The following is a 56,835-nucleotide window of genomic DNA, read 5'->3' as shown; positions in this document are numbered from 1 at the left end:
GCAATGATTCGTTCAAGCACTCGAACCACTCGTTGCGCTGGGAGGCTTAAATCCACTTCGATAGCGAGTGCTTCACGATTGAAGTCATCCACTACGTTGAAGGTTCTAAATCGACGTCCGCACTGTAAGCTGTCACTCATAAAGTCAATCGACCAACACTGGTTAGCTACCATAGGCACATTAAGCGGCTCAGGCGAACGAGTTGGTAAGCGTTTTTTCGCTTTACGACGCCTATTGAGTTTGAGTTCGCAGTAAATCCGATATATCCGTTTATGATTCCAGCCATGTCCCCAGCGACGAAGTATTTTGAGCAATTTGCTAAAACCGTAGGCTGGATAACGCTCAACCGCCTTTTGCAGTTCAACAATCACTTCATGATCGTTATTCGCTTTAGGCTGGTATCGATAAACCGAATCACTAATGCCAACTGCGCGACAAGCAAGACGTAAACTGGCATTGTGCCGTTGTCTGGCATACTCAACCAGTTCGCGTCTTATCGCTGGCTTTACAGCTTTTTTTCTACGATGTCCTTGAGAATTCGATGCTCTAAGCTCAACTCAGCAAACATGGCTTTCAAGCGACGATTCTCCTCTTCTAAGTCTTTAAGGCGTTTGACTTCAGAGGCTTCCATCCCACCGTATTTTGCTTTCCAGTTGTAGTAGGTGGCATCTGAAATGCCGTATTCACGGCACACTTCATTGACCTTACGACCCACTTCCACTTCTTTTAAGATTTTGACGATTTGTGTTTCTGAGTAACGTGATTTTTTCATCGCGGGTTCTCCTTCTATGCTCAGTCTAAGCCGAAGAACTCTAAAATGGTATGCCACTAGTTTAGGGGAGGTTTACAGTTGGTTGTATGTCTATGACGAGACGGATAAGACTTTTGATGAGTATCAGGTGAAAGGGTATGAGTTGACCAAAATTGACTGGTCAAACGATGAAGCGGATAAACCTGCGAATCAGCGTGGCAGCAAAGGCGAAACGAAAACCTGCTTGGTCTACCCAGCGAAAAATACACTCTATATGACGTTTGCCCATCAACGCTGGACATGGCGACTGTGTGAGCATATGCGTTCTAACCTATCCCATCGTTCGACATGGATGCGTAAGGTAAATTTGCAACAGTTCCATTCAACACAGAGTCACCCCCATGCGGGCCTTTCGTCTCAGCTTGGCAAGTATGTCGCTGATGTTGGCACCGATGGAGCACCGACAGGTGTGTTTGATACGACCTGTACACCATTAACACCCATTGAAGGCGGAGTTGATGACTTCAAACATGTGGCAGACAAGGCTGGGTGTTGGGACTTAGATTATCGAGCTGACTTGCCCGCCCAAGATTGCGGGATGTTTATTGCCCTCGATGACCCTCTAGCGGATGTGAGCGACTTGTTCTTACCTCTTTCCAAACAGGTTGCGGCGCACAGCACAGCCCACCAAGATGAAGACAATCTTCACAAGCTACAAATGGCCGAACTGACTCGAACACTAGGGCGGATAAGAGTAGAACATGATGAGTTACCGGTGCAGGTTAAAGATGACCCAATCAAGGTGATGGAGTTTGAACGTCAACTTACTGAATATGTCGCCACTCAATCTCTGGCAGATAAAGAGCGTACCGCCCTTGAAGCTAACCCGAATGTCGGCAACGCCCCGTTTACTCCACTTCAAGAACAAGCGATTGAGAAGCTTGCTGAGCTAAAACAGACGTATCGCTTCACTCCGACTGCCGCGCAACGAGAAAGTTGGCAGCGCAATACGGTGTTTAGTGACGAAGTCAACTGGAGTGAACTCGATGCTTTCCTTACTCAGTATTACACTCAGATTAAAGGTCTAGATGAGCGTATCGATGTGCTTTATCAAGATTTTATGACCGTATTTGAGCAATTGGGGACTGACCCACTGGTTTTTGGTCTCGATAATCAAGACGAGACTCACCTTACTTATCTACTTAGCTTAACCAGCCAGTACTTAGCGGTGGTAAAACAAGCGGTAAATACCGAGCAAGCGAATGAGCAGTTGAAACAGGCGCTTTCACTGGATTCGCCCAAAACGCTTTTCGCTCTAGCTTCTCTCGGTTTTAAGTTAGAAAACTGGCAAGCACTGAACGCTTACGTCGATGAACTTGGTAACAGTCTGCTCTCAATGGAGAACTCCAGTGACATGGTCACTGTATCGGGTGCGATTGCTAACTGGGGTGGGTTCACCAGTGACGTGCGTATGCATGATAAAGCGTGGTTTAAAGCACTAGCTGAGCCGGTACAGCTTAGCTTTATTGCACTTCAAAAAGCCGTCTCAGGGGTGGCCCAAGAGAGTTGGCGTGCTACTTCGAACTTGCTGTTCCCTAGCCAGATGAATACCACCGCTACACCGGAAGGTTTAGTCAGCAACTTGCGGCTAGTTATGTTAGAGGCCATCGTGAACCCAGAAGCTATCGTGGTTCATAATCCTGACTATCCCGCACAGTTTAAAACATGGCAGCGAAAGTTAAACACCGAAATGGCAACAATTCGTCGTATCAACCAGCTTCCCTCAGGAGAGGTGACGCCAAAGAACCACCAGATACAAACCATGCGCAGTGCTCAGCAGAAAATGCAGAAGTTGTTGAGTAGTGAGTTGCCAATGATGGTGATGCTTAAGCATGACGCGGTCAATAACACCGCCAAGCAAATGCTTAACGATGCAGTAGAACGGAGTTGGCAACAAGGTAAGCAGCTTACTCAAGCATCATGGGACAAATTGGGTAAAATGGGGGGTGTCGTCGCCCTCCTAAACCTTTGGAACGTGTCGGTTGTTCTGCAAGACATCCGCCATAAAGTCGCGCAACACCCGAATACTAGCTTGTGGACTAACCCTGCAATTAGAGAAGCGACCTATGCGACAGGTTATGCGGTCTCTGCTGTTGCCGCTGTGTGGCGAGATGCTGCTTGGGACATTATTGTTAAAGATTCAGAATTGCTTAAAAAAAACCTTAACAAAGCAATGGTGACATCTAGTGTTTCAGAGGTGGCTACACTCAAAACTTTTGCGAAAACCACGGCGGCGGTCTCTTTGTTTGGCTTGATTGCCACGGGGTTCGAAACATGGGAAAGCTACGATAAATTCAAAGATTCAAGTCATGCGCCAATGGAGCGGTTGGGTTATGGGTTAAAAGGACTATCCACAGGATCACAGACATTAGTTTTTGTTGCTCAATTTACATTAAATTTCTTTAGTCGGTTAGGTGTTGGTAGTATCAGTGCCATTGTCGCCTCTTGGATGCTTACTACACTTATGGTTGTTGGTATTGTATATCTGATTGGTGTCATCATCATTAATGTCTTTAAACGTTCAGAACTTGAGAAATGGCTGCTTCACTCCATATGGGGCAAACAATCGAAGCAATGGAAGCCTATCGAGGAGTTAACTCACTTAGAACACATTATTCATAAACCTCAGGTTCAGCTTAACTCAGTCCCTAACCGAAAACCTTCCCAATGGATGGACACTGGCACCAACCAATGGCAATTGGAGTTGACCTTGCCTGCATTTACCATAGGCCAACGGATTGGCTTACAAATAACGCGTAAGCCCAAACAAGTTTATAGCTATGGCACCAGTGAGGAGATACCCGCTCAGCTTCTTAATGAGCAACAGGGTACTTGGCATTTAGATAACGAAGAGGGAGATCCCATCTATCGACTGACTACCGGCGGCACCACGGATGATACCATTACAGTGTTAGTTAGCATGCCGTTTAACTGGCAAGCCTCAAAACATCAACAACTGGGCTATATAGCGTCAGGTAAAAAACAAGGTGATTTAACCGTAGAACCTGCGCCAAAAGAATTTGCGACTCGTACTATTGAAGTGAGAATAGAATAGATGACCTCTAATGACAGAATCGAAACATTAAAAGAAAAGTTGTACCAGGATAAGGTAGTTTATTGTTGGGAGCATATTGGTCCCGATGGAAATTATTCTCCAATTATTCGATGGCTCCTAGCTCTATTTATTGGCCTATTTTTACCAATATTTTTAGTGATGGTGAGCAGTACCGCTATGTGGAGTGCAGGTTTTTGGTTTTGTTTTGTTTTGGCTACAATAGGAGTTTTGATAACAAGATATTTGTTTATTCCGGATAAGCATCGCTGTTATCACCTAACTACACTGGGTATCCATTACACAGAGCAAGATATGATCCCAGAGGTGGCGTATAAAATCGTGCGCGGCTTTGCTTGGGTGGGAATTGTGGTGTGTGTTATTGCGGTTTTGTTACTTGGCCCCTTGGCGCTTGTCGGTGCAGGGGCATTTGCACTGATGTCATTTGGGATGACCAATTTTAAACCAATCGTTGATAAGTGCTGTCTGTTAATTGATGATAGCAGTGTCGCCTTTAATCTAACGAACGATGGTGTGATGTCATTTGCTGTTCCTGAGAAAGGTGTGCATGCCTTCTCAGGTGATATCTATATCTCTCTTGAGCAAAAAGAAGAGTTACTTGCTTACTTAAAAAAGACTTTTCCCAACATAGAGATCGTCAAAATCAAAAGACTTAATGACCAATATAAACACCCTGTTTATCAGCGAGATGAAGAGAGTGCAACGGAGTAACGTTCTCGCTTTCTCACAGAGTGATTAAATTTGGGCGGCAGCACTGGTCGATACCATCACGATACTGGTTAGCATGCCGTTTAGCTGGCAAGCCTCAAAACATCAACAACTGGGCTATATAGCGTCAGGTAAAAAACAAGGTGATTTAACCGTAGAACCTGCGCCAAAAGAATTTAGCACTCGTCTTATTGAAGTGAGAATCGACTAATGAATAATGATCAAAGTATAGAGTCTCTAAAGGAACAACTTTATAACGTTGAGATAGCCTACTCTTGGGAGCACAAAGGATATGGCGGTAAATACGATCGTCTAGGGATATGGGGAATGGCAATATTTGTTGGCTGTTCAATATTTGGCTTTTTTTGGCTTGTTCTTGATGATTTTACCGTAGATACCCCGATGTTTTGGGTAGCTTTTGCTTTAATGACCATGATGGTATTGATAACAAGGTATCTGTATTTTCCTGATAAACATCGCTGTTATCACTTAACCTCACGGGGTATTCATTACACGGAGCAAGATATGATCCCAGAGGTGGCTTATAAAATCGTGCGTGGTTTGGCGTGGGTGGGAATTTTGGTGTGTTTTATTGCGGTTTTTTTACTTGGCCCGTTAGCCTTAGTGGGTGCGGGGGCATTTGCACTGATGTCATTTGGGATGACCAATTTTAAACCAACCGTTGATAAGTCTTATGTGCTTATAGATGATCGCAGTGTCGTGTTTAATCTAAATCATGACTCAGTGCTGTCATTTGGAAGCCCTAATCGAGAAACATTTGATTATATAGGGACTGTTTTTATTTCGACGCTTGATCAAAAAACAGCGTTACTTTCTCATCTAAAGTCGGCTTTCCCTGAAATTGAAATAGTCGAAATAAAAAAGCTGAATGATAAGTATAAGCACCCGATTTATCAGCAAGATGAAGAGAGTGCTACAGAGTAACGTTCTCGCTTTCTCACAAACTCATCAGATTTGCGTGGCAGTACTGGTTGACACCATCACGGTACTGGTTAGCATGCCGTTTAACTGGCAAGCCTCAAAACATCAACAACTGGGCTATATAGCGTCAGGTAAAAAACAAGGTGATTTAACCGTAGAGCCTGAGCCAAAAGAATTTGGCACTCGTCTTATTGAAGTGAGAATTGACGAATGAAGAGTAAACAAGACATCGAGTCCCTTAAGGAACAACTTTATAACGCTGAGGTAGCGTATTCTTGGGAACACAAAGGGTCATCGATAATTGGCAAACACGGCCATTTAATAAATTGGGGAACGTCGATATTAATCTGTTATTCATTGTTCGGCTTTTTTTGGTTTGTTCTCGATGGGCTAACAGTGGACTCACTCGCTTTTTGGGGGCTTTTTGCCCTCACAACAATGATGATGCTGGCCTCAAGATATTTGTATTTACCCGATAAGCTCCGCTGTTATCACTTAACCTCAATCGGTATTCACTATACAGAGCAGGATATGATCCCAGAGGTGGCGTATAAAATCGTGCGCGGCTTTGCTTGGGTGGGAATTGTGGTGTGTATTATTGCGGTTTTGCTACTTGGCCCGTTAGCCTTAGTGGGTGCAGGGGCATTTGCACTGATGTCATTTGGGATGACCAATTTTCAGCCAGAGGTAATTAAATCTTATCTTCTCATGGACGAACGTAGCGTCGCTTTTAATCTAATAAACGATGGTGTCGTTTCATTTACAACCCCAGATATAGGAACTCTTGCTTACTCCGGTGATATTTTTATATTCCCTGAGCAAAAAGAAGAGTTACTTGCTTACTTAAAAAAGACTTTTCCCAACATAGAGATCGTCAAAATCAAAAGACTTAATGACCAATATAAACACCCTGTTTATCAGCAAGATGAAGAGAGTGCAACAGAGTAACGCTCTCGCTTTCTCACAGAGTGATTAAATTTGGGTGGCAGCACGGACGATACCATTACATTGTTAGTTAGCATGCCGTTTAACTGGCAAGCCTCAAAACATCAACAACTGGGCTATATAGCGTCAGGTAAAAAACAAGGTGATTTAACCGTAGAGCCTGCGCCAAAAGAATTTGGCACTCGTATTATTGAAGTGAGAATAGACCAATGAAGAATAACCAAAGCATAGAGTCTCTAAAGGAACAACTTTATAACGTTGAGATAGCGTACTCTTGGGAATATATAGGTGGAGAGGGGAAGTATAGTCACTTAATAGAGTGGTGCACAGCGATATTGGCTGGCTCACTATTCCCGTTGTTCTTATTAGTCGTAGAAGATGATGCTATTTATCAATCTGGTTTTTGGCTGTTTTCATCAGCTGGTTTAATAATGGTGTTTGTATCAAGGTACTTGTTCGGGCCTGATAAACATCGCTGTTATCACTTAACCGCACTGGGTATTCATTACACGGAGCAAGATATGATCCCAGAGGTGGCGTATAAAATCGTGCGCGGCTTTGCGTGGGTGGGAATTGTGGTGTGTGTTATTGCGGTTTTGTTACTTGGCCCGTTAGCCTTAGTGGGTGCGGGGGCATTTGCACTGATGTCATTTGGGATGACCAATTTTAAGCCAACCGTTGATAAGTGCTGTCTGTTAATTGATGATCGCAGTGTCGTTTTTAATTTAATCAACGATAACGTACTTTCTTTTACGATTCCTGAAAAAGGTCAAATGGGATACAAGGGATTGATATTCACATCGACTCTCGAAGAAAAGCAAGCGTTGTTAAATAATTTGTACTCACTTTTCCATGAGCTTGAGGTCGTCAAAATCAAAAGACTTAATGATCAATTCAAACATTCAATTTATCAGCAAGATGAAGAGAGTGCTACAGAGTAACGTTCTCGCTTTCTCACAAACTCATCAGATTTGCGTGGCAGTACTGGTTGACACCATCACGGTACTGATTAGCATGCCGTTTAACTGGCAAGCATCAACGCATCAACAACTAAATCATTTATCTAAGGGGTGAGTGAGCCAATGTGATGGTATCGCTTATCTGTACCCAGAAGTAGAAAACCCAAGGTGGTGAGCCTTGGGTTTGGTGTTTTAAAACGCTTCCATTAGACGTTTGTATTGAACATCGTCCTCGTACATTTTGTGGAAAATTTTGTACTTAGCATCATAAAAGTGTTTTATTTTCTCTGTCTGAGGCATCACGCTTTTGCTTATCCGACTCATCGCATTCATTGCATCTGGAATATCACTGTAGAACCCTGCGGCAACGGAGCCCAACATTGCAGAGCCAAGAAGTACGGCTTCACTCTCTTCTGGTAGTAGAGAAGTAAGATGGGCGCACCGGCTATCTACAGCATTCAGCGTCTTTTGGTATTACGGCGGGGAAAGCATCCCGAGGAAAAGGCTTTGTTCTATTTGCCGACGTTAGTTTTGACTGGAGAAGTAAGCGGCAATGTCTTTTAGATCTTGATCATTAAGGCGCGAAAGCTGACCTTTCATCATTTCTGCCAGTGGTCCAGTCCGATTACCTTGCTGATAATCTTTCATAGATTGGTATAGATACTGAGCGTTTTGACCATTGATGTTAGGGTAAGACGGCTTAACCGCTTGCCCTGTTTGACCATGACAAAAGACGCAGCTTGGCGCTTTGATTTTGCCCAGTTCTGGGTCGCCGAATAACTCAGCTTGAGAGAAGGGTGACAATAACAGTAGAAGTAAGAAGACTCTTGCCATCAGTTGAACTCGGTAAACAATGATGGAGCTAGAATAAAGCTTCCCCTAAGGGGAAGCTCAAGAGTTTGAAGTCATTATTGGCTGTACTGTGCCAGTTTTGCTAGCAAAGTATCAATATCTTCGCCTGTGACATCTTTATGAGTGACGAAGCGGATTGGATTTCCTGGTGAGACTGTGATGCCATCGTCTGCCAGTTTTGCCGCGATCTGTTTGATATCAATGTTCTCATCGAGTTTGGCAAACACAATATTCGTTTCTACCAACTCTGGTTTAACATGATAACCATCGATCTTGCTTAGGCCTTCAGCAAGACGTTTTGCGTTGGCATGATCTAACTTGAGTTGTTCAACTTGCTCAGTTAATGCGAGTTTGCCGGCCGCTGCCAAAATACCGGCCTGACGCATACCGCCACCGACCATTTTACGTAAGCGACGAGCTCGGGCGATAAATTCGCTGCTGCCTAGCAGCAAAGAGCCAATCGGTGCTGCGAGTCCCTTTGACAAGCAGATAGTCATGGAATCAAAGTATTGGGCAATCTCTTTAACATCGATATCCAGTGCGACTGCTGCGTTGTAAACACGCGCACCGTCAAGATGAAGCATTAAACCGTGGTGATTAACAAACTCTCGCGCTTGTGCCAAATAGCTAAGCGGTAGCACTTTGCCATTAATGGTGTTTTCGAGGCTGAGTAATTTAGTTCGGGCAAAGTGTGAGTCATCCGGTTTGATCGCTGCTGCGAGCTTTGCAAAATCGAGCGTCCCGTCTGGGTTGTTTTCAATCGGCTGAGGTTGAATTGAGCCAAGTACTGCGGCACCTCCAGCTTCGTACTTATAGTTGTGCGCTTGCTGACCACATAAATACTCATCGCCGCGCTGACAGTGAGCCATTAAGCCAAGTAGATTCGCCTGAGTACCCGATGTGGTAAATAGTGCGGCTTCGAAACCGTGTCGCTGCGCAGCCCATTGCTCCAACTCATTAACGGTTGGGTCATCACCATAAACATCATCACCGACAAGCGCTTCACTCATCGCTTTGCGCATTGCTTCGGTTGGTTTGGTTACGGTATCAGAACGAAAATCCATAAATTAATCTCCTAAATATATCCACATAGCTTGGCTTTGCTTAAACACGCGATCGTTTTAGCATCGGTGATTTCGCCTTGAATGATTTTTTGTTCGAGTTGTTCTATCGATAGCGAGATAACGTCGATGACCTCATCTTCGTCGCACTGGTAACGTTGCGTATGGCTCAGATCTTTCGCGACGAATAGGTATTGAATTTCATCACAGAAACCCGCGAGAGGTGTTACCTGTCCTAGAGATATCATGCTTTTTGCGCTGTAACCAGTCTCTTCTTCAAGCTCTCTGTGGGCACAAACCTCGACGGGTTCGCCACTCTCTAGCGTTCCAGCGGGTAACTCCAGAAGCCATTTTTTCAATGAAGGTCGGTACTGATTGATAACAATGATCTGTCCATCGTTATCGATCGGAAGAATCACAGTCGCTCCAGGATGAGAAATGGTGGTGTGGGTGATGTTTTTGCCATTGGGAAGCGTCAGATTTTCTTCTATCAAAGAAATGCTTTTCCACGAATGGATAGTTTTGGTTTGATTTTCCATTGAATCGCTTTATTCGTCCATAGCTCTAGACTGGCCTACATTACAGCTTCGGCTTGCAGAGATAAAGATCAATTCCATTCCTAGTTGCTGAGTAGGTTATGCAGAACAGTGATTAAACTATCAAAAGTGCAAACATTGATTTCTAGGCGTTACGTAAAAACCGCTTCTGCTATAAAGATCCGTCCAATCAAAAAAAATGCACTTGTAACAAAATGATAACAAATGTATAAAATTATACATACAAGGTTTCAAGGTGTCCCTAGGAGAGCACGAAAATGATTAGCCCAAATCGAGTGTCTCACTCACAAAAAGCATTGCTCTCTGAACGGATCAGTAAATTGGCTCAAGCGCTTTCTGATGGTGTGTATGAAAGAGAAGAAACCATCAAGCTCTGTTTGCTAGCAGCGCTAGCGGGTGAAAGTGTTTTCTTACTTGGCCCTCCGGGTATTGCCAAGAGTCTGATTGCGAAACGTCTTATTCAAGCCTTTGACAACTCTTCTTATTTTGAATACTTAATGACCAGATTTTCGACGCCTGAAGAGGTGTTTGGCCCACTTAGTATTCAGGAACTCAAAGACAACGGTCGTTATCTACGTCTAACTGAGGGCTATTTGCCGACAGCGCAAGTGGTGTTTCTTGACGAAATCTGGAAAGCAGGCCCAGCAATTCTTAACACGCTACTTACGGTGGTTAACGAAAAAACGTTTAAAAATGGCAGCGATATCCATCGAGTACCAATGCGTTTGTTGGTGTCAGCCTCCAATGAACTACCGGATGAAGATAGTGGGCTAGAAGCGCTATATGACCGAATGCTAGTACGAGTGTTCGTCAATCGCATTCAGAACAAGAATAACTTTAAGTCGATGTTAACGGTTGGTACACCACAAGAAGCCGCTATTCCGGAAGGTCTTGCGATTACCGATGAAGAGTATCATCAGTGGCAGTCCGAATTGGATAAACTTGAATTGTCAGATGAGGTGTTCGAAAAACTTTTCGAACTGAAAACGATGCTAGAGAATGCGGCGACCTCAACAACGGGAGGCGATGTTGCCGATACCGACATGTATGTCTCAGACCGTCGCTGGAAGAAGGCGGTAAAACTCCTTAAAGCGAGTGCTTATTTCAACGGTCGTGATTCAATTAATCCTCTTGATTTACTCCTGCTGCAAGATTGTTTGTGGAACAGTCCTGAATCACGTGATGTTGTGCGTAATGTCATCAAGCAGTTTGCTCTTAATCACGCGTTTGACCAACAGGAAGTCGAGCAACAAATCACCCTGTGTCGCGAAGAGCTTGGCGATATTCAAGAAGCGCTGGAGTCACAATTTGGCATAACACTGGGTACAGAAACAACAACGGGTCTGATTAAGAAGCAGATTCACAGCTACGATATTTCAAATGCCAAGAGCTACAAAGTTGGCAGCGCATTTGATTTGGTCAAGTTGGTTTTACTCCAAAGCAATATGTCGGTTTCCGAATCGGAGAAGGGCGACAGCCGTTGGGTATACGTGCCTAAGAATGAGTTAGAGCGAGTGATTAAAGATGGTCAGGGTGATGTCTATGGCTATGTTAATCAGAACACCAATATGTGTCGTCTGCGCTTCGACCTCGATGCGGCGAATAATCTTGTTATCAAAGATATTGCTAATCGCGCTGTGTTGGTCTCTGTCGTAACCAACAAGGGGCTAGATGAGTCACTTTATCAAGAGTGGTTAACTAAGTCAGAGCAGGCGATGTCACAGCTAGAAAATGCCGAACATCACTTACGCAAAGTTCGCTCTAACTTCCATGGTGCGTTACCACACGGCTTTATTGATCAAGAACTACCACGAGTAATGGAGGCGAGCTTGCAGAACCTTCAACAAGTATTGGAGTCGACCAAGTCTGAATGTGAACGTACGGTTTTCCGTTTTAAAAACTTAAACCAGTTTTTCTCATAAGGAGCCGATATGTTAGGTGCCGACGGATTAAACTTAGCTCTGGCCATCGCCGACTCGGGAATTATCGATTCTGCGGTGAACGATCTCATTGCTCGTTCACAAGTGATGGTGATGGCAGAGAATCGCGGTGTGAAAAGCTCGGTTAAAAATCACCTGCTTAAATGGCGTGGCAGCGTGAAGAAACGCATCACTAAAGTGTGTGAAACAGAACGTTTTCAGCAAGAACTGGCGTTGTATCAGGAAGTGATTCATTGGGATGAAACACAGTTCTTTGAAGAGATTCCTCAAGTGATCACAAAGCTAGAATGGCATTCCGCGTTCTATCTAAAAGCCCGCCGTTTAATGGAAAAAAATAAGGGTTTCAACAACCCTATGTTTCCCCATTACTTTTGTGATCAATGGTACCAAAGCCTTTCCGATGCTTTGCGCCAGGCTCAGTTAAATGAGCTTGAAGTCAGTAAAGAGAAAGTCCTCAAAGACCTCTATCAGCGCATGGAAACCATGAAAAACATGGATAAAGTGACGGAAGAGGGGGACGAAGGCAGTGTGGGTCGATTGTGGGATATGGCGTCCGCGAAGCTAAGTAAATCTGACTTGACAGTGATGAAGCGTCATGCGGAATTTCTGAAAAAGAACAAAGGCTTGCAAGAAATTGCTGAGCAGCTTGGTCGAATGGCTGGGCAAGTTGATGATCCAGAGCTACAGCGCGCACCAGCAGAAGAGTTGCAAATGGTCGAAGAGAAATCCGACGAAGCAACAGATGATATTGTCGGCATTCACCAGAGTGACGATCTCAACAAGCTACTGCCTAATGAAACCATGTTTCTTGCCTATCCAGAGTTGGAAGTGGTGTTCTACAAACATTTAGTCGATAAGCGATTGATGAACTACCGCATGCAGGGCAAATCAAGAGCCCTGCGCAAGATCCGAGCACAACAACCAGACCACAAGCAAGTTGATGTTGAAAAAGGGCCATTCATCGTTTGTGTTGATGCGTCTGGTTCAATGAGTGGCTTTCCAGAGCAGTGTGCAAAGGCGATGGCCTATGCCTTGATGCAAATTGCCTTGGCTGAAGACCGCGAATGTTACGTGATTCTGTTTTCTACTGAGCAGATAACCTATGAGTTGACGAAGCAAGATGGTCTGCGCGAAGCGAGTGATTTTCTTACTTACAGCTTTCACGGTGGTACGGACTTGGAACCTGTGCTGATGAAGTCGATCGATTTGATGTGCGGCGACAAATATCGCAATGCTGACATGGTGGTTATTTCTGACTTTATCGCACCTAAGCAGTCAGATGAGATGGTGCAACAAGTCGAGAAGCTTAAAGCGCGTAAAAATCGATTCCACGCGATCAGCTTATCAAAGTATGGCAACCCTCAGTTGATGTCGATGTTTGACCACACGTGGGCCTATCATCCGAATCTCGTCGGTCGCTTGATGAAAAAATGGTAGAAAAAAAGGAGCGCGATGCGCTCCTTATTACTTTAGATCGCCAGTGGCATTTCGTTAGAGGGATCGTGCTTACGGTAAACACGAATCAGACCGAGCAAAGCGACAATTGACATGACCAACATCAGTGCGCCGAGCGGCATCTGGTCCGGTGCAGGAATCATAGATGCACCAAGGGTTGCCAATCCCGCGCCCAAGTTTTGCATTCCACCGAGTACCGCACCACCTGTTCCAGCATGATAAGGCAAAGGTGATAGCGCACCTGTCGTTGCTGCTGGGAATAATATGCCAGCGCCTAAAAAGTAGATGGTCGCACCGCCAATGAGCGTTAAGGCACTTGTTTGACCTAGTAATCCAGGTAACAGAACCACGAGTGAGCCAGCCATAATAGCGACCAGTCCGACACTCAAAGCGTGTTTTTCATTTTTTCTCGTCGCGATAAAGCTTGATAACGCAGCACCAACCAAGTAACCCGGAATCGGTAGGACAAACAGTAGGCTGACAGTCGTTGCTGGCAATTTCAATACGCCACCCAGCAAGACACCCGCGGCAGCTTCAAAGATAGCAATACCTGAAAATGTTGCGACTAAGCAGAGCAGATAACCTTGAAAACGGCGATCTGACAATACATAACGATAGCTACTGGTGACTTTCTCATAACGACGTTTTTCACGAGGCAGGGTCTCGATAAAGCTTGTCAGCATTGTAATCACAACAGCAATACCAAATAGCGCTAAGAACATGTAGCTTGAACGCCACCCGAATGATTCGGTGAGATAGCCACCCAAAACCGGAGCAATAAGAGGTGAAAAGATCACGCACATGCTAATCAAGCTATTCACCTTGTGCAGCTCGCTGCCATCAAACAGATCGCGAGTTAGCGTGCGAGACATAGCACCACCACAACCGATGCCTAGGCCTTGGATAAAGCTACCGGCTAGGAACCAATCGTAGTCGTGGGCAAAGAGCGCCACAAGTGTGCCTGCGATATAGATCAGCAGTCCTGCAACGATGATTGGTTTGCGCCCCAGACGGTCTGATAGCGGTCCATATACGAACTGCGAGAAACCGTAAGGGATCAGATAGCAGGCCATTACTGCTTGAAGTGCAGATGGACTAACTAAAAACTCATTTGCCATATGGCCAATAGATGGCACGTACATGGTTTGAGTCATTTGACCCACAGCAGTCAGAATAGCAATTAGAAAGGTTAACTTAATTACTTGAGCAGAGGCGGACATTTCTACAACACCTAAAATCAACGCGAAAAACATTAGCCTTGCAGTAGCAAAGCTAATAAATAAAACAAACAAAGGGGACTATCAGGCGCGAGATATTAAGGGGGCTTTCAGTTTCTATCAATTAAAAAGTGTGAACTGACGCAAGATAAAAATTTAAGATTTGGATTAGAAAATCTAATTCAAAATTATTATATGCTGGTGGATGAGTAATTATGCGATGGGCAGACTAGATAGGCATTTGCGACATAGGCAGAGGTCATTATTATCCAGTTTAGAGGTATCGCGTTTTTCGATAGCAAAGCACCAGCAAGTCGCTTTACCCTGACTGATATCGCATTGGGCTGCTTGGTTGCATGAAGGACAAGTATGGCTGGCGTTTTCACCACTGAGATTCGCCATGGTCTCATCCCTGTCTTGATCACTCAAATGTCGCCAGTTCACTACTTCATCTATCGTACGGTAGCAGCCGCTACATATACCTTCGTTATTCTTACACGCAGCGATACACGGAGTTTTCACGTTATTTCCATCTTGTTGGTGACAAATCTAAGTTGGGACTATACCGAGTTCTGCCGCTAACATCAAAGCTGTGCTACATCGTGTATCTCGTTACGCCTTACTTTTAAAAGAGGGAGGCTGATACTGCATTGACGTATCTTTCTTCATCAGAATGTTGCTCGCAATCAGGCTGCCAACACAAATCAGAGACAAGGCTATCCAACCCAACGGAGTAGGTTGCTCCGCAAAAATAGGTATGGCGAGCAAGGTCGCAACAGCGGGGGTCGCAGCGCCAAATGCTGCGGTTCTCTCTGCTCCAAGGACAGAGATCGCGTGGAGATAAGTAAACGCGGCGATGATGCCCGCACCGACACCTTGAAGCATAAAGTGGCCGCTGAGTTGTTCCCACGGCCACTCGCTAAAGGCGTGGCTGTAGAGGTAGCTATCGATAGCACCACTCGCCATTAGGAGAAACAACGAGAGGTTAGACATCAGTGCAATGAGCCCTGAAGCCGCCAACTGATTGAGATTGGAGACGCGCGCACAAATGGTGAACATCGCCCACATGACACTACCAATCAAAAACAGCATATGCCCCTGAAGCAAATTAGGATCTGCTTGGCTAAGACTCTGGGTTAGAAAAGTTCCAATACCAATTACCACCAAGGTCAAACCAACAATTCGATGACGACTTAATGGCTGCTTAAACAGGATGACGGCAATAGCGGATACAAACAATGGTAAGGTACCGGGAACTAGGGCGCTGCCATCCGATACTGGAGCCAATGTCATTCCGGTACCCGCTACAAGTAAATAGGGGAGACCACTGCCAATAAACATGCCGATCAGATAGCGTTTGGGCACTGCCATTATCTGTTGTCTCGCTTTGTAAACAATAGGAAGTAGGATCACACAAGGGATCAGAAAACGGGTCAGTGCAATATCCGCTGTCAGTAGTCCAGAATGAGCCCCACTGCGTAATGATAGAAAAAATCCTGACCAGAGTAAAAGTGTGGCAACCATTGCCAGATATCCAGAAACCATATCCATATGTGACCTTGAAAGTAGTTGTTAACATTATGGAATGTATATCGAGGTGAAATCTGGCAATATTGACTGATGATTTAAAGAATTTTGACTGATTCAGTTAAAATTGTGCCAATATTTGATGGAAATATGCGTGAATGACGATGGACAGAATTGATAAACACATTTTGCGACTTTTACAGCAAGACGCTCGTCAGGCGACAGCGGAAATTGCAAATAAGGTGGGGCTGTCTGCTTCACCATGTGCTCGCCGAATCAAAAGATTGGAGGAGCAGGGTATCATTGCCAATTATCGCGCCACACTCAACAAGGATTTGATTGGCGTCGGTATGACCGTATTTGTTGAAGTGAGCCTTAACAACCACCAAGCCGCGAGCATCGACGACTTTGAACATGCAATTCAAGAAATGGATGAGGTCATCAGTTGCCATGTCGTATCGGGAGCGTATGACTATCTGTTAGAAGTTGTCAGTCATGATTTAGCGGGCTATGAGTCCTTTACTCGTAAACTTCAACGCTTGGAGAACGTTAAAGATATTCATACCCACTTAGCCATCAGGCAGGTCAAAGGCGGGAGCGAACTGCCTATTTTTAAGTGACAGCGTTAATTCGCTTGACCTTGTTGACGTTTTCCGTCGACACACTATTTTTGATACCTAGTGGTGCAAAAGTTACGAGCGTGATGACGGCGATAATCTTCAGCACTTGCTTTTGCTTAGTGAGATCGAGAATCGCCTCGTCGTTCAAATTTGGTAATGTCTTGCCCATAACCATTACACCTTTATGACCGCTTTAGATGTTTATTGTTTAACTTTAAACGTAATCATAAAGATAAATGAAAGCAAATATCTTAGTTGGTTAATCTGGTTTGGTGATGCTACCGAGTTCTAGAACGGGAGCTACATCAATATCCTCTGCGTTCATCATCGATGAAATTCGCTGTACAGAGGAAAGCAACAGTGATTGCTCCCACTCTTCTAGTTTCTGAAATTTAGTGATGAAACTTTGCTGCAGCGGAGTCGGTGCATTGTCCAGCACGTTCTTGCCTTGGTCAGTCAGATGGGCATGGACTTTCCGTTTATCTTTACTATTACGCACACGCTGCACCAGTCCATTGCGCTCCAGCCGGTCAAGAATGGTGGTGGCCGTTGCTTGGCTCATGTTGGTATGGTCAGACAACTGACGAATAGTGACATCGCCTAACTCTTGAATCGAACGCATAAGTATTAATTGCGGTCCGGTTAAACCTGACTCTTTGCTCAGTTTTTTAGAGTGTAAATCTATCGCTCGAATGATCTGGCGAATGGAAATTAGGACTTCTTCGTGCTTCTCCAATGCGCTTCCTCACTGGTTCGATAAAAGAAGGGAAAATACATCAAATGTCACTCTAGATAAAGCCTCCAGTCTCACAAATCAGCATGACCACTATTCCACTATCAGTAAACTATTTCATTTAAATTGTTTAGTGTACAAAGTGTTTTTCTTGCAGTATTTCATCTTTGCGAGCAAATAATGACCACTCAAATGTCATTTTGATAAAATATTGCTCATTTATTAGCATATTACTGGATTGAAACGACGAAAAATGTACAATAATGAGAATTGTATCCAGTTGCAGAATGATGAAATTGTTTTTAACTCTAACTATTTTGTTGATTGGGCAACGGTTACTCATTAAAGAATAGATGCAGAGAGGAAGAATGACTAAAGGCATAGATAAGTACAGTATTGACAGTACCGACTATACAATCGGTCAGGATAACGTGCAGAAATGGGGATTTGACGTTCACAATCCAGTCTTTGGATGGAGTGCGAGTCTAATTGCCCTGTTTTTGATTGCCGTGTTGGTCATGGATGCGGAATCAGCCAAGGCGACACTGGATGGCATCAAGTGGCAGATCATTGGCAACTTTGATTGGTTGTTTATCTGGTCCGGGAACATCTTCGTGATTTTTTGTTTAGCTTTGATCGTATCGCCGCTAGGTAAAATTCGCTTAGGTGGCAACGAGGCTACAGCAGACTACTCATACCTGTCTTGGCTATCGATGTTATTTGCCGCCGGTATGGGTATCGGTCTCATGTTTTGGAGCGTTGCGGAACCAGTCGCTTATTTTACAGGTTGGTATGAAACGCCATTGGGTGTTGAAGCGAATTCGCCTGAAGCCGCTAAGCTTGCCTTGGGCGCAACTATGTTCCACTGGGGGCTTCACCCATGGGCAATCTACGGTGTTGTTGCATTATCGCTGGCTTTTTTTACTTATAACAAAGGGCTACCACTTTCCATTCGTTCGATTTTCTATCCGTTACTTGGCGATAGAGCGTGGGGTTGGGCAGGTCATGTTGTCGATATCTTAGCGGTACTCGCAACCTTGTTTGGTCTAGCGACATCTTTGGGGCTGGGAGCACAGCAAGCAGCAAGTGGTATTCACCACGTGTTTGGCATTGAGTCAGGTTTAGGCTTGCAGGTAGTTGTGATCACGGTTGTGACCTTGTTGGCTGTCGTCTCTGTTGTACGTGGTATCGACGGTGGAGTGAAGGTCATCAGTAATATCAACATGCTTGTTGCCTTCCTATTACTCATTTTAGTGGCCCTTATCGGCTATGCGATTGTTGCAGGGAATATTGGCACGACATTTATGTCGTACGTGGAGAATATCATTCCATTAAGTAATCCACATGGACGAGAAGACGAAGCTTGGTTTCAGGGGTGGACAGTATTCTACTGGGCTTGGTGGATCTCATGGTCGCCATTTGTAGGTATGTTTATTGCGCGTGTTTCTAAAGGACGTACAGTTCGTGAGTTCATCACAGCAGTCTTGCTTGTCCCGACAGCGGTGACGCTACTGTGGATGTCGACCTTTGGCGGCATGGCAATAGATCAGGTCATCAACAATGTGGGTGAGCTTGGTAGCGAGGGTCTGACGGACGTGTCTCTGGCCATGTTCCAAATGTTTGATGTGTTGCCGTACGGTTCAATTCTATCTGTGATTGCCATCATTCTGGTTTTGGTGTTCTTTATTACCTCTTCAGATTCTGGCTCGTTAGTGATTGATAGCATCACGGCTGGTGGTAAGGTTGATGCGCCTGTCATTCAGCGCGTCTTTTGGGCCTTTATGGAAGGAGCGATTGCTGTCGCACTATTATGGATTGGTGGCTCTGAAGCGGTTCAGGCATTACAAGCAGGGGCGATTTCTACGGCGCTACCGTTTACGATAGTTCTTCTGTTGATGTGTGTAAGCTTACTCATGGGTATGCGTACTGAGCGTCAATAAGTGATAAAACGGCATAAAAACAGAAAAGGGACGCTTGCGTCCCTTTTCTGTTTTATACGCAATTTAGGCAATCTCATCTTTGCCACTGTTCTCTTGGTTAAGCTCAGATTTACACTGTTAATTATTCTCAGGTTTACGCGTCACACATACTGGTATTTGAGCGATAAACTCGTTACTGTGGCTGATAATTGTACAATCAAAGGCAAAGTGCCTTGTTTGTAAACGTCGTGAAGTCAGGGAGGAATAAGGAATGAGTTATCTAGTGGAAGGTACGTGTCAGTGCGGTCAGGTGAGTTACCAATTGCACCACCCACCTAAGATGGTATTAGCATGCCATTGTCGAGAATGCCAAAAACTTGCGACGGCTCCTTTTAGTGTGACTGCCATTGTTGCGACCCAAGATATTGAATTTAAAGGCGAGCTAAAGGAGTGGCAGCGAATGGCAGAGAGCGGCAACAAAAATTATGCGAAGTTTTGTGCTCAATGTGGGAACCGGGTCTATCACTTCAACCCAGATGATCCATCAACAATAAAGCTTAAATTGAAATCAAGCAGCGATTCGGATCATCATGTGTTTGAGCCGACAGTGCATGTCTGGGTCAGTGAAAAACAGGATTGGTATGAGATTCCGCAAGGCGTTAAGTGTTTCGACAAACAGCCATAGCGCGGTGTGATTGGTTGAATGCCGGTTTAGCAAAAATGAAAACGCCCAAGCAGAATGCTTGGGCTTAATTATATCTGATTCACTTAACCACGCATCATTGCGCAAGCGTATGCCGTCATGAATGCCGGTTCTTGGTATTGTTTAAGACCCGTATCCTTAAACTGGATACCGAGTGGGTTTCGCTTCAGGCTCTCTTTGATGTCAGTTGGAGAAACAACTTTCACTTCCACATCATCAATAAGCTGGATTGCTGCTTCTAATTTGAAACCAACGGCACCACCAGCAAATTTGCCTTTTGTTTGACGTTGGCGAATGACAACTTTTTCAATTTTGTAGTCTTGAATTAGCTTAGCAAATGAGAACTGGAATTTCTTCACTTCTTGCGTGTCGTTAGCATTGCCTATGCTTAGCTTTGCTACGCGGCAGTCTGGCAAGTGGACTACGCTGTCGGCATGTGAAAGAAGGCAGATTACTGCGTCGTTACCTTGAAGTTCTACACCACAAATTTTCATGTTATTACCTGATCGTTTCTGAGCTGGCTATTATATCCGGCATCGGTAACATATCGACTATTTTATTTAGCAATAATTGAGATAGGGTTGCCCACTCAGTGATAAATTGTCGCAGACACAAAGGAAGATTGTGTCTATGGTAATAATAATGGTTCTAGCAGTGCGTTGCGTAGGAAGAAGCAATGAAAAAACTCGCATTACTATTGGTAATTTGTTTGTCCCTAATTGGTTGTAGCTCTAAGTTTGTCTACAACAACATGGATTGGTTGTTGCTGGAGTATTTAGATGACTATGTTGAGTTAAACGATGAACAGGAAGAGCTAGTGAGTCAGAAGGTGGCAGTTCTTAGTGAATGGCACCGACGTGAAGAAATCCCCAATTATATCGAGCATCTTGATGAGCTCATCGAGATAGAACCGAGCACATTTACACTGCAACAACTCGAACAGCAAGAGATAAAGTTTCACAACCATTCTCAGCGTCTTGTGACGAGAGTTGCACCCGAACTGTATTCTGTTGCGCGTGAGTTGTCTGACAGTCAAGTCGGACAGCTTATGGACAGTATTCGTGTTCGTCATACCAAATACAAAAAAAGATACCAGCCACTGAGTGAACCAGAAGTAAAACAACGTTACCGAGAGCGAATAGAAGAGAATCTCGAAACATGGATAGGTGACCTTACCGACCAACAGCAAAGCTTGCTCGATGAGTGGGTGGCAGCGCTTTACGTCACATCACATGACTGGATTGATCATCAGACCAAGATGCGCATAGAGATGAACGCATTACTGACCAATCGACTTGATATCAACAAGTTTCAACCAGAGTTTAACAAGCTAATGTTCAATCCTGATAGCTTCTATGCGCCAGAGTTGGAACAGAAAATCGACCACAATAAACAGATCGCGAATCAGTACTTGGTCAAAGTCATCAACACCATGACCACAAAGCAGACTCAATACTACCGAGATGAGTTACGGGACTGGAAAGCAATCGCGTTAGATATTCAGTAGCTTGAGCACAAAATTTACTCATCTCTATTTGTTCAATGGAAAGAGCAGGTTAGAGTAGTTAACCCCTAATAAAAACTCGTAACCAAAATGGAATGGATTCTACTATTTGGCGCTGGTGTTCTGGGCGGTATACTTAACAGTATTGCGGGCGGTGGAAGCTTTATCACGTTTCCTGCACTCATGTTTGTTGGTGTACCTCCTGTGATTGCTAATGCGACCAATACCTTCGCGGCATGCGCAGGTTATATCAGCGGTACCTACGGATTTCGTCAGGACATCGCTCAGTCGGCTAGTGCATTGAAATCAATGATCTTCTTCAGTCTCCTTGGCGGCGCCATTGGAGCTTACTTGCTTCTGAGTGTGTCTGAGCAGCAGTTTTTGGTCGCCATACCATGGCTGCTATTGTTTGCTACCTTGCTATTTGTTTTTGGCAATAAAATCAGTCATTGGGTCAGTCAAGCGGCGAGAACGGCGTCGCTGAGTCCGATATGGGCGGTGATCTCCATTACGTTGTTATTGATTCTGGTTTCCGCATATGGGGGATTCTTCAATGCTGGGCTGGGCGTTATCGTCCTCAGCTACTTAGTCTTGGCCGGACATAACGATATCAACCAGATGAACGGCCTGAAGTTGCTTATCTCTTCATGTGTTTCAATTATTGCCATTGTCGTGTTCGTTCTAGATGGCGCGATTGATTGGCCTAGAGGCTTTGCTGTGATGTTAGGAACGCTTTCGGGGGGCTATGTTGCCGCTCGTGTATCGCGAAAAGTGGAGCAGGTTTACGTGAAAGGGTTTGTCGCCTTGTCGAGCATAGTGATGACCGTCTATTTCTTTGTTGATGTCTATTGGTAACGCGTCGACTAGCTCATTGCGGAGTGCCACATACCGAGTTATTTTGAGTTTGATTTAGGTTTATTTAGCTTACATTACGGCATAATGAATTGGTCAAAACATGGCCGATTAATGTTATAGCCATGTCCCTTTGTTGATACTTAGGAGGCGTTATGAACAGAAAACTAGGCAGAGTAATGTCAAGCAGTCGCATGATTACCTTCATCGCATTTCTTGCCGCGACGTTTGCATGGATCCTGAGCATGCCAGCTCTTTTTACCGTGTCGGTGATCGCACTGATTGCCAGTTTTGCTCTCTATGTCACCGATAAGTTCAAAGGAAACGATAAACAGAAGAGCGCCTAATGGCGCTCTTGCCGTTTCCATTTTGGAAAGGATGTCTTTCCCAAGTTCATGAACCATTTGTAATACAATACTTGTAGGAGATAAATAAAAGGAGGTTATTCACTTTGCCTTACACAAAGCCAGCACTGTACTGGCCTAGAGGATAAAACATATATGCTCACACACTACTCACCCATCGCCTTTGAAAAAACACCGCTAATTGATGAAAGAGATCTGTTTATTGCGTCTAATGTTCAGTCGTTGGAAGATTTCTTAAAAACGGAGTTATCCGGAGGTCGGCATATCTATTGCTCTTTCTCTCAATCACACCTCGATTGGAGTGTAATAAGGAACATCAAACATCGCGAGATAAAAAGCATCGGCTTTGTCGATGGTCAAACTTTGGTTCGTCGATAAACGGTTTGATACGACTTATATCTACAGTACCTCTCAACGCTGGGAGGTATGGCTCTTTTTACCTTATCCGATTTTCCACGTAATTTCCTCTTCTCAATCCTTAGCTATTGCGCCAATCTTTGCAATTTACCGTGTACAGTTATCAAATTAGAGATGTTGGTTAAATTAACATAAAAATAATTTCAAAGATTTAGATAAAAGCATTCTAATTAGTCCTATTGGGTTATTAAGGTTAATTATTGCTGTGTTAATGTAAATCAACTAAAGTTAATCATGAATTTTATGGTAGCCTTAAGTCCGAATAAAATTTTTTATGTCATTTCTTTGAATTGTATTTCTTTATTTTGAATTATATTTTTTTATAAAGATATGGTGTAAATTATCTCAATTAATCTCACTTTTCTGGTGACTGTATGAACGGAATGAAGTTTAGTGAAATAAAATCAGAGTTGGAAGGACTCAATGACCAGCAGCTCCGAAACATCAAGCACGAAGTTGACAAAATCCTGAGTGAAATGGATAAGTCCGGGCAATTGCTCTCAGATGAAGAGCTGGATTTCATCAGTGAGCTTTATAAGGATGAAGAATACTATTAATCGTACGTTTGACAGGGACTTTTCGCCAATTCACCCATCAGCCTCTTACATCGAGACCCACTGGGATTCGCTGCCAACCATTGATGCTTGCTCTTATCCTACAACCCACCAATAGTTTAGTGCCTTTTATCTTTGAACTACGCAATAGCTAGTATTTGTGCGGAACAAAGGATTGAATAGGGAACGCTTGACGGGATATATATTAAATCGATAGTTTATCGATAAATATCGTTAATTAGTTTGCAATAATTTATTAATAAAAACCAATGATATACATAATAAAGTAATATTCTATTTTCTTTCATTTTTATTTGCGCATATGGCATTTTGATAAGTGATTGTTTTGCTTTAATTATAGTAGTGAATTATTGAGTAATGATGAATTCGCTGGATGAACCGATAATAAAAAAGCCGATTTGATTACCAAATCGGCTTTGCGGCAAATTTAACTTAGATTACACATCGTAAGTTGTAGAGGCTGTATCTCCGCCTGTACCAGTCCAGTTAGTGTGGAAGAACTCACCACGTGGACGGTCAATGCGTTCGTAGGTGTGAGCACCGAAGTAGTCACGCTGCGCTTGCAGAAGGTTAGCTGGCAGGCGAGCTGTTGTATAACCGTCTAGGAAAGAGAGAGCAGAGATGGTACAAGGCATTGGGATACCCGCTTCCAATGATTTTGCTGCAACTTTACGCCAAGCGCTTAGGCTATTTTGTAGAATGCCTTTGAAGTAATCGTCTGAACCTAGGAACGCGATGTCAGGGTTCGCTTCATACGCATCACGGATGTTACCTAGGAAAGCAGAACGGATGATACAACCGCCACGCCACATTAGCGCTACGTTACCGTAATTTAACTCCCAGCCGTTCTCGTTTGACGCTTCACGCATTAGCATAAAGCCTTGAGCGTAAGAGATGATCTTAGATGCAAGTAGAGCTTGGCGAAGTGCATCAACCCACTCTTGCTTATCCCCTTCTACTGGTGTGATAGTTTTGCCGAATAAAGATTCTGCTTCAACACGCTGATCTTTTAGCGCAGATAGGCAGCGAGAGAAAACGGATTCAGAGATTAGCGTCAGTGGAATGCCTAGGTCTAGTGCGTTGATACCCGTCCATTTACCGGTACCTTTTTGACCAGCAGTGTCTAGGATCTTCTCTACTAGAGGCTCACCGTCTTCGTCTTTGTAGCCTAGGATATCAGCCGTAATTTCTACTAGGTAGCTATCCAATTCGGTTTTGTTCCATTCAGCGAATACCGCTTGCATCTCGTCAGCAGACATACCTAAGCCATCTTTCATGAACTGGTACGCTTCAGTGATAAGCTGCATGTCGCCGTATTCGATACCGTTGTGAACCATTTTAACGAAGTGGCCAGCGCCGTCGTTACCAACCCAGTCACAACAAGGCTCGCCCGCGTCAGTTTTAGCAGAGATGCTTTGGAAGATAGGTTTTACCGCTTCCCATGCTTCAGGAGAACCACCCGGCATGATCGAAGGTCCAAAACGAGCACCTTCTTCGCCACCAGAAACACCTGTACCGATAAAGTGAATGCCTTTCTCACGTAGTGCAGCAACACGGCGGTTAGTGTCTGGGTAGTTGGTGTTACCACCATCAATGATGATGTCACCTTTCTCAAGAAGTGGTGCTAGCGCTTCGATAAATGTATCTACAACTTCACCTGCACGTACCATGAGCATCACTTTACGCGGTGTTTCTAGTTTCTCAACTAGCTCTTCTAGTGAATAAGCACCAATGATGTTAGTACCTTTAGCTGGGCCTTCTAGGAACTCGTCTACTTTCGCAGCAGTACGGTTGTGAGCAACCACTTTGAAACCATGGTCGTTCATGTTTAGGATAAGGTTTTGACCCATTACTGCTAGGCCAATTACACCGATATCACCTTTCATTTTTTCTCTCCAATTTTCTATTTACGCGCTCGCATTACGCGATTTTTGCTGCTGCGTCTGAATCTAAGTACCATTCCGTTAGACCAGTTTTTGACTGGATTTTTGCTGCTGGATAAGGCAGCTCATTCGCCGGAGTAGTATAAATTTCGTTTACAATGTCAACTTTGCCTGCACCAAGTACGAGGTAGCTGATGCGTTTCGCTGTTTCCAACACTTTTGCGGTTTTTGAAACGCGAATTTGTCCTGACTCAGGGTGAGAGGCAAGCACAGATAAGTTCTCATCCTGGTAATTTGTTTGATTTGGGAACAGGGATGCAGTGTGACCATCTGCCCCAACGCCGAGTAGAATCCAGTCAAACACAGGAGTGCCATTTTCACATGGGATCACGGTAGCCATTTCTTCAGCAAAGCGTTTTGCTTCAACGGCTGGCTCATCTTCGCCGCGAATACGGTGGATGTTTTCGCGAGGAAGATTGACTTGGCTAAACAGTAAGGCGTTGGCCTCGCCATAGTTGCTTTCTACATCGTCTGGTGCCACACAGCGCTCATCACCCCACCAGAAGTGCAGGTTGTTCCATTGAATGGATGTCGCGTAAGTGTCACTTGCCAATAGTTTAAATAGCATCTTCGGCGTGCTACCGCCAGAGAGTGAAATATGGACAGGTCGGCCAAGTTCGCTATAGGCTTTCATGTCGTCAGCTAAGCTTGCCACCACTTGTTCAGCGGTTGGAAAAATCTTGTGATTAATCATAGTTCACAGTAATCCGTGTCAGTTAAGTTTTTACAAGGGAAGCGCCATGCACGATTGTCACGTTGCAGTAAGTCATCAGACTCTTTTGGTCCCCATGTACCACAAGCGTAACCAAATAGAGCTTGTGGGTCTTGTTTGAAGTCTAGAATCGGTTGAACGTATTTCCAGCACGCTTCGACCGCATCGCTACGAGCAAACAGCGTCGCATCACCGTTTAGTGCATCAAGCAGTAAACGCTCATAGGCTGTCAGCATTTGCGTTTCTTGCAGAGAAGCATAATGGAAGTTCATTTTCACTTCTTTGGCATGGAAACCCGCGCCTGGTTCTTTTAAACCAAAGCTCATTTGGATGCCTTCGTCTGGCTGGATGCGGATGATTAACTTGTTTTCAGGTGCATTCTGACCAAATACCGGGTGAGGTGTCTGTTTGAAATGGATAACCACTTCAGTAACACGTGTAGGTAGACGTTTACCTGTACGCACGTAGAAAGGAACACCGTTCCAACGCCAGTTGTTGATGTATGCTTTCAGGCCTACATAAGTCTCGGTACGCGAATCTTCTGCAACTCCAGGTTCATTACGGTAGCCTGGTAAGAACTCACCGCGTACATCTGATTCAGTGTACTGACCAAGAACGAGGTTGTTACGCAGGTCATCTTCTTCAAGTGGTTTTAGGCACTGAAGGACTTTTACCACTTCATCACGCATCGAGTCAGCGTTGATCTGCGCTGGTGGCTCCATACCTACCATCGCCAGTACTTGCAATAGGTGGTTTTGGAACATATCACGTACAGCGCCAGAGCCATCGTAATAACCACCACGCTCTTCAACACCGAGGAACTCTGCGCCTGTGATTTCGACGTAGTCGATGAAGTTGCGGTTCCATAGTGGTTCAAACATCGCGTTAGAGAAGCGGAATACCAAAAGGTTTTGTACTGTCTCTTTACCCAAATAGTGGTCGATACGATAGATTTGGTGCTCTTGGAAATGCTCGTGAATCTCTTTATCGAGTTTCTGAGCGGAAGCAAGATCGTAACCGAACGGCTTCTCGATGATCAGGCGTTTCCAGCCATCATCTTCATTGTTCAAACCGTGTGCAGCAAGGCTGGCTGGAATGATGCTGTATAGGCTTGGTGGCGTTGCTAGGTAGAATAGCGTATTGCGTTGCTCGAACTGATAATGGTCTGCCAATTGGTTGAGACGCGACGACAGTTTAGAGTAATCAGAAGTATCCGAGGTGTTGATCGCTTGGTAATGCAGATGATTGATAAAAGCATCTAATGTTGCCGGCTCAGTCTTCTCCATTTCCTGAAGAGAGCGTTTTAGCTTTTCACGGTAAGACTCATCGCTGTACTCGGTACGACTTACGCCGAGGATAGCGAAGTTCTCAGGCAGCTGTTTGTTTGAGTAAAGGTGATATAAAGCAGGGATCAACTTACGATAGGTTAAGTCGCCCGAAGCACCAAAAATAACGATGCTGCTGTTTTCTGGTATTACCATCATCTTTCCCTTAGAAACGAGGTAGTTAGCATGTGCCTAGTCGGCTGGCATTAAAGTAAGCCAACACTATCAACGACACCTCAAATTATAAAATCGGTCCTGCCTATTAAACTGATAGGCAAAAGCCATATAAAGCGTGCCACTTGTTTAATCTGCCAGCTCACGCTGACGCCAAAAAACGGTGCTGAATGTTCAGATGGCAGAGTATTGTCCATGACTCTTTGATATACATCAACCTTTGAGAGGGCAATCGATTAAATATTGACTCATTGGTGAGCTAACTTGTTGAAAATTATAGCTAGAGCATGTTTTTGCGTTTAGAGACAAAAATGACGTATTTACTCTAATTTGGTTCGCAAATTGTTGGAGTGTTTAGAAATGGGATTTTAGGAAGCTTTTCACTCTTTTGATATGTGCTCCACGGTCAATCTCACCCAACTGATTTGGTGATAAAAACATCTCTGCGTATTGTTGATCGATGTGTTGTTCAAGAAAAATCAGATATAGCTTAGGATCAATGTGTCCCGTTGTTGCCATCTCCGTCATGATTTCTACAGATTCAGATAGAGTTTTGGCTTTTTTGTACGGCCTATTGCTTGAAGTCAGAGCTTCAAAGACATCGGCAATCGCCTGGTACCAATACAAACTCCTCTTGCCAAAAATCCTGTGGTTTAGTGTTACTCTGCCACTCAATGAGATGCACTTGTTTGTCGGCGAGGATTGACTCTTCAACGGGTAAATCGCTAGGCTTTCCGGCACGTTGTTTTTCTATCCATGAGACACCAGCTTGGTCATCTAACGTCCTTGTCCATTTATAGGCACTGATTTTCTTGAGGCGTTCTAGAGCATCCTGACTCATATTTTCACCACCGATATTACATTCAGCAATGAAGTAAAAGTCATCATCGAGTTGCTGTTGTTTACGGGTCAACGTTTCTTTCAACGGCTTGTCGTCTCCCCCCGCAGATAGCGCTTTCCAATAGTCGATTTCAGCTTGCGCTTTGAGCAATTCAAAACGCATCCGGACTTCGTGGATCCGATCGTATATGGTTTCCAATTTCGTCGCTTTGTCTATTACGTATTCTTGCGTGGTGACTTTACCGCAATCATGCAGCCAAGAGGCGAGATGCAACTCTTCCCACTGCTGTTTCGACATCTTAAACAGCGGAAAATAGCTGTTATCTTGCTCGGTAGCCTTAACCAGCATTTCAGTCAGTTTAGGGATACGCTGACAGTGACTACCGGTGTACGGCGATTTGGTATCAATGGCAGAAGCAATCAGCTCAACAAACGCGGTGAGCATCTCTTTTTGTTGTTCGATACGGTCGACATTCTCTTTTGCCAATGCGCCAAAACTGAGCAGTTCTTTGAGGAATGCGTGTTTATCTGATTGTTCAGGGGTGATGGCTCGTTCATAACCAAGTAGCAGTACACCGATCAGTTCATGAGTCCGATTGTGGAGTGGGAATAGGTAAATGTCGGAGTTATAGAGGATTTCTCTGTACTTCGCCAGTACGTTATCTTCGCGGTTGAGATGGACAATATCGCCTTTTGCTAAGTCGGTGCTGACCCAAGGTGTAGATTGAATCAACTGATTGATATCGATTTTGAACGGAATAATGGCTTGGTTTGCTGACGGTAGCAGCGAGTTTGCTTTGTCATCGCGAGTAAAGAGAACGATAGTTTCTGCCTTGGTGACTAAAAAACTTTGATGGGCGATCGTTTTAGCGAGTACTGCGAAATCTTGATTGCTGGCGGTATCTCGAAGCAGCATGAGTAAATCATAGAGTGTATGCTCCATCAACTCGATAGATTGAGTGAGGTTGGCCACTTCTTTGATGACACTTTTGGTGTAACGAGTCTTTTTAAAATCAAAACGGGCGATGTTGTCGGTCTGCCTCACTAATGCCTGAAGCGGGTTAGCCAAACGTTGTACCACTAACCAAACGACAACAAAGCTCATCAGCAACATTGCGACCGCGACTCGAACTTGCTTATCTCGCATTGACAGCAATGAAGAGAGCAAATCATCTTGAGGTGTCGCTTCAGCGAGTAACAAACGGGTTTTGTTGTTTAAGCTAACTGGCGTTAACGTCACTGACCAATTCTGGTCATCGTGCTCAAGCGTTTCGTAAATGATTTGGCTCGAACTACGGTTGATGACGGTTCTAAATACGCTGTCTTTGAGTAAATCAACACTGGGGCGGCCGTCGCCACTCTGTTCTATGCCAACATTGTGATGGGCCAATATGTTGAATTTATTGTCAAATAGAGTCAGCTTGGTATTTTCCGAATGTCCCATTCGACTGATTTGTTCAGACAGCGAAGTTAAGGTGAAATCTGCTCCAACGACACTCTGACCATCCGGCGAACGACGCGATAGTGTAACTCCGTTGGTCTTCAGGAAGTAAAAAAAATATGGCTCAGTGAGTCGTATTTCGCCATCTAGGTCTGCATTGGAGAACCACGGACGAGTGCGTGGATCAAATTTATTGTCATTGCTTTGGCGCTGTCCAACATTACGGAAACTGCCATCAAGGAAGGTAAAACGATTGAGACCAGACGGATTGGTCGTGTTGATCATCAGCGCGGCTTTGTCTGGTGCATCAAATCGTTCTCTGTCGCCATTGGTTCTAAGGGCGCGAATCAGTGTGAGGTCACCAGAATCGTTAGCATAGAAAAGTGCGACGACTCCTGGGTTGCGTTGAAAAATCAAATGGAGAGAGGCGAGGAAAAGTTGATGTTTTTCAGGTGCCTAATGGTCATCAATTGATCTACTCATCGCCATAAAATCGAGAGTGGTAAGAATCGGCCCCGCTTTGACCTGGAACGTGGATTCCAGCTGTCGAGCGTTTTCACTGCTGAGTTCTTTCGCACTTCCGGTTAACAAATCCTGAGCATGTCGGTAACTGATGGCAATAAGAACCGAGTCCACTAATGTCGTGAGAACCAGAAATAGAGTAGTGATATGAATACTTAGGGAGTAACGACGCTTTCTCATGATCTGTCCAGTAGCAAGTACATTCTAAGTATTGAACAAACTGGCGATGATGCAAAAAAACTACTTCATATTGATGTTTTTATTATTGAAAGCCTTTAGGAGTGGGTTTCGGTGGACTTAAACAGGGGAGAGTTGATAGGCTAATGTCGTTGTTGAACTGGGTGAACGGCAGTTTTTAGACTTCTTAGCGTTACGTGGTCGCGAGGTTATCGAAGACTTTAAACCGTTATAAGTTGATACAAATTTACGCTTATGTGTGCGGAATAAATTCAGTACACTTTGTCCTCATTTCCCCGAAATAAAGAATAAATACAATGAAAAAATTGGTTCCTGTATTCGCCTTAGTTATGTCAGCTCAAGTGTTTGCGAGTGATTTCGATTTGAAAGCGACCATGAAACAGATGAAAGTCGAGTTCAAACAGGCCGCTCAGGCAGAGGAAATCACCCAAATGAAATCCGCAGTTGCTAATCTCTCGGAGTTAATCGATCAGTCGAAACGGGGTGAATACCCGCCAGAGAAAACCGATCTTTACCTTGAAGGCTTTAATAAGCTTTCTGTTGCGTTGGACTCTATTGAGGCGAAATTAGAGGCTGGTAACTTAGAAGCGGCCAAAGCGGAGCTAAAACGCGTCGATGATTTACGTGTTGAGTATCATGATAAGCGTAATCCAAGCATCTGGAGCAAGCTATTTGGCTAAAAGGCTCAAGGCCATACTGTAAGGGTAAAAAACCATGATCAATGTTAGGTTTTTTATCGTAGGTTACTGAGTTTGTTAGCAGAAGGTTATATATTTGCGCTCTAACTATTGAGAGTGACAATGATCAGAGCGTCTTATTTTAAGCGAAGCATGTTAATCGCAAGTGCCCTTAGCTGGGTGCTTGTGACATTGATGCCTGTTATAAACGCCCATGGTGCCAATGCCGGGGTGTGGGCGACGCTCTGTACTATCAATGGTTTTGAGCTGGTTCAAGTTGAAGAAGGTACGGTAGAAACCCAACACAGCAAACCTTGTCCATTTAGTCACTTTTCCAGTTTTCATCAGGATTCTCTTCCAACACCCCAACACGCACGAAGTTCGACGTTAGCGACGATGGATTCGTACACTTATTTGGCTCTAAGTGAACGTTTTCAATTTGCTATCCCACGCGCTCCGCCCGCGGTTCTTTTTTCCAACTTTATCGATATCTCATAATAATTAGGCTTAAAGCCACTAAGTAAAGTTAATGCTCAGTGATTAGCCTCGACATGATTCGAGGTGCGACGCTGTGCGTCTTAAAAAGGAAAATATAATGCTGGGTAGTCAGTTTGAGACTCAACCTAAGGAACACGCACGCTCATCAAAAAGTCAGCAATCCATCGAAAAGAAAAACGCTAAAGCACGCTATTTCCTCGCTTGGCGTTGGCACTTCTATGCTGGCTTATTCGTTATCCCGTTTATGTTAATGCTAAGTCTCACTGGTATAGTGATGCTGTTTGATGATGAGATTGAACATTTTCGTTACGGCGAAATTTTAACGGTTACTCCGGAAGAGACGGTTAAATCTGTGTCGAAGCAGATGCAAGCCGTTATTGCTCAATATCCCAAAGCCAGAGTGACGCAGTTTATCGCGGCTTCAGAAGCGACGGTCGCCAATCGGTTCAGACTCACGCCAGTTTCAATCACGGGTGCGGTGATGTGGTGATCAGCCTCTGCTTCCCATTGGCAGGGGTAACGATTATTTTTGACTCAGTTGCTCGGTCATATAGTCGATGAATCCACGTAAACGAGCGGGCATGTACTTGGTTTGTGGGTACTGAATTGCTATTGCCCCATGGTAGTTGCTTTTGATTGTCCAGTCTGGCAAGACTGGAACGACTTGGTTTTGCGCAATCGCATCGGCGATAACAAAGTCATGGAAGATGCCGATACCAAGTGCATTCTTAACCCCTGTCAATCGCATTTGTGAGTGGTTAACTGCGTAGCGTCCGCTAACGGGTACTGAGTGGTACTCGTCTTCTTTAAAAAAGTCCCAGATATGGTCACGGTCGGTTTCTGCTAGGTACAAACAGTCATGTTTTACCAGCTCTGTTGGGTGGGTTGGCATCCCTCGCTGTTCGACATATTCAGGGCTTGCACACAGCACTAAGTTAGTTTTACTTACTTCTCTCAATACCAAATTCTCATCTGGCTTATCGGTGAGTTTGAAAGCGACATCAATTCCATCGCGGATCAAATCTATTTCGCCATCCGCAGCGCGGAGTTTGAGCTGAATGTGCGGGTATTGCTTGAGAAAAGGCACAACGTGAGGCTGAAGCACCGAGTTTAAGAACGCTTCGGGTGCTGCAACGGTCAACGCCCCCGACATTTCTTGATGATCTGAAGTCGAAAGTTCAACGGCTTGCTTGGCGGCGTTAACCATGACCATTGCCTGATCATAAACCTGTTGACCTGAGCGGGTAATGATCAGCTTGCGCGTCGTGCGTTCAAACAGTTTCACCGATAGAGAGGTCTCCAATCGAGTCACCAGTTTACTTAGCGCTGAAGGCGTCACCTCAAGCTGTTTCGCCGCAGCGGTAAAGCTTCCTTCGTCAACGATTAAAATAAAACTCGCTAAGTCAGGGAGTAGGGCGATCAGTTTGGTGTTTTTCATAGTGGAGTGCATTAATGGCAATGATGGGGGAGTTTAGCGTGATCCTGAGCGGCGGTCATCACAAAAGCGTCCAATTTGTGCCTCAAATTCAATAATGTTTTTCCGCTCAACGGGATAATGGAAACAACGTGCTTGAATTACACTTAAGACAGCAGATTTTAGTCTTTAGCAATGCGCTCAAGGCAATCGATACGCGATATGCTAACAATCATAATAACTAGGAAGGAATTTGAAATGTCTTCTGCATTCTACCAACAGATCCAACAGCAAATTGAAGAAGTAAAGGCGGAAGGCCTTTATAAATCAGAGCGTGTGATCACTTCGCAACAGGCCGCTGCGGTGAAAATCTCAACCGGCGAAGAAGTGCTTAACTTCTGTGCGAACAACTACCTTGGCCTTGCAAATCATCCTGCTCTAATCGAAGCAGGTAAAGAGGGTATGGACGTTCACGGCTTTGGTATGGCATCTGTGCGTTTTATCTGTGGTACTCAAGACATCCATAAAGAACTTGAACAAAAGCTTTCTAAGTTCTTGGGTAAAGAAGACACCATCTTATACACCTCTTGTTTCGATGCGAACGCTGGTCTGTTCGAAACGATTCTAGGTGCAGAAGACGCTATCATTTCTGATGCGCTAAACCACGCCTCAATCATTGATGGTGTTCGCTTATGTAAAGCTATGCGTTTCCGTTACTCAAACAACAATATGGAAGAGCTAGAGCAGCAACTAATCGCCGCAAAAGAAGCTGGCGCTCGTCACATCCTGATTGTGACTGACGGTGTTTTTTCAATGGATGGTGTGGTGGCTAATCTTCCTGCCATCTGTGACCTTGCTGAAAAGTACGGCGCACTGACAATGGTTGATGATTCGCACGCTGTAGGCTTTATGGGCAAAACAGGTGCAGGCACTCACGAGTACCACAATGTTGTAGATCGCATCGACATCATCACAGGCACACTGGGTAAAGCGATGGGCGGCGCTTCAGGCGGTTACACTTCTGGTAAAGCTGAAGTGATCGACTGGCTACGTCAGCGTTCACGTCCATACCTATTCTCTAACTCTGTTGCACCAGCAATCGTCAACGCTTCTATCCGCGTTCTTGACCTGCTTGAAGAGAGTGGTGATCTACGCGACCGCCTATGGGAAAACGCCGCACACTTCCGTGCACGTATGGAAGCGGCTGGTTTCACTATGGGTGGTGCAGACCACGCAATTATCCCAATCATGTTAGGCGATGCCAAAGTAGCTGCCGAGTTTGCAGAGCGCGCTTTAGAGAAAGGCATCTACGTGATCGGTTTCTCTTTCCCTGTAGTACCAAAAGGTCAGGCACGTATTCGTACACAAATGTCAGCAGCACACTCTCGTGAGCAGCTAGATCGCGCTATCGATGCTTTTATCGAAGTGGGTCGTGACATGGAGATCATCAAATAATGAAAATCAAAGCACTATCAAAACTAAAGCCTGAACAAGGCATCTGGATGACTGAGGTCGACAAGCCTGAACTTGGTCATAACGATCTTCTGATCCGTATTAAGAAAACCGCTATCTGTGGCACTGACGTTCACATCTACAACTGGGATGAGTGGTCACAAAAAACCATTCCGGTTCCTATGGTTGTAGGTCATGAATATGTGGGTGAAGTGGTTGGCATTGGTCAAGAAGTCCGTGGCTTCGAAATCGGTGACCGCGTATCTGGTGAAGGCCATATTACTTGTGGTCACTGCCGTAACTGTCGTGGTGGACGTACTCATCTATGTCGTAACACAACGGGTGTTGGTGTTAACCGCACAGGTGCGTTCTCTGAGTACCTAGTGATTCCAGCATTTAACGCATTCAAAATCCCTGAAGGGATTTCTGATGACCTTGCGTCAATCTTTGACCCATTTGGCAACGCGGTACATACAGCACTGTCTTTCGACCTAGTTGGTGAAGACGTACTGATCACCGGCGCAGGCCCTATCGGTATTATGGCAGCAGCGGTTGCTAAGCACGTAGGTGCTCGTCATGTAGTGATCACGGACGTAAACGAATACCGTCTTGATCTTGCTCGTAAGATGGGTGTGACTCGCGCTGTTAACGTTGCAGAGCAAAAGCTTGAAGACGTGATGGCTGAACTTGGTATGACAGAAGGCTTCGATGTTGGCCTTGAAATGTCTGGTGTACCTTCAGCGTTCAACTCAATGCTACAAACAATGAACCACGGTGGTCGTATTGCCCTATTAGGCATTCCACCATCAGATATGGGTATTGACTGGAACCAAGTTATCTTTAAAGGTCTTGTTATTAAAGGTATCTACGGACGCGAAATGTTCGAAACGTGGTACAAAATGGCTTCATTGATTCAGTCAGGCCTAGATCTCACGCCAATCATCACTCATCACTTCAAAGTTGATAACTTCCAAGCAGGCTTCGACGCTATGCGTAGCGGGCTTTCTGGCAAAGTAATCCTTGATTGGGAATAACCCAATAAACTAAGAATAGCGCTCCGATTGGGGCGCTTTTGTTTGCATAAAAAAAGACCTACCGCAAGGGTAGGCCAAATCCCTAAGTTTCCCTGTGGAGCAAGGAGTGGGTGTGACTAATGTTAATGGAGAATTTAATAATTAAGCTGCAATGGCTTCTTTAGTTAGAATGGGAATCAGACGGCTAATGTTGACATCACCCGCGTTTTCAACGGACTCAAAACGAGAAATTAACAGTGATTGCAGTTGGTGATCTTTGATCGGCTTTGCAAGGATTTCCAAAACCGATGCGGTGGCATCGGATTCGTCTATCGAAGCAAATACAGGTTGAACACCACGTAAGATAGATAGACGAGAAAGTAACTTTTCATTGTCGCTTAGTGCCCAAATCATCGCTTGGCTATGACAACGTGACATAAGCAGTGGGGTTTCACCACTGTTGGTGAATACCGCTACGCCTAAGTTTTGTTGTGATTTGGCCGCGAACAAAACAGAAGAAACAGCGAAGCTCTTACTACTATTGCTACAAAGCTGTTGGACCTTGTCCCAGCAACTGCTTGAGCATTCAATTTCTTGTTCAACACCACGTGCAATTCGAGCCATCGCTTTTACGGTTTCAACCGGATAGGCACCTGTCGCGGACTCGGCGGATAGCATAATCGCATCGGTTCCATCAATAACAGCGTTCGCCACATCCATTACTTCTGCTCGTGTTGGTAGAGGATTATCAATCATAGACTCCATCATTTGAGTCGCAGTGATTACGGGTTTTCCAAAATGTTTCGCACGGCTGATAAGTGCTTTTTGAACAATAGGTAAGCGAGCATCTCCAATTTCGACGCCAAGATCGCCACGAGCGACCATAATGATGTCAGAAGCGATGATAACGTCATCCATGGTCTGCTGATTTTCGACAATTTCAGCACGTTCAACCTTAGCGACAATTTGTGCATTGCAGCCTGTGGCGCGAGCGATTTCTCGAGCATAGTGGAGGTCGTCCGCATTACGTGGAAAGGATACGGCTAAAAAGTCAACGTCAATGATCGCGGCTGTCTCGATATCTTGTTTATCTTTGTCAGTTAAAGCAGGGGCAGAAAGCCCACCGCCCAATAAGTTGATCCCCTTGCGGTTGGATAGGATTCCACTGTTTAGTACTTTGGTTTTTGCAATCGTGCCAGCTTCGTCAATATGGACAACTTCGAGCTGAATGCGCCCATCGTCAAGCAGAAGTACATTTCCGACAGAGAGATCTTTAATTAACTGAGGGTAATCAAGGCCTACTCGCTGCTCGTCACCCGCTTGTGAATCTAGCGTGCTATCTAGGGCAAATATTGCGCCTTGTTCAAGTCGGACTGCTCCATTCTTAAATCCAGAAATGCGGATTTTAGGTCCTTGCAAGTCAACCAGAATGCCAATGTGCTTTCCAAGTTTTCGTGCTGTGTTGCGCACATTGGTTGCGGCCGCGATATGGTTTGTGGGATTGCCATGTGAAAAGTTTAACCTAACCACATTAACGCCAGCGAGAATCATCTCTTCTAGCACAGTGGCACTTTGGCTCGCGGGGCCGAGTGTCGCGACGATTTTAGTTTTATTCATAACCTTACCTTTAACAACATAACCGAAAATGGACAATCAAAAGGGGGGCGGCTGGTGGTCAACATTCGTTTGATGGGGAAGGGGGTACCATCTCTAGGAGCCAGATAAGTACGTCACCTCAAGTCAATGTCAATCGCCAGCCAAAGGGGGAGCGAACTCCCCCAAGTTCGTTGTTAGTTGGCAACGTTAGCTTTTAATTTAGGCTGAGTTTCCTCGTCGATATCAACGACTTTCTTCGCGTTCCAAACAGTTAACGCAAGCAGAAGTGACAGCACACCTGCCGCTAGCCAGAAGTATTGAGCTTGAGAGAAGTCGTACTTAGAAACACCGTCGATTTCTGTGATGGTAATGAGCTTTGCAGAAATAATTTCTTGAGCAGATGCCGCCATGTAAGAGAACAATCCAATGAAGCCTTTTACCGCACCAACAGCGTTCTTTGGCATCAGGTCACAAGCTGTGAGGCCAGCAAGGAATACGACCAGACCACCGATAGCGAAACCGATCAAGCCTAGGGCTACCGCATCAACCATGCGGTTATCGGGGCCAAAGAACATTAGACACATACCCGCGATATTTGCCAATCCGTATAGTAGCGTCGGGATATGACGGTTAGCGTTAAAGATTTTATCCGATACGATGCCTGATAAAATTGCCCCTGCTAGACCAGCGATAGGGTAGGTAGACATTGCAAAACCGGCGTCAATCAACGAATAACCTTTTACCTCTTGCAGATACAGTACTGCCCAAGAAGACATCGCATAACGAGAGACGTACATTGCCGCACACGCCGCAGCGATAAGCCATACAACGGGTTGTTTTAATACAAATAGCTGAGCACGACGTGTTTCTTTAGGATCATTTTTCTTCTTGATTTCTGGTTCTTCATCAAAAGCCGTCGCAGCATCTGGTAAACCGTAAGTTTGTGGGCGGTCTTTAAGGATAAAGAACATACATAGTGCTGCTACGATTGCTGCGATACCTGCGCCGATGAAGCCAGCGCGCCAGCCAAGGTAGCTCACGAGTGTAGCGGTTAGGATCCAAGTAATGCCTTCGCCTATGTTACGTGAGCCACCCCATATTGAGTAACGCGAGCCACGTTGTTTAGGCGAGAACCATTGGAACAGAGATACACATGAAGGTGCTGAGCCTACCGATTGGAACCAACCGTTTAAACCCCAAAGCAGAACAAAGAAGAAACCAGCGGTATTCAAGCCCATGATGACGGCTGTCGCGCCTGACAATAGTAGTGAGAACGACATAAAGCGGCCAATGTTGGCATAGTCAGAAAGGAAGCCGTTCGAAAACTTACCTATTGCGTAGGTGAAGAAAAAGGCTGAACCCATAATACCGAGTTCTTCAATGGTGACGATGCCCGCATCTAGCATAGGTTTCTTCACGACACCTAAACTCATACGAACTACGTAGAAAACAGCGTAACCAAATACCAAACCAAGGAATACTTGCCATTGGAAGCTCTTAAAGCGGGATTGCATAGCCTCTTTGGAGCTATCGGACAAAGGTAAGTCCGGGCGTGTTTTAAAGAAATTGAACATAAATGTTTCACTCCGAATATGTGTGACGATTAATGAGTTGTCGTCAGCATGATGCAGAAGGAGGTGAATTGGCTCAAAAGGCTACTTTTGAGGCAAAAATGACTCAAACTAAAGATTGGCAAGGGTTAAAAGAGACACTTTTGACCATTTTGTTGGTAACGAAGTTGATAGAATTACCGCTATTGAGAGATTTAATTGCGTCAGCAGTGACCCATTCAACTGGGGATGAATTTAGTGGTTGGTTTGTCACTTTTTGAATTGACGCACATTTCTAGGGGATTTTGTGAAGTGGGATTAGCAAAAGTGTTTATAAGGCGATTGGCAAAGATAGGGCTGGGCGTGTTTTGGTTCAGCCCATATGCGTTGGCAAATCAAGATCAATTGGTGGTACTCACTACCTTTTCGAGCGAGCCAATCGCGAAGTTAATGTCGGAATATAAACAAAGGAATCCCAAGGTAGATATAAAGCTGATTCATAGAAGAACACAGTCAGCGATTCAACTACTAAACAAAAGTTACATGCAAGATGTCGATGTCGTACTTAGTTCATCGCCATTTTTAATGGAGGAACTTTTTAAGCGTAACCAGTTAGCAAGCGTGTCTTATAGTAATGAAATGCCCGAGTGGTTGGTGCCTTTTGTCTTGCCTAAGCGAAATAAAGTAGTCAGCGTGGGCTACTCTGGTGCAGGGCTAGTGTGGAACAACGACTACCTAAAAGCTAACCAGCTACAAATCCCAAATCAATTTATAGATTTGGTTGCGTTTGAGTACTTTGGTCACATTACGATGAGTACGCCAAGTCGTTCGGGGACGACACAAATGATGATAGAAAGTATTTTAGCCAAACATGGGTGGTTAAAAGGTTGGGCAATCATTTTAAATGTTGGAGCCAACCTTGGTACTGTTTCGTCTCGCAGCTTTGGTGTCGCTGACTATGTAGCTAAAGGACAATTTGGCGTTGGACCAACCATCGATAGTTATGCGTTAGTGTTACCAAAACAGTTTCAGCATGTTGGCTTTGGATACGATTCAGATTTTACGCTAATGCCAACCTATATTGGGGTGCTAAAAAACTCAGGAGAAAATGAATCAACCCAAAGCTTTATTACGCTGCTCCTATCCAAACGTGTCCAAGATAGTATGGTCAACAGTGACTTTGCCAAGCACTCGATTAAAGATGATTCGTTGTATAGCGAGAAGAATCCGCCTCTTAATTTGGAAAAACTAATGAAAAGAGAAAAGCTGGTTAATATCATTTTCGATGAAGCGATAACTAAGCGTCTACCAGAGTTACAGGATCTTTGGCACAGCCTTGCAGAGCTTGAGTCAATCACTGCGTCGAACCCTGAATTGAGTACGAGAGTCTCTCACTTAAAACAGCAACTTTTCCTAATCCCGATGACAGAGGAAGAAGTCCGTTCGATCGCGAACTCCATTGCTGAACAAGATGCTTCAAATCAAGCCTCAAGCGGATTGGAACAAGCAGTATTGGCAGAGTTTGGTTATCGTTTCGGGGTTAAGTTTGAGGATAATTTGCTTCAGGTGGCGGATACCCTGAAAGCCATTCAAGTAGAGTTATCGCTATGACTAAGTGGAGTACGATTGGCGCAAAGTTGATTTTGGCCTTTGCTGGTTCAACGCTTTTACTGATGGTAGTGAGTATTGTTGCATGGCTAACGTGGAATCAACTCGATGAGCAAGTGAGTGAATTGCTCGACAATAGTGTGCCGAAATACAATACCAGTTACTTACTAGAAAGCCGAAGTAGTGAGATACGCTATCGAGTTCAACTGCTGCCTCGTCTAAATAACAAAGTTGAGTTGAACAGACAAATCGCAGAACTCTCTGAGCAGCTTGAAGCCATCAATCTTACTCTGAATCGCATAGGTTCTGGGGATATGTCAAACGACGAAACTCAAATGCTTTCTGAGCGTTACCGAGTTCTTGATGAAACATTAGAACAGTACAGTGCGCTCGTGCTTCAGCGGATTGAACAAAGTCGCAGAGTGAATAAATTAGAAGAGCAGATCAACTGGATTCATCAAGATATTCGTTCTGAACTCACACCGATACGTCAAGAGTTGCATTGGTTGATCCGACGTGATGAAACGGGCGAAGAGCGTAATATCGCCTTGGATCAATTACGAGCGATTCAGCATGTATTAGATCTGGAGTCGAATGTCTTCGCTATGACCAGTGAAGTTATTCAGGCGCAGCAACTTGGTGAGGTCCACAATGCGACCAAGGTAATCCAATACAAATTGGATGATTTGGTGAGCAATAGTGCCGCCATTTTTGTCCTACCTTCAACCATAGCGTACCAGCAGTTAATTCAAGAGTTAGCGACATTACTTGCCCCGCAAGGTGTTTTCTACCATCAAGTGTTAGATAAGGTAGCGTTAAACCAACGTATTGATCTGTTAAAGGTCAATATTGACCAACAGCTAAGTGATATTCATCAGCAGATTGGTTTGATTGTACAAGAGGCCGATGACAGCTTTATCAATGTACAAGCGCAAACGACGAGCCTTGTCTCCTATGGGAACCATGTTCTTATCGTTTGTTTCAGTGTATCGATAGTGATGTCGCTGTTCCTCACTTACTATTTTATTAATCGCCGCATCGTGGCTCGTCTAACGGCATTAAGTTCGAGTATTGATGCGATAACAAAAGGCGATTTAAGTCATCCTATTCAAGTTGATGGGGCTGATGAGATTGGTCGCCTGAGTGAAAAACTCATTGAGTATGGCGTCAGCGTCAAAGAGATTCAGCGTACCAATGCGATGAGTCTGATCAACAACACCTCTGCGAGTTTATTGACCTGTGACTTAGCGGGATATGTCGAGTCTGCCAATCTCAGCGCGCGCAGGCTACTGGCGTTTCAGGGAGAGGTGGAAAAGAAGTTGATTTGGGATTCGTTCGAAAATCGCAGTCAACGTGTCTTAGCCGCAGTGTTCCAACGCAATGGAGCATTATTTAGAGATGGGCATGATGAGATTACCCTATGTGTTGTAGATGAGCAGACCTGCTATCTACATTTTGACTTCCATCTGTTTTCACATGGTCAGTTCAACAAAGTGATCGTTACGATCACTGATATTACCCAGCAAGAATTGAATGCTAGGGAGCTAGAGCAACGTGTCGCGGATAAAACATCAGATTTAAGAGAGAAAAATCATCGCTTGTTAGAGGAAATCGTTGAACGCGAGCGGACGGAACGGCACCTAAAGCAAACACAAGGTGAGTTGATACAAGCAGCCAAAATGGCAGTGGTAGGGCAAACCATGACCAGTATGGCGCATGAGCTAAATCAGCCGCTCAATGCAATGTCTACTTATTTGTATAGTGCCAAAATTTCATCGCAAGCGGGTAATTTTGCAGGCGTCGATCAGTCACTTGGTTACATCGAAGGCTTGGCTATGCGGATGGGGAAAATCATATCCAGCCTACGGAGCTTTGCGAAAAAGTCAGACGATGACCAGCCAGCGGCAACGCAAAATCTTAAAGATATCGCAGATCAAGCGATGACCATCGTGATCGCAAAAGCAAGAAGACAAATGGTCGAAATTGATAACCAATTGACCTCAGACCTTACCGTGCATGGGAGCGCTCTCGCCATAGAACAGGTACTTGTCAATCTGTTGGTGAATAGCTGTGATGCTATTGATGAGCAGAATGGAGAGAAGCGAAAAATCACTATTCATGCGGTTTACGAGACTCACACACATCATGCTATCGGAATATTTGATAGCGGTAACGGGTTTGATTTTAGCATCATTGATAAACTCTTTACGCCCTTCACAACGACCAAAGAAGTGGGTTTGGGGCTCGGGCTAAACATAAGCAAATCTCTGATGGAAAAACACTCTGGGCAGATATATTTAGCGTCCAACTTAGATAAAGGCGCGTTAGTTATTTTGGAATTGCTACATGCAAAATCTTAATTACTCGATCCTATTAGTGGACGACGACCAAGATGTTTTGGATTCCTATAAGCATCTGATGGATATCGCTGGACTTTCGGCGAAGCCACTCCTTGACCCTACATTGACGACACCGTTTCTCACCCCTGATTGGGCGGGGGTAGTGTTGTTGGATATGTACATGCCCCAGATTCATGGGCTGGAGTTACTAGAGAAAATTAAACAAATTGATGAACGTATTCCGGTCATTGTGATTACTGGGCATGGCGATATCCCAATGGCGGTGGATGCCGTGAAAAAAGGGGCGTGCGAGTTCATTGAGAAGCCGATTAATCCTGCGGCACTATTGGAAATGGTCAAAGAGCATTTAGATTTACGGCGCAGCTTTATTGAACAAAAACATGCGATGGTCGCCACGATTGATAAGTCTTTAGTGGGGAGCTCGGCGCAATTGGAGCAAATTCGTCTCCTTATTTCCCAGTTTGCCTTACTCAAGAATCATGTTGTTATTTGGGGTGAATCAGGAACTGGTAGGCACCTTGCTGCGCATCTATTGCACTCAATGTCAGAGAAAGGGGATGCCTTTGAAGTCATTCAAGCAAAGCCGGATATGATGGAAAGTGAATTGGTTCAACTGCTGTCTGAGTTTAAAGAAGGAACTCTGATGCTGGATAGTGCGGAGTTACTTTCGGAAGAGTGCCAACGGTTTCTGGCTCAAAGGCTGATCGCCAACGAGAGAGAGGGTAGGCCGTTACGTGTGATCGCTATTTTAGGCTGCGATCCAGAAACACTCATCGCTAAACAGCAGTTAATTCCCGAGCTCTATTACGTGCTCAATCAGGGGGTGATAGAAATGCCAGCTTTGCGACAGCGTCCAGACGATATAGCGGTGTTATTTCATCACTATCTCAAAAAGAGCTGTAAGACATTGGGTAAACTGCTCCCTAAAGTGGAGTCGAACTACTTGTCGATACTCAGAGGTCATACTTGGCCTGGAAATGTCCGTGAATTACGAAATATAGCTGAGCTATATGCGGTAGGGATCATTAAATTAACGGGTAAAGAAAAACTCTATACCCAAGCTGAAACGCAGTTACCGCTTGATGAATTGATGGATGATTTTGAAAAAGGTGTAATTGAAGATGCGCTGTTTTTGCATTCGGGGCGAGTGAGTGAGGCCGCTGATTACCTGCAAGTTCCGCGGAAAAAACTCTATTTAAGGATGAAAAAACACGCGATCGACAAAGACAAATTTAAAAGTCGGTCATAGACATTTACACCGCTCACTGGAAGCTTTAATACCGTAAGAGAGCATGGTTACGAAGAGAGTGGTTTTGTTCGTGACTTAGGCGTGGAAAAGTAGCAAAGGCGAACGGATGTTCGCCTTTGTCATTACTGAGCCAATAGCTTTCTTATCGGCTCGGGTTCGGTGTATTCAATCGAAGAGCTCTGCATCAGTTTTTCAACGTGTTTGGACTCTCCCTCAATCACAAATACTTGGTCATTAGGTAGCTCATCAACAATGTTGAGGCCATATTCAGTGATTGCCTTACGAGCTTCATCCACTTGGCCGTCAAGATATTTAACAAAGTACCTTGTTGGTGCTTTCTCAATAGTCTCTTCTTTATTGCCTGAGAAAGGGGAACCTTGGCTATTGGCGAGTACCGAGCCTGTGATCCCCATCATCAACAGTATTGAACATGTTATGAGTCTATTTACCATAGTGACTTGAACTCCTTATGGAAAAGTCAGTGACCAGCGATTAATTGTACCGACATCTCGTCTCGCGCTATCAACAGCTTTTAGCTGCCAATCACCTTTTGACTCAAAGCCAGTAAAGTCAACTTGATAGCTGTTCTGGATGTTATTTGAACTGCCACCTGTGTTGTCATGCAGGATGACTTGACCACCTTCTGGATAGCTTCCCGAACCTTGGTTACCAATCCGTTCAACCAGACAAATCTTGTTAGTCATATCTGCGCAAGTGAAACGGCCGTTGGAGGTGTCACAAATACCAAGAGATGCAGTAACTGAACCAGCAACAGGCTCAAATTGATAGTTGCCCGAACGCTGTACTAAGCGGTTATGTGGGACGATACCGCGGTCGAATTGACTGACACCGTCTAATTGGATGTCTGAAAGTTTACCTTCTCCGACCTTAACTGTGGACAAGATCGCCACACCTGGACCAGAAATCTCAACTTGATCCGTTGCTTGTGAGAACGCCGCGTGCGCATTTTGATTGTCTATTGCAGCGACCGACATGACTGAGTCATAGGAGGCAGGGTAACTGTGTGCGGTATTGCCGTCGTTACCTGCTGCAGCGATCAGCAGTACCCCCTGGTCATAAATGCGTTGTAGTGCATTTTGTTCAGTAACACTGGACTGACTGCCACCTAGGCTCATATTGACCACGTTAGCACCAGGTTTGAATCGCTTTAACCAAGCTAGAGGAGTATCCCCATCCCGATTCGTTAAACACTTTAACAATATGCAAATTAACGTTTTGATTTGGCATCACGCCCTTAATGCCTTCGTTGTTCGCCATTGCTGCAATGGTCCCCGCTACGTGAGTGCCGTGGGCATTGTTGTTACCCGGAGCACTCCAAGAACCTGTCCCACTGTCATTTGTTCCAGAGACTCGGTTTCCACTTAAATCGTTGTGTGATAAGTCGTAACCTGAATCAATGATACACACAGTGCGATTGCCCGCGTTTGCGTCATCAAGAAGCTGAGCGTTTACGGCGGTGTAGCCCCATGGCACCGTTTCACTCAAAAGGTAGCGAGGTGGATCAATCTCGACATACTCGACGTCACTACGATTACTCAACCGAGTTACTTTTGTGTTGTCAATTTCGATACTGTATATCGATTGGTCACCTAGCTTTTCCACTTTGTTGGCGTTGAGTTGTTCTAACACCGATTCTTGTACGATTCGTGGTCCGGAGAAAGGACTACTGCTCATTGAAGAAAGAGCGGTATGGTCATCTTTGAACTTAACGATGTACTTGGTGGGTAGTTTGGATTCGTCGAACCCAGTTAAAGAAGCGTATGCTGACGTTGGTAGTGTTAGCACTACCGCAACCGCAGTAGTTGAAAACAAACCTTTGATTGTATTTGTTTTGTGATGCATTTTGTCTTATTCCTTTTGAGACAATTTTATTCACTTTTTATTAATTAGTTCTCATTCAACAAAAATGTGAATGAGCAATATAGCTATGCTTAGTTGTCAGAAAATACCAATACATTTATGTCCTGAATCGGTAAAACTGAACAAAAGATCTTCAAAACAACACATTCCGTTAACAATGATGGTGCTTATATATTCTTATAAAGCAATTATTTAGTAGTGAAAGACTGCTTTTCTAGTTACTAATTTTGAGTAAATATTCTATTTTTGGGGCAGTGGGATATATTTACTAAATCTATTGAAAATAGATCTTGGTTACAAAGCTGGGTGTAGGAATGTTCTTGCATTTGACTCATTGGAGTAATTAGTCTGAAAATGTATTTAGATGAGAGCGTTTCTCATTAATTACAATAACGAGAATCTTATGAAAAGAACCATGACACTAATGAGTGCCTTGCTGCCACTTGCATTTGCTTCGGCGTCAGAAGAGTTGATTACCCCTGAGATGATTTCTCCCGCACAGGTTGTCAGTGCACAGGGTAAGCAAACTTATACTTATGTGCGATGTTGGTATCGAACCAGCTATTCCAAAGATGACCCTGGCACGGATTGGGAGTGGGCTGAAAACCCTGACGGAAGTTACTTCACTTTGAATGGATATTGGTGGAGCTCTGTGTCGTTTAAAAACATGTTTTATACCGACACTCCCCACAGCATCATTAAACAACGTTGCGAACAAACATTGGATCTAGCGAATGACAATGCCGATATTACTTACTATGCGGCCGACAATCGTTTCTCATATAACCATTCGATCTGGAGCAATGACCCTGTTGTTCAGCCGCAGCAAATCAACAAGATGATTGCGTTTGGCGATAGCTTATCGGATACCGGTAATATTTTTAATGCCTCGCAGTGGCGTTTCCCTAACCCGAACAGTTGGTTCTTGGGGCATTTTTCAAACGGGTTTGTTTGGACGGAATACATTGCTAAAGCGAAGAATCTACCTCTTTACAACTGGGCGGTCGGTGGGGCTGCGGGTGAGAACCAATACATTGCGTTAACGGGCGTCGGGGATCAGGTCACATCCTATTTAACCTACGCGAAGTTAGCGAAAAACTACCGGCCTGAAAATACGCTATTTACCTTGGAGTTTGGATTGAATGACTTCATGAATTACAACCGAAGTGTCGCAGAGGTTAAATCTGATTATGCAGAGGCACTGATTCGACTCACCGACGCTGGGGCGAAGCACCTCTTGTTAATGACGTTACCAGACGCAACACGTGCGCCTCAGTTTCGCTATTCTACCCAAGAAGAAATTGACAAAATTCGCGCGAAGATTGTGGAGATGAATCAATTCATAAAAGCACAAGTGGCGTACTACACTGCACAGGGGTACACCATTACTTTGCATGATACTCATGCTTTGTTTGAGAGCTTGGTTGCCGATCCTCAAGCGCATGGATTTGTTAACGCAAGTGAAGCGTGTCTCGATATTAATCGTTCTTCATCCGTCGACTATTTGTACAACCATCCTTTGCGCTCTGAGTGTGCTTATCAAGGTTCGGATAAGTTTGTGTTTTGGGACGTAACCCATCCGACAACAGCGACACACCAGTATGTTGCACAACAGATGCTAGAAGAGAGTCAGCAACTCGCAGATCATCCTTTCTAGTATCGTCATTTTGATTGTGCAATCTGAGCGTATTGACGCAGTAAGTCAGTGAGTGTCGTTACCCATTCGAGTGCGTTTTGAGGGCTCTCCTTGAGGATTATCTCAACGTGGTTACAGTGAGTCTCAAGTGGAATCGCTCGCTCTAGATGGAACGATACTGTGTAAAAATGCCACAGCAGTAGTCGCTGCATTCGAATGATGTTTTGCTGCTTATTGTCCGATTCTTCAAACAATGCTGGCAGTTGGCTCAGTGCGATAGCGTTCATTCTTAGCATTGCGTCAAACTGAGCTTCTTGAAGCTTATCCTGATCTTCGGCCTCATCTTGCTCAAACGTAAACAGTTCTGTCATTGATTCTTCAGGAATAAGACGATGAATCATTTTCAAGCTCAATTCTTCAAGTTCTTCACGAGAAGTTTGAGTGAGACTGCTGTAAGTGTAATCGCGTTGCATATAGTCTCTCAGACATCAAAGTAGGGCGGGTATTCTAGCGGTTGGGAGGAAAAATGCTATACGATCCTTCCTTACGAGCCAAAAAAATCCCCGCATGAGCGGGGGAAAGCCTTAGTTGTGTTAGCTAGGTTCGCCTATGACGTTGTAGTGAACTTAATTGTCATACCAAAGGTACGTTAAGCTTTGTTATTTAACACTAGGTGCCAAATGATATAACGCCAGTTTTTGGCCAATAATTGTGATGCCCTGATAGTGGAATTGAGAGTTTGGTTCCAACTTTGTAGGTGTTTAAGTGCGTATGTTGACAAGGGCAAAGACGAAGTTTACCGCGAGCAATAGGTGTCCCAAATATGCAGGGTGGTCATACATTGAACACTTGAACGTTTGCGTAAAAATATGTGATGAAACTCTCATTCGTGGCGCTATACTTTCCGCCCGGTTGAGAATAACAGCTCTACCAATACAAGCCGTCACAGGGAATGGTGAATGACCCCAAGGACCGGACCAGCTACCAATTCAATGCTTGTAGAGGTAATTTTTAATGAATGTTTTATTTGGCTTAATCGGTGTCATTGCCCTGCTTTTGTGTGCAGTATTACTGTCGGAAAGTCGCCAATCAATTAACTGGAAAACAGTGTCCCGTGCTCTGTTACTTCAAGTTGGTTTCGCAGCGTTAGTGCTTTACTTCCCTTGGGGACAGGCAGCATTAACAAGTTTAAGTAGCAGCGTATCGAGCTTATTGGGCTTTGCAGACCAAGGGATAGCCTTCCTATTTGGTGATCTAGCCAACACTGGGTTCATTTTTGCTGTTCGCGTTCTTCCTATCATCATCTTCTTCAGTGCTCTTATTTCTGCACTTTATTATCTCGGCATTATGCAAAAAGTTATCGAGTTCATCGGTGGCGGTATTCAAAAATTCCTTGGCACCAGTAAAGCAGAATCTTTGGTGGCAACGGGTAACATTTTTCTTTCTCAAGGTGAGTCTCCTCTTCTAGTTCGTCCTTTTCTTTCTCGAATGACTCGTTCTGAGCTGTTTGCGGTTATGGCTGGTGGCATGGCGTCTGTTGCAGGGAGTGTGCTCGGTGGCTATGCAGGTCTGGGAGTGGAGCTAAAATATCTGATTGCCGCGAGTTTTATGGCTGCACCAGGTAGTTTGATGATGGCAAAAATCATTGTGCCTGAACGCGATACTCCTATCGACCAATCAAATATTGAAATGGATCAAGCGCAAGAGAGTAATGTGATTGATGCACTAGCAAGTGGTGCGATGAATGGCATGAAGGTGGCTGTTGCGGTGGGTACTATGCTGATAGCTTTTGTCAGTGTGATTGCAATGGTGAACACGGGTCTTGAAAGCCTAGGAGAGTTGGTTGGCTTTAGTGGCATTACGCTCCAAGCACTGTTTGGATATTTGTTCTCGCCACTCGCATGGGTTATAGGTGTTCCTTCCAATGAAGTGTTGATGGCTGGCTCATACATTGGTCAGAAGATCGTAATGAATGAATTTGTTGCGTTCATTGATTTTGTTGAACATAAAGCTCTGCTTTCAGAGCATAGCCAAGTCATCATTACTTTTGCACTTTGTGGTTTTGCTAACATTGGTTCTATTGCAATCCAGCTGGGCTCAATCGGCGTTATTGCGCCAGAGAGACGCGCTGAAGTAGCCAATTTAGGCATTAAAGCTGTGCTTGCTGGCACATTAGCTAACCTGATGAGTGCATGTTTAGCAGGTATCTTTATTCTGCTTTAATCCTGCAACTTGAATATTTTTAAGCCCGAATAGCTATGCTCTTCGGGCTTTTTTGTATTCGCTAGTTATTACGAAAAAAATGATTTATAGCAAAGCCTTGTAGCTAAGAAGGCGTACGATGAGAGCTCGTTATGAGTAAGGCTTAAATTATAAGAGAATGTATTTATGAATGAATTGGTACAACGTTTTCTGCGCTATGTGACTTTTAATACTCAATCAAATCCGAACCATCTTGCCTGTCCAAGCAGCGAAGGACAAATGACCTTTGCTCAATTTCTTAAACAGGAATTGATTGAACTTGGCTTAAGTAATGTTTCTCTCGATTCCAATGGGTATGTAATGGCTAAGCTGCCAAGTAACGTAGATTATCCTGTTCCAGCGATTGGCTTTATCGCGCATATGGATACTGCACCTGATGCTTCAGGTGAGAATGTAAAAGCGCAGATTGTAGAAGATTATCAGGGTGGCGATATTGCGTTAGGCAAAGGTGACCAAATACTCTCTCCAATTCAATATCCCGATTTGCATCAATTACATGGGCATAACTTGATTACCACAGATGGGACAACGTTACTTGGGGCAGACAATAAAGCAGGCATTGCGGAAATTATTTCTGCTATGGCGGAGCTTATCGCCCATCCCGAAATCCCTCACGGTGAGATCTGTATTGGCTTTACGCCGGACGAAGAGATCGGCCGAGGTGCTGACAAGTTTGATGTGGCAAGGTTCGGGGCCGAGTGGGCTTACACCATTGATGGTGGTCCGGTCGGTGAGCTGGAATTTGAGAACTTCAATGCGACCAGTGCTGATGTTATTTGTCATGGTGTCAATGTTCATCCTGGAACAGCAAAAGACAAGATGGTCAACTCAATGAACATTGCTGCTCAGTTCCAAATGATGATGCCAAGTGACGAGACTCCTGAGTGCACTGATGGCTATCAGGGTTTCTACCATCTGAAGTCCGCGAGTATGTCGGTTGCGCGTAGCGAGCTGGGCTACATCATCCGAGACTTTGACCGTGAAGGGCAAGCGGCTCGTAAACAATTTATGATTGAAAAAGTTGCCGAGTTGAACAGTCAATTAACGCACGGTTCAGTTGAATTGCAGTTAACCGATAGCTACTTCAACATGAAAGAGCAAGTGGAGCCGTATCCGCATATCATAGAGTTAGCGAAACAAGCGATGATTGCGTGTGATGTTCAGCCCCAGATTAAGCCAATTCGTGGTGGTACGGATGGTGCGCGATTATCATTTATGGGCCTGCCATGCCCTAACATTTTCACCGGTGGTTACAACTTTCATGGCATCCATGAGTTCGTTTCGATAGAGGGAATGGAGCAAGCGGTAAAAGTTATTGTGACATTGGCAGAGAAAACAGCTCTTAATTACCAATAAGTATCTAATTCAACAATGATATTTCATTAAAGATCATGTACATTTATAGCAGTGAGTTTTTCAAGTGAGTGTCAGGATGAAAAGGATATTGCTGCTGCTAACACACACGATGTGTATCGCATTGGGCTTCGCATTAGGAATTTATGCGTTGCCCATTCTCACTCAACCTCCATCTCCTACGATGCAGAAGGTGCAAAGTATCACCACGCAGGCTATTTATACTGCGAGTTTTCAAAAAGATCGCAAAGATAGTGATTTTTTACATTGGGGAGAAGGTTCACTTTCCATCAGCCAAGATGAAGTTGCCTTTGTTGGCGAGTTGGCTCCTGGGCCCGACTACAAGTTATATTTTTCGCCAACCTTTATTGAAGTCGAAGCAGATTTTTTAGCGCAAAAAGAACAGATGGTTCAGGTTGGTGATGTCAAAAGTTTCGATCGCTTTACTGTCACTCTTCCAACAGGGTTTGATGCGGCTAAATACGACACCGTTATCATCTGGTGTGAAAGCTTTGACCAGTTTATTACGTCGGCAAGATATAAATAACCATTATGTAGGATATTTCAGAATAACGGGCTTTAAAGGTATCTCAAATTTGAGTATTTGATATTTTTTACACTCAATAGATGCTTTCTGACAGTGCAGTGACAACCGATGACCGTTCAAAACAATAATGCGTAGCTTGCTCAACCGCTGCTAATCAAGAAATAAAACAATCGCGATAGCAGTAATTAGACAATGGGATGAAACCGTTTTGCTAAACCAGATTCCTTCAAAACTGTATTCTTTAATCACAGTGTTATTGGCAATGTTTTCTATACAAGCCTTTGCGGCAGATATAGAAGTTGTTGTTACACCTGCAAGTTCGACATACGAAAATGGTCAGTTGATTGATTATTATGTCACTGTAAAAAATACTACTGCGAAAACATTCCGTGACGTAGAAGTGGAAGACCTTGTCTGGGATACACAGACCAACACCGAGTCTGGCCGTGGTAAAGCGTTTAGTTCAGTCACAATTACGGCTTCAAATAGTTGGGGGTCAAACCCTGGTTCGTTTACCAGCAGTGATTCGAATCTGTCGGTATCTGATGCAAAGTTATTCCCATTCGGTAGCAACGATTATGTCATCCAAGCCAAAGTGAGTGATGATGCGATTGGTAAAATAGAACTTGGCAAAACCACGGTTAGAGCAGACGTTGATGGCGATGGTAGCGCAGAAGTGTTTGTACCGAGTGTGGCGAGTGTTTTTAACCCAGTTCCTTACCAATATGAACTGGCGCTCTCGGCAGATAAAGATGAGTACCTCGTCGGTGATTCACTGACGTATACTCTCACGGTGACCAACACAGGCAGTTATCGAGTTCAAGGTCTTGATATCAATCAAGCGTTCGAATCACTGGCTGTCGAGCATAGCAACGGAGCAACTTCATCTCCGTTTAGTAATGTCACCATTAGTGGTAAAACAACCGGTAGTGGCAGTGAACTTGGTACTTTTGCTACGAGCGGTGATCTGGCGGTTACAGACGCAAAGATTGTGGTAGGAGGCAAGCTGACCTATACCGTTACAACGACGGTAGCTAACGATCTTGTTGGAGACATTGTCACTTCAGCAACAGCGCATACCAAAGAAGGCAATATTGAAAGTGATGAGCAAATCACTCCCCCAGCTCAGCCCATAGTTAGTATTGAACATACACTCAATAATGCATCGCCATATCTGGTTAGTTCAGAGCGTGTCTTTACTGTTAAAGTTAGCAACCGCGGTCAAGGCATTGCTTACGGCTATCATGTTAAACACAATATCAAACAACTGATCACTGACTTAGGTTTAGGTAACAACTTACAACCTGAGCACAATAGCAGCGACTTATCTGGTAATCCATTCGCTCAGTGGAGTGTTGAGGTGGCCGATATTGGTGGCAATTCTCTTTCCAAGTATAAAGACCTCGGGTCTCAATTAGATGTAGATTTTGATGACCAAGTTTCTATTTACCCAAATGAAAGCATCACTTATCAGCTTAAAGCGAGTATTTCTCCCGTCGCGATCGGTGAGATAAAAGGGGCTAATGCGGCGATATTCAACGCTGATGGTGCGCTTGAGCAAGACGCGCAAATCAGCAATATATTTGCTGCAGAGCGAACGCTCAATGTTTCTGACTCTGAAATTAAGATCGTTAAAACGACCAAAGAGTCTGAGTATATCCCGGGCAATACCGTTGAATATGAGATTAAAGTTTCCAACTCTTCGTCAAAATATTTCGCTAACGATCTGCAAATCGTCGATGACTTAACTTGTGTTACCACAGATATGGCTGCTGGTGCAGGTCAGGGGCAGGCTTTCAAACGTTGGAAGCTGGAACCTATCAGCGCAGAAGATAATCAAGGTACCGATCATGGCCAATATAGCTATGGCTCGTGGACCAGCTCTCCAGTGACAGTGTCACCAGATGTTGCACCTGGTAAGTTCGTGACTTACAAGCTTACTGCCGAAGTCAACGATTCGAGCGTGGGTCTGATTCTCGATGATAACCCTGCGTGTAGTGATAACGTGACAGAAGAAGGTTCGGGTGTGCAGATGCCTGAGGATAACCTTCTTGTGAGTAAAGATGTTGATTCACGTTACTACTCTTCAGGTGATACGCTAACTTACACTATTCGTGTTGATAATGACGGTGATGGTTTTGCAGACCAAGTGCATGTTATGGATGCCATCGATAAGCTAGAAACTGTCGACATCTTTGGCAATACGATTACTGCATTCGATAGTTGGACTATTACCGCACAAGCGTATAAAGAAAACGGTTCACCATCAACGGCATCAGACACAGGCATCAGTGGTAGTGTGAGCAGTCCTGACATTCTGGATGTAAAAGCAACGATTGAGCCGCGCGGTTACGTCATCTACACCATTGAAGCTAAGACCAATCCATTGGTGGATGGTCATATTCAGAACAGCGTGAAAGTGGATGATTCCGTCTATGCTGACCGAGGTTCGGATCCTCGAGATTTCAATATTAATCTGATCAAAGAAGTAAAAACAAACAACGATGCGAACTTCCATACCGATCAAACCAGCTATTCCAAAATGGAAAACCAGATCACCTATCGTCTGCGTGTTATCAATGCGAAAGGGAATGGTTATGCCACTAATGTAAAAGTCAAAGATAGCATTTCGACGATTGAGGCAGGCCTACTTGAACCAGACAACGTTTCGAAAAAAGTCTTCTCTTCTTGGACGATCAATGCAGAGATTATTTCGGATGATCCACTGCTAAACGGCAATAGTACTTTCACCAAGGTCGGGACTTTTGAAGATAACAAAGATCTTGATACCGTCGCCCAGATTGCGCCAAACGTTGAGGTTGTTTATACCATTACTGCTCAGATCGATCGCAGTAATGGTGACGAAATTATCTATAAGCGTATAGACAACAGTGCCGTAGTTGAAACTCCAGATTCAGACTCTCAGTCAGGGATGCAAGATGCTGCTGTGGTTTATCCAAAAGCGCCCAATGTTGTCGTAGTAAAAACCACCAAAGAGAATGAGTTTATTCCGGGGCAGTGGGTAGAGTTTGATGTCACGGTTTATAACCGTGGTGCAGGTTACGCGAATGAAGTGCAAGTCACTGATGATATCGCGGGTATGAATGCGTTTTCGGAATGGACAATACAGGCCATCACAGATAAGAATAACTCTCCTTTTAAAACAGGTAGTTATCCTGATGTGAAGTCGAACTACCCCAACAACGGTAACATAGATACCCGTATTGATATTGACCCTCAAACGGTTCAGGGGATGGGTTTTGTTACCTATAAAATTCGCGGTTTAGTCAAAAATGACTACAGCAAAGACGAAATGTCTAACACAGTAGAGATCCACGACCCAGTTAATAATCTTGACCAATCCGCGACCGCCGAAATTGGTGGCAGTGGTGGCGCAAAACTGAACGTGTCTATCCTAAAAACTGCCGATGTGAGTCGTTTCACGCCGGGACAGGATGTGACCTACTTTATCTATTTACAGAACAACAGTGATAATACGGCAGACAACCTGAAACTTGTTGATCCAATTAAGGAAATTAAGTCGGTACTTGCCAACAAGAAGAACAATCAGTTTGAAGAGTATGAAGACCAATCTCCATTTGAATACTGGGAGTTTGATTACGGTGACGGTGCCGGTTGGCAAGGTCAAACTACAGAAGATCTTGTCTATCCTCCAGGTAGTGTTAGCAGCTCGTTTTCTCTAGCAGCTGGCGAGACGCGCACTGTTAAGATCAAAGCTCGAGTCAAAGACAACGTGGTTGGTTCTCGTGATTCAGCAGGGATATTAGAGCCTATCATCGCCAACAACGCCTACATCTTCCGTGATTACAAACAAGTCTCGGAAGAGTCGCATGTGTCGCACCATGAAATGGAACGAGTGGATAGTGGAGGCACAACGACTCGTGAACTATTGGTCAATGGTAAGAAGAGTGCGTTTTATGCACCAGGTGACACGCTGACTTATAAAGTAAAAGTCAGTTCTGACCGTGGTTATTTCAATAACTATCGTGTGGCTGAAAACATTAAGGGAGTAAGCGTTCTGCTTTTAGATGGAAGGAATGCTAACCCGTTTAATGACACCTTCTCTGTCGCGGTTGAAAAAGAAGACAGCGATGGTGGCGATGGCACAACGGACGGCACGCTAGATGGTGTGGTTAAGGACAATGAAAACATCACGACAACCATAGACGTTGCAGGTGGAGATTATGTCCTCTATACCGTCGAAGGCGTAGTACGTGACGATGCCGTAGGGGATATCACTATTGGTGGAATTACGGTTGAACCGTACGCCTACCATCTAGCGTTTACTAAAACAGTCGAGCAGAAAAACTATCAACCAGGTGCTGAGCTGACTTACCATCTCACGATCAAAAATGATGGTAAGGGCGGAGCATACAATATTCCTGTTGTCGACGCACTTTCAACTATCAAAGTGAGTTTGCTTGATGGTAGCGAAGGCGTTGCTTTTCCAGAAGGTTGGACGATAGAACCTAAGGTTGTTGGTGGCAATCCGCATGCTGAAGTCGATCTCGATAAAACCATTGTAAATAACCAAGATATAAATACGCATGCTTCAATTCCGGCTGGTGAAACGGTTGAGTATGTTGTTCGTGCTAAAGTTAATGCCAATGCGGTAGGTATTATTGTCAACTTGCTCAAGGTCGACGGTGACACAGTGAGTGCTGAGTCGAAGGCCGACACTGAGAAATATGACTTTGAGAAGCATGTGACTAAAATATACGATGTTGACGGTAGCACCGAGCTCTCGGGTGGATACACACCTGGTGGTTACATCGAGTATCAGATCCTGCTCAAAAACAAAAACAATGTTCACTTACAAGACATTGCC

Annotated in this window: 48 protein-coding genes and 5 pseudogenes (1 of these 53 cut by a window edge); 32 read left to right on the top strand and 21 right to left on the bottom strand. The window is 44.5% G+C overall.

Going from position 1 to position 56,835, the window contains the following annotated elements:
• Positions 1-772: pseudogene (locus tag DA100_RS13665) on the bottom strand (IS3 family transposase); the annotation flags it as partial.
• Between the two features lie 16 nt (positions 773-788).
• Here DA100_RS13665 and DA100_RS21165 point away from each other — a divergent pair.
• The 8 genes from DA100_RS21165 (at position 789) to DA100_RS13630 (ending at position 7,420) form a co-directional block, all read left to right on the top strand.
• Positions 789-3,866, top strand: coding sequence for a T6SS effector BTH_I2691 family protein (locus DA100_RS21165; RefSeq protein WP_138972650.1), 3,078 nt, complete (start codon positions 789-791; stop codon positions 3,864-3,866).
• Positions 3,867-4,595 (top strand): hypothetical protein, encoded by a 729-nt coding sequence (locus DA100_RS13655; protein ID WP_138972649.1) that lies wholly within the window; start codon positions 3,867-3,869, stop codon positions 4,593-4,595.
• A 73-nt stretch (positions 4,596-4,668) separates the two neighbouring features.
• Positions 4,669-4,803 carry a hypothetical protein gene (locus DA100_RS21530; RefSeq protein WP_276608344.1) on the top strand — a complete coding sequence of 45 codons (135 nt, stop codon included), beginning with the start codon at positions 4,669-4,671 and terminating at the stop codon, positions 4,801-4,803.
• Positions 4,803-5,537, top strand: coding sequence for a hypothetical protein (locus tag DA100_RS13650; protein WP_138972648.1), 735 nt, complete (start codon positions 4,803-4,805; stop codon positions 5,535-5,537). Before DA100_RS21530 ends, DA100_RS13650 begins: the two co-directional genes overlap by 1 nt.
• Positions 5,524-5,748, top strand: coding sequence for a hypothetical protein (locus tag DA100_RS13645; RefSeq protein ID WP_138972647.1), 225 nt, complete (start codon positions 5,524-5,526; stop codon positions 5,746-5,748). Before DA100_RS13650 ends, DA100_RS13645 begins: the two co-directional genes overlap by 14 nt.
• Positions 5,745-6,482: a hypothetical protein gene (locus DA100_RS13640; protein WP_138972646.1), complete on the top strand. Its 738-nt coding sequence runs from the start codon at positions 5,745-5,747 to the stop codon at positions 6,480-6,482. The genes DA100_RS13645 and DA100_RS13640 overlap by 4 nt, the downstream gene beginning before the upstream one ends.
• 30 nt (positions 6,483-6,512) lie before the next feature.
• Positions 6,513-6,692, top strand: a complete 180-nt coding sequence (locus DA100_RS13635; protein ID WP_138972645.1) for a hypothetical protein — start codon at positions 6,513-6,515, stop codon at positions 6,690-6,692.
• A complete protein-coding gene (locus DA100_RS13630; protein WP_138972644.1) occupies positions 6,689-7,420 on the top strand; it encodes a hypothetical protein in 732 nt (243 codons plus the stop codon). Before DA100_RS13635 ends, DA100_RS13630 begins: the two co-directional genes overlap by 4 nt.
• Positions 7,421-7,630: 210 nt before the next feature.
• On the opposite strand, the pseudogene DA100_RS13625 reads toward DA100_RS13630, so the two are convergent.
• The 4 genes and pseudogenes from DA100_RS13625 to DA100_RS13610 form a co-directional block, all read right to left on the bottom strand.
• Positions 7,631-7,861, bottom strand: a pseudogene (locus tag DA100_RS13625) (ribulokinase); the annotation flags it as partial.
• A 102-nt stretch (positions 7,862-7,963) separates the two neighbouring features.
• Positions 7,964-8,272: a cytochrome c gene (locus tag DA100_RS13620; RefSeq protein WP_138972643.1), complete on the bottom strand. Its 309-nt coding sequence runs from the start codon at positions 8,270-8,272 to the stop codon at positions 7,964-7,966.
• Positions 8,273-8,346: 74 nt separating this feature from the next.
• Positions 8,347-9,354 carry a low-specificity L-threonine aldolase gene (ltaE, locus tag DA100_RS13615; RefSeq protein ID WP_138972642.1) on the bottom strand — a complete coding sequence of 336 codons (1,008 nt, stop codon included), beginning with the start codon at positions 9,352-9,354 and terminating at the stop codon, positions 8,347-8,349.
• Positions 9,355-9,365: 11 nt separating this feature from the next.
• Positions 9,366-9,890 (bottom strand): NUDIX hydrolase, encoded by a 525-nt coding sequence (locus tag DA100_RS13610; RefSeq protein ID WP_138972641.1) that lies wholly within the window; start codon positions 9,888-9,890, stop codon positions 9,366-9,368.
• Between the two features lie 275 nt (positions 9,891-10,165).
• Here DA100_RS13610 and DA100_RS13605 point away from each other — a divergent pair, with 275 nt between their 5' ends.
• Both DA100_RS13605 and viaA read left to right on the top strand, forming a co-directional pair.
• Positions 10,166-11,830: an ATPase RavA domain-containing protein gene (locus DA100_RS13605; RefSeq protein WP_138972640.1), complete on the top strand. Its 1,665-nt coding sequence runs from the start codon at positions 10,166-10,168 to the stop codon at positions 11,828-11,830.
• A 9-nt stretch (positions 11,831-11,839) separates the two neighbouring features.
• Positions 11,840-13,285, top strand: coding sequence for an ATPase RavA stimulator ViaA (viaA, locus tag DA100_RS13600; RefSeq protein WP_138972639.1), 1,446 nt, complete (start codon positions 11,840-11,842; stop codon positions 13,283-13,285).
• A 32-nt stretch (positions 13,286-13,317) separates the two neighbouring features.
• Here viaA and emrD read toward each other — a convergent pair whose 3' ends face one another.
• The 3 genes from emrD to DA100_RS13585 all read right to left on the bottom strand — a co-directional run bounded on the left by emrD (position 13,318) and on the right by DA100_RS13585 (position 16,065).
• Positions 13,318-14,523, bottom strand: a complete 1,206-nt coding sequence (gene emrD, locus DA100_RS13595; RefSeq protein WP_138972638.1) for a multidrug efflux MFS transporter EmrD — start codon at positions 14,521-14,523, stop codon at positions 13,318-13,320.
• A 210-nt stretch (positions 14,524-14,733) separates the two neighbouring features.
• Positions 14,734-15,042 (bottom strand): cysteine-rich CWC family protein, encoded by a 309-nt coding sequence (locus DA100_RS13590; RefSeq protein WP_138972637.1) that lies wholly within the window; start codon positions 15,040-15,042, stop codon positions 14,734-14,736.
• 90 nt (positions 15,043-15,132) lie between these two features.
• A complete protein-coding gene (locus DA100_RS13585; RefSeq protein WP_206208572.1) occupies positions 15,133-16,065 on the bottom strand; it encodes a DMT family transporter in 933 nt (310 codons plus the stop codon).
• A gap of 146 nt (positions 16,066-16,211) precedes the next feature.
• Here DA100_RS13585 and DA100_RS13580 point away from each other — a divergent pair, with 146 nt between their 5' ends.
• Entirely contained in the window at positions 16,212-16,667 is a 456-nt protein-coding gene (locus tag DA100_RS13580; protein WP_138972654.1) for an Lrp/AsnC family transcriptional regulator, read from the top strand.
• Here DA100_RS13580 and DA100_RS13575 read toward each other — a convergent pair.
• On the bottom strand, positions 16,660-16,836 hold the full coding sequence (locus DA100_RS13575; RefSeq protein ID WP_240800924.1) for a hypothetical protein: 177 nt from the start codon (positions 16,834-16,836) through the stop codon (positions 16,660-16,662). The two genes, DA100_RS13580 and DA100_RS13575, sit on opposite strands and share 8 nt — an antisense overlap.
• 90 nt (positions 16,837-16,926) lie before the next feature.
• Positions 16,927-17,403: a MarR family winged helix-turn-helix transcriptional regulator gene (locus DA100_RS13570; protein ID WP_138972636.1), complete on the bottom strand. Its 477-nt coding sequence runs from the start codon at positions 17,401-17,403 to the stop codon at positions 16,927-16,929.
• A gap of 365 nt (positions 17,404-17,768) precedes the next feature.
• Here DA100_RS13570 and DA100_RS13565 point away from each other — a divergent pair, with 365 nt between their 5' ends.
• Together DA100_RS13565 and DA100_RS13560 are read left to right on the top strand one after the other, a co-directional pair.
• Positions 17,769-19,340 (top strand): BCCT family transporter, encoded by a 1,572-nt coding sequence (locus tag DA100_RS13565; protein WP_138972635.1) that lies wholly within the window; start codon positions 17,769-17,771, stop codon positions 19,338-19,340.
• 250 nt (positions 19,341-19,590) lie between these two features.
• The gene (locus DA100_RS13560; protein WP_138972634.1) at positions 19,591-20,004 is read left to right on the top strand and encodes a GFA family protein; all 414 of its coding nucleotides are present in this window, start codon (positions 19,591-19,593) and stop codon (positions 20,002-20,004) included.
• Between the two features lie 83 nt (positions 20,005-20,087).
• Here the strand turns inward: DA100_RS13560 and DA100_RS13555 are convergent, their stop codons facing one another.
• Complete coding sequence (locus tag DA100_RS13555) at positions 20,088-20,516, bottom strand: DUF3010 family protein (protein WP_138972633.1); 429 nt, start codon at positions 20,514-20,516, stop codon at positions 20,088-20,090.
• 182 nt (positions 20,517-20,698) lie between these two features.
• Here DA100_RS13555 and DA100_RS13550 point away from each other — a divergent pair, with 182 nt between their 5' ends.
• The 5 genes from DA100_RS13550 to DA100_RS13530 all read left to right on the top strand — a co-directional run bounded on the left by DA100_RS13550 (position 20,699) and on the right by DA100_RS13530 (position 23,717).
• Positions 20,699-21,529, top strand: coding sequence for a DUF6279 family lipoprotein (locus DA100_RS13550; protein ID WP_138972632.1), 831 nt, complete (start codon positions 20,699-20,701; stop codon positions 21,527-21,529).
• A gap of 87 nt (positions 21,530-21,616) precedes the next feature.
• The gene (locus DA100_RS13545) at positions 21,617-22,381 is read left to right on the top strand and encodes a sulfite exporter TauE/SafE family protein (protein WP_138972631.1); all 765 of its coding nucleotides are present in this window, start codon (positions 21,617-21,619) and stop codon (positions 22,379-22,381) included.
• 152 nt (positions 22,382-22,533) lie between these two features.
• Entirely contained in the window at positions 22,534-22,725 is a 192-nt protein-coding gene (locus tag DA100_RS13540; RefSeq protein ID WP_138972630.1) for a hypothetical protein, read from the top strand.
• 153 nt (positions 22,726-22,878) lie between these two features.
• Positions 22,879-23,121, top strand: a complete 243-nt coding sequence (locus DA100_RS13535) for a hypothetical protein (protein ID WP_138972629.1) — start codon at positions 22,879-22,881, stop codon at positions 23,119-23,121.
• A 413-nt stretch (positions 23,122-23,534) separates the two neighbouring features.
• Entirely contained in the window at positions 23,535-23,717 is a 183-nt protein-coding gene (locus DA100_RS13530; protein WP_138972628.1) for a hypothetical protein, read from the top strand.
• A gap of 455 nt (positions 23,718-24,172) precedes the next feature.
• Here the strand turns inward: DA100_RS13530 and gnd are convergent, their stop codons facing one another.
• The 4 genes and pseudogenes from gnd to DA100_RS13510 all read right to left on the bottom strand — a co-directional run bounded on the left by gnd (position 24,173) and on the right by DA100_RS13510 (position 30,872).
• Positions 24,173-25,621 carry a decarboxylating NADP(+)-dependent phosphogluconate dehydrogenase gene (gene gnd, locus DA100_RS13525; protein ID WP_138972627.1) on the bottom strand — a complete coding sequence of 483 codons (1,449 nt, stop codon included), beginning with the start codon at positions 25,619-25,621 and terminating at the stop codon, positions 24,173-24,175.
• A 34-nt stretch (positions 25,622-25,655) separates the two neighbouring features.
• Entirely contained in the window at positions 25,656-26,372 is a 717-nt protein-coding gene (gene pgl, locus DA100_RS13520) for a 6-phosphogluconolactonase (protein ID WP_138972626.1), read from the bottom strand.
• The gene (zwf, locus tag DA100_RS13515; protein WP_171052221.1) at positions 26,369-27,871 is read right to left on the bottom strand and encodes a glucose-6-phosphate dehydrogenase; all 1,503 of its coding nucleotides are present in this window, start codon (positions 27,869-27,871) and stop codon (positions 26,369-26,371) included. The genes pgl and zwf overlap by 4 nt, the downstream gene beginning before the upstream one ends.
• Positions 27,872-28,243: 372 nt before the next feature.
• Positions 28,244-30,872, bottom strand: a pseudogene (locus tag DA100_RS13510) (HD domain-containing phosphohydrolase).
• Between the two features lie 314 nt (positions 30,873-31,186).
• Here DA100_RS13510 and DA100_RS13505 point away from each other — a divergent pair.
• The 3 genes and pseudogenes from DA100_RS13505 to DA100_RS13495 form a co-directional block, all read left to right on the top strand.
• Entirely contained in the window at positions 31,187-31,570 is a 384-nt protein-coding gene (locus DA100_RS13505; RefSeq protein WP_138972624.1) for a cytochrome b562, read from the top strand.
• A 120-nt stretch (positions 31,571-31,690) separates the two neighbouring features.
• Entirely contained in the window at positions 31,691-32,065 is a 375-nt protein-coding gene (locus DA100_RS13500; protein ID WP_138972623.1) for a hypothetical protein, read from the top strand.
• A gap of 97 nt (positions 32,066-32,162) precedes the next feature.
• A pseudogene (locus tag DA100_RS13495) lies at positions 32,163-32,513 on the top strand (PepSY domain-containing protein); the annotation flags it as partial.
• Positions 32,514-32,588: 75 nt separating this feature from the next.
• On the opposite strand, the gene DA100_RS13490 reads toward DA100_RS13495, so the two are convergent.
• The gene (locus tag DA100_RS13490) at positions 32,589-33,503 is read right to left on the bottom strand and encodes a LysR family transcriptional regulator (RefSeq protein WP_138972621.1); all 915 of its coding nucleotides are present in this window, start codon (positions 33,501-33,503) and stop codon (positions 32,589-32,591) included.
• 234 nt (positions 33,504-33,737) lie between these two features.
• Between DA100_RS13490 and DA100_RS13485 the strand changes: the two genes are divergently transcribed.
• Complete coding sequence (locus tag DA100_RS13485; RefSeq protein ID WP_138972620.1) at positions 33,738-34,934, top strand: glycine C-acetyltransferase; 1,197 nt, start codon at positions 33,738-33,740, stop codon at positions 34,932-34,934.
• A complete protein-coding gene (gene tdh, locus DA100_RS13480) occupies positions 34,934-35,965 on the top strand; it encodes an L-threonine 3-dehydrogenase (protein WP_138972619.1) in 1,032 nt (343 codons plus the stop codon). Before DA100_RS13485 ends, tdh begins: the two co-directional genes overlap by 1 nt.
• A 141-nt stretch (positions 35,966-36,106) precedes the next feature.
• On the opposite strand, the gene pyk is transcribed toward tdh, so the two are convergent.
• Together pyk and DA100_RS13470 are read right to left on the bottom strand one after the other, a co-directional pair.
• Positions 36,107-37,561 carry a pyruvate kinase gene (pyk, locus tag DA100_RS13475; RefSeq protein ID WP_138972618.1) on the bottom strand — a complete coding sequence of 485 codons (1,455 nt, stop codon included), beginning with the start codon at positions 37,559-37,561 and terminating at the stop codon, positions 36,107-36,109.
• A gap of 173 nt (positions 37,562-37,734) precedes the next feature.
• On the bottom strand, positions 37,735-39,114 hold the full coding sequence (locus tag DA100_RS13470; protein ID WP_138972617.1) for an MFS transporter: 1,380 nt from the start codon (positions 39,112-39,114) through the stop codon (positions 37,735-37,737).
• Positions 39,115-39,182: 68 nt separating this feature from the next.
• On the opposite strand from DA100_RS13470, the gene DA100_RS13465 reads away from it, so the two are divergent.
• The 4 genes from DA100_RS13465 to DA100_RS13450 are packed head-to-tail and all read left to right on the top strand — an operon-like array spanning position 39,183 to position 44,307.
• Entirely contained in the window at positions 39,183-39,371 is a 189-nt protein-coding gene (locus DA100_RS13465; protein ID WP_138972616.1) for a hypothetical protein, read from the top strand.
• The gene (locus DA100_RS13460) at positions 39,340-40,701 is read left to right on the top strand and encodes an ABC transporter substrate-binding protein (protein WP_138972615.1); all 1,362 of its coding nucleotides are present in this window, start codon (positions 39,340-39,342) and stop codon (positions 40,699-40,701) included. The genes DA100_RS13465 and DA100_RS13460 overlap by 32 nt, the downstream gene beginning before the upstream one ends.
• On the top strand, positions 40,698-43,058 hold the full coding sequence (locus DA100_RS13455) for an ATP-binding protein (RefSeq protein WP_138972614.1): 2,361 nt from the start codon (positions 40,698-40,700) through the stop codon (positions 43,056-43,058). The genes DA100_RS13460 and DA100_RS13455 overlap by 4 nt, the downstream gene beginning before the upstream one ends.
• A complete protein-coding gene (locus DA100_RS13450; protein WP_138972613.1) occupies positions 43,045-44,307 on the top strand; it encodes a sigma-54 dependent transcriptional regulator in 1,263 nt (420 codons plus the stop codon). The genes DA100_RS13455 and DA100_RS13450 overlap by 14 nt, the downstream gene beginning before the upstream one ends.
• Before the next feature lie 122 nt (positions 44,308-44,429).
• Here DA100_RS13450 and DA100_RS13445 read toward each other — a convergent pair whose 3' ends face one another.
• Together DA100_RS13445 and DA100_RS13440 are read right to left on the bottom strand one after the other, a co-directional pair.
• Positions 44,430-44,759, bottom strand: coding sequence for an ATPase (locus DA100_RS13445; RefSeq protein ID WP_138972612.1), 330 nt, complete (start codon positions 44,757-44,759; stop codon positions 44,430-44,432).
• 48 nt (positions 44,760-44,807) lie between these two features.
• Positions 44,808-46,170 (bottom strand): annotated as a pseudogene (locus DA100_RS13440) (S8 family serine peptidase); the annotation flags it as partial.
• Between the two features lie 421 nt (positions 46,171-46,591).
• On the opposite strand from DA100_RS13440, the gene DA100_RS13435 reads away from it, so the two are divergent.
• A complete protein-coding gene (locus tag DA100_RS13435; RefSeq protein WP_138972611.1) occupies positions 46,592-47,845 on the top strand; it encodes an SGNH/GDSL hydrolase family protein in 1,254 nt (417 codons plus the stop codon).
• A 5-nt stretch (positions 47,846-47,850) separates the two neighbouring features.
• Here DA100_RS13435 and DA100_RS13430 read toward each other — a convergent pair whose 3' ends face one another.
• Positions 47,851-48,297, bottom strand: coding sequence for an exoribonuclease R (locus tag DA100_RS13430; RefSeq protein ID WP_138972610.1), 447 nt, complete (start codon positions 48,295-48,297; stop codon positions 47,851-47,853).
• A gap of 541 nt (positions 48,298-48,838) precedes the next feature.
• On the opposite strand from DA100_RS13430, the gene DA100_RS13425 reads away from it, so the two are divergent.
• The 4 genes from DA100_RS13425 to DA100_RS13410 all read left to right on the top strand — a co-directional run.
• Positions 48,839-50,047, top strand: a complete 1,209-nt coding sequence (locus DA100_RS13425) for a NupC/NupG family nucleoside CNT transporter (protein WP_138972609.1) — start codon at positions 48,839-48,841, stop codon at positions 50,045-50,047.
• Positions 50,048-50,212: 165 nt separating this feature from the next.
• Positions 50,213-51,442, top strand: coding sequence for a peptidase T (gene pepT / locus DA100_RS13420; RefSeq protein ID WP_138972608.1), 1,230 nt, complete (start codon positions 50,213-50,215; stop codon positions 51,440-51,442).
• 76 nt (positions 51,443-51,518) lie between these two features.
• Positions 51,519-51,986 (top strand): DM13 domain-containing protein, encoded by a 468-nt coding sequence (locus tag DA100_RS13415; RefSeq protein WP_138972607.1) that lies wholly within the window; start codon positions 51,519-51,521, stop codon positions 51,984-51,986.
• A gap of 262 nt (positions 51,987-52,248) precedes the next feature.
• Positions 52,249-56,835, top strand: partial view of a DUF11 domain-containing protein gene (locus DA100_RS13410; RefSeq protein WP_138972606.1) — the 5' end (the start) only. Its footprint extends 6,423 nt past the window's final position; the window shows 4,587 of its 11,010 coding nt (coding positions 1-4,587); the start codon lies at positions 52,249-52,251; its stop codon lies beyond the right edge, outside the window.

This window comes from Vibrio sp. Hep-1b-8 (assembly GCF_006124995.1).
Classification (GTDB): domain Bacteria; phylum Pseudomonadota; class Gammaproteobacteria; order Enterobacterales; family Vibrionaceae; genus Vibrio.
The sequence above is the reverse complement of the archived record's forward strand: the minus strand, read 5'-3'. Positions and strand labels throughout refer to the sequence as shown.

What these genes read in the sequence shown, in the direction of transcription:
- DA100_RS13650 (WP_138972648.1), top strand. Translation starts at nt 4,803, where the DNA reads ATGAATAATGATCAAAGTATAGAGTCTCTAAAGGAACAACTTTATAAC.
- DA100_RS13555 (WP_138972633.1), bottom strand. Translation starts at nt 20,516, where the DNA reads ATGAAAATTTGTGGTGTAGAACTTCAAGGTAACGACGCAGTAATCTGC.
- viaA (WP_138972639.1), top strand. Translation starts at nt 11,840, where the DNA reads ATGTTAGGTGCCGACGGATTAAACTTAGCTCTGGCCATCGCCGACTCG.
- DA100_RS13540 (WP_138972630.1), top strand. Translation starts at nt 22,534, where the DNA reads ATGAACAGAAAACTAGGCAGAGTAATGTCAAGCAGTCGCATGATTACC.
- DA100_RS13425 (WP_138972609.1), top strand. Translation starts at nt 48,839, where the DNA reads ATGAATGTTTTATTTGGCTTAATCGGTGTCATTGCCCTGCTTTTGTGT.
- DA100_RS13630 (WP_138972644.1), top strand. Translation starts at nt 6,689, where the DNA reads ATGAAGAATAACCAAAGCATAGAGTCTCTAAAGGAACAACTTTATAAC.
- DA100_RS13535 (WP_138972629.1), top strand. Translation starts at nt 22,879, where the DNA reads ATGCTCACACACTACTCACCCATCGCCTTTGAAAAAACACCGCTAATT.
- DA100_RS13500 (WP_138972623.1), top strand. Translation starts at nt 31,691, where the DNA reads ATGATCAGAGCGTCTTATTTTAAGCGAAGCATGTTAATCGCAAGTGCC.
- DA100_RS13585 (WP_206208572.1), bottom strand. Translation starts at nt 16,065, where the DNA reads ATGGTTTCTGGATATCTGGCAATGGTTGCCACACTTTTACTCTGGTCA.
- tdh (WP_138972619.1), top strand. Translation starts at nt 34,934, where the DNA reads ATGAAAATCAAAGCACTATCAAAACTAAAGCCTGAACAAGGCATCTGG.
- DA100_RS13610 (WP_138972641.1), bottom strand. Translation starts at nt 9,890, where the DNA reads ATGGAAAATCAAACCAAAACTATCCATTCGTGGAAAAGCATTTCTTTG.
- DA100_RS21530 (WP_276608344.1), top strand. Translation starts at nt 4,669, where the DNA reads ATGCCGTTTAGCTGGCAAGCCTCAAAACATCAACAACTGGGCTATATA.
- DA100_RS13460 (WP_138972615.1), top strand. Translation starts at nt 39,340, where the DNA reads ATGAATTTAGTGGTTGGTTTGTCACTTTTTGAATTGACGCACATTTCT.
- DA100_RS13450 (WP_138972613.1), top strand. Translation starts at nt 43,045, where the DNA reads ATGCAAAATCTTAATTACTCGATCCTATTAGTGGACGACGACCAAGAT.
- DA100_RS13490 (WP_138972621.1), bottom strand. Translation starts at nt 33,503, where the DNA reads ATGAAAAACACCAAACTGATCGCCCTACTCCCTGACTTAGCGAGTTTT.
- DA100_RS13550 (WP_138972632.1), top strand. Translation starts at nt 20,699, where the DNA reads ATGAAAAAACTCGCATTACTATTGGTAATTTGTTTGTCCCTAATTGGT.
- DA100_RS13565 (WP_138972635.1), top strand. Translation starts at nt 17,769, where the DNA reads ATGACTAAAGGCATAGATAAGTACAGTATTGACAGTACCGACTATACA.
- DA100_RS13505 (WP_138972624.1), top strand. Translation starts at nt 31,187, where the DNA reads ATGAAAAAATTGGTTCCTGTATTCGCCTTAGTTATGTCAGCTCAAGTG.
- DA100_RS13620 (WP_138972643.1), bottom strand. Translation starts at nt 8,272, where the DNA reads ATGGCAAGAGTCTTCTTACTTCTACTGTTATTGTCACCCTTCTCTCAA.
- DA100_RS13580 (WP_138972654.1), top strand. Translation starts at nt 16,212, where the DNA reads ATGGACAGAATTGATAAACACATTTTGCGACTTTTACAGCAAGACGCT.
- zwf (WP_171052221.1), bottom strand. Translation starts at nt 27,871, where the DNA reads ATGGTAATACCAGAAAACAGCAGCATCGTTATTTTTGGTGCTTCGGGC.
- gnd (WP_138972627.1), bottom strand. Translation starts at nt 25,621, where the DNA reads ATGAAAGGTGATATCGGTGTAATTGGCCTAGCAGTAATGGGTCAAAAC.
- DA100_RS13545 (WP_138972631.1), top strand. Translation starts at nt 21,617, where the DNA reads ATGGAATGGATTCTACTATTTGGCGCTGGTGTTCTGGGCGGTATACTT.
- DA100_RS13605 (WP_138972640.1), top strand. Translation starts at nt 10,166, where the DNA reads ATGATTAGCCCAAATCGAGTGTCTCACTCACAAAAAGCATTGCTCTCT.
- DA100_RS13445 (WP_138972612.1), bottom strand. Translation starts at nt 44,759, where the DNA reads ATGGTAAATAGACTCATAACATGTTCAATACTGTTGATGATGGGGATC.
- DA100_RS13575 (WP_240800924.1), bottom strand. Translation starts at nt 16,836, where the DNA reads ATGGGCAAGACATTACCAAATTTGAACGACGAGGCGATTCTCGATCTC.
- DA100_RS13640 (WP_138972646.1), top strand. Translation starts at nt 5,745, where the DNA reads ATGAAGAGTAAACAAGACATCGAGTCCCTTAAGGAACAACTTTATAAC.
- DA100_RS13435 (WP_138972611.1), top strand. Translation starts at nt 46,592, where the DNA reads ATGAAAAGAACCATGACACTAATGAGTGCCTTGCTGCCACTTGCATTT.
- ltaE (WP_138972642.1), bottom strand. Translation starts at nt 9,354, where the DNA reads ATGGATTTTCGTTCTGATACCGTAACCAAACCAACCGAAGCAATGCGC.
- pepT (WP_138972608.1), top strand. Translation starts at nt 50,213, where the DNA reads ATGAATGAATTGGTACAACGTTTTCTGCGCTATGTGACTTTTAATACT.
- DA100_RS13415 (WP_138972607.1), top strand. Translation starts at nt 51,519, where the DNA reads ATGAAAAGGATATTGCTGCTGCTAACACACACGATGTGTATCGCATTG.
- DA100_RS13560 (WP_138972634.1), top strand. Translation starts at nt 19,591, where the DNA reads ATGAGTTATCTAGTGGAAGGTACGTGTCAGTGCGGTCAGGTGAGTTAC.
- DA100_RS13470 (WP_138972617.1), bottom strand. Translation starts at nt 39,114, where the DNA reads ATGTTCAATTTCTTTAAAACACGCCCGGACTTACCTTTGTCCGATAGC.
- pgl (WP_138972626.1), bottom strand. Translation starts at nt 26,372, where the DNA reads ATGATTAATCACAAGATTTTTCCAACCGCTGAACAAGTGGTGGCAAGC.
- DA100_RS21165 (WP_138972650.1), top strand. Translation starts at nt 789, where the DNA reads ATGCTCAGTCTAAGCCGAAGAACTCTAAAATGGTATGCCACTAGTTTA.
- emrD (WP_138972638.1), bottom strand. Translation starts at nt 14,523, where the DNA reads ATGTCCGCCTCTGCTCAAGTAATTAAGTTAACCTTTCTAATTGCTATT.
- DA100_RS13485 (WP_138972620.1), top strand. Translation starts at nt 33,738, where the DNA reads ATGTCTTCTGCATTCTACCAACAGATCCAACAGCAAATTGAAGAAGTA.
- DA100_RS13530 (WP_138972628.1), top strand. Translation starts at nt 23,535, where the DNA reads ATGAACGGAATGAAGTTTAGTGAAATAAAATCAGAGTTGGAAGGACTC.
- pyk (WP_138972618.1), bottom strand. Translation starts at nt 37,561, where the DNA reads ATGAATAAAACTAAAATCGTCGCGACACTCGGCCCCGCGAGCCAAAGT.
- DA100_RS13655 (WP_138972649.1), top strand. Translation starts at nt 3,867, where the DNA reads ATGACCTCTAATGACAGAATCGAAACATTAAAAGAAAAGTTGTACCAG.
- DA100_RS13455 (WP_138972614.1), top strand. Translation starts at nt 40,698, where the DNA reads ATGACTAAGTGGAGTACGATTGGCGCAAAGTTGATTTTGGCCTTTGCT.
- DA100_RS13430 (WP_138972610.1), bottom strand. Translation starts at nt 48,297, where the DNA reads ATGCAACGCGATTACACTTACAGCAGTCTCACTCAAACTTCTCGTGAA.